General features: G+C 35.1%; 51 protein-coding genes and 5 tRNA genes (1 of these 56 running past the window's edge). 41 read left to right on the top strand and 15 right to left on the bottom strand.

The window, feature by feature from the left end; translation table 11 throughout:
* Both D778_RS08245 and D778_RS08240 read left to right on the top strand, forming a co-directional pair.
* Nucleotides 1-439: the 3' end of a DegT/DnrJ/EryC1/StrS family aminotransferase gene (locus tag D778_RS08245; protein WP_007649593.1), read on the top strand. It extends 692 nt beyond the left edge of the window; the window shows 439 of its 1131 coding nt (coding positions 693-1131); its start codon lies off the left edge, out of view; its stop codon occupies nt 437-439.
* The gene (locus D778_RS08240) at nt 440-1756 is read left to right on the top strand and encodes an O-antigen translocase (RefSeq protein ID WP_007649591.1); all 1317 of its coding nucleotides are present in this window, start codon (nt 440-442) and stop codon (nt 1754-1756) included.
* On the opposite strand, the gene D778_RS08235 is transcribed toward D778_RS08240, so the two are convergent.
* Nucleotides 1746-2897, bottom strand: a complete 1152-nt coding sequence (locus tag D778_RS08235; protein ID WP_040491899.1) for a glycosyltransferase — start codon at nt 2895-2897, stop codon at nt 1746-1748. The genes D778_RS08240 and D778_RS08235 overlap by 11 nt on opposite strands.
* 41 nt (nt 2898-2938) lie before the next feature.
* Here D778_RS08235 and D778_RS08230 point away from each other — a divergent pair, with 41 nt between their 5' ends.
* Nucleotides 2939-3760, top strand: coding sequence for a glycosyltransferase family A protein (locus D778_RS08230; protein ID WP_007649589.1), 822 nt, complete (start codon nt 2939-2941; stop codon nt 3758-3760).
* The gene (locus tag D778_RS08225) at nt 3757-4173 is read left to right on the top strand and encodes a sugar 3,4-ketoisomerase (RefSeq protein ID WP_007649587.1); all 417 of its coding nucleotides are present in this window, start codon (nt 3757-3759) and stop codon (nt 4171-4173) included. The genes D778_RS08230 and D778_RS08225 overlap by 4 nt, the downstream gene beginning before the upstream one ends.
* Here D778_RS08225 and D778_RS08220 read toward each other — a convergent pair.
* Both D778_RS08220 and D778_RS08215 read right to left on the bottom strand, forming a co-directional pair.
* A complete protein-coding gene (locus D778_RS08220; RefSeq protein WP_007649586.1) occupies nt 4156-5103 on the bottom strand; it encodes a glycosyltransferase family 2 protein in 948 nt (315 codons plus the stop codon). The two genes, D778_RS08225 and D778_RS08220, sit on opposite strands and share 18 nt — an antisense overlap.
* Nucleotide 5104: 1 nt before the next feature.
* A complete protein-coding gene (locus D778_RS08215; RefSeq protein ID WP_007649585.1) occupies nt 5105-5989 on the bottom strand; it encodes a glycosyltransferase family 2 protein in 885 nt (294 codons plus the stop codon).
* 755 nt (nt 5990-6744) lie between these two features.
* Here D778_RS08215 and D778_RS08210 point away from each other — a divergent pair.
* Nucleotides 6745-8175 carry an MBOAT family O-acyltransferase gene (locus D778_RS08210; protein ID WP_007649584.1) on the top strand — a complete coding sequence of 477 codons (1431 nt, stop codon included), beginning with the start codon at nt 6745-6747 and terminating at the stop codon, nt 8173-8175.
* Nucleotides 8175-9095: a hypothetical protein gene (locus D778_RS08205; protein ID WP_007649582.1), complete on the top strand. Its 921-nt coding sequence runs from the start codon at nt 8175-8177 to the stop codon at nt 9093-9095. The genes D778_RS08210 and D778_RS08205 overlap by 1 nt, the downstream gene beginning before the upstream one ends.
* On the opposite strand, the gene D778_RS08200 is transcribed toward D778_RS08205, so the two are convergent.
* From D778_RS08200 to D778_RS08185, 4 genes are read right to left on the bottom strand one after another with little or no spacing between them, the layout of a single operon-like run.
* Entirely contained in the window at nt 9092-9781 is a 690-nt protein-coding gene (locus tag D778_RS08200; protein ID WP_007649580.1) for a cell division ATP-binding protein FtsE, read from the bottom strand. The two genes, D778_RS08205 and D778_RS08200, sit on opposite strands and share 4 nt — an antisense overlap.
* The gene (locus D778_RS08195; protein ID WP_007649579.1) at nt 9759-11105 is read right to left on the bottom strand and encodes a hypothetical protein; all 1347 of its coding nucleotides are present in this window, start codon (nt 11103-11105) and stop codon (nt 9759-9761) included. The genes D778_RS08200 and D778_RS08195 overlap by 23 nt, the downstream gene beginning before the upstream one ends.
* Before the next feature lies 1 nt (nt 11106).
* Complete coding sequence (locus D778_RS08190) at nt 11107-11835, bottom strand: glycosyltransferase (RefSeq protein ID WP_007649578.1); 729 nt, start codon at nt 11833-11835, stop codon at nt 11107-11109.
* Entirely contained in the window at nt 11817-12605 is a 789-nt protein-coding gene (locus D778_RS08185) for a methyltransferase domain-containing protein (RefSeq protein WP_007649577.1), read from the bottom strand. The genes D778_RS08190 and D778_RS08185 overlap by 19 nt, the downstream gene beginning before the upstream one ends.
* A gap of 138 nt (nt 12606-12743) precedes the next feature.
* Here D778_RS08185 and D778_RS08180 point away from each other — a divergent pair, with 138 nt between their 5' ends.
* Together D778_RS08180 and D778_RS08175 are read left to right on the top strand one after the other, a co-directional pair.
* Nucleotides 12744-15767: a tetratricopeptide repeat protein gene (locus D778_RS08180; RefSeq protein ID WP_007649576.1), complete on the top strand. Its 3024-nt coding sequence runs from the start codon at nt 12744-12746 to the stop codon at nt 15765-15767.
* A gap of 143 nt (nt 15768-15910) precedes the next feature.
* Nucleotides 15911-17644 carry a TonB-dependent receptor gene (locus D778_RS08175; RefSeq protein WP_007649575.1) on the top strand — a complete coding sequence of 578 codons (1734 nt, stop codon included), beginning with the start codon at nt 15911-15913 and terminating at the stop codon, nt 17642-17644.
* A gap of 179 nt (nt 17645-17823) precedes the next feature.
* On the opposite strand, the gene D778_RS08170 is transcribed toward D778_RS08175, so the two are convergent.
* Nucleotides 17824-18189, bottom strand: coding sequence for an endonuclease domain-containing protein (locus D778_RS08170; RefSeq protein ID WP_040491935.1), 366 nt, complete (start codon nt 18187-18189; stop codon nt 17824-17826).
* Nucleotides 18190-18339: 150 nt separating this feature from the next.
* On the opposite strand from D778_RS08170, the gene D778_RS08165 reads away from it, so the two are divergent.
* Both D778_RS08165 and D778_RS08160 read left to right on the top strand, forming a co-directional pair.
* Complete coding sequence (locus D778_RS08165; RefSeq protein ID WP_040491897.1) at nt 18340-20751, top strand: T9SS type A sorting domain-containing protein; 2412 nt, start codon at nt 18340-18342, stop codon at nt 20749-20751.
* Nucleotides 20752-20885: 134 nt separating this feature from the next.
* Complete coding sequence (locus D778_RS08160; protein WP_007649572.1) at nt 20886-22508, top strand: amidohydrolase; 1623 nt, start codon at nt 20886-20888, stop codon at nt 22506-22508.
* Between the two features lie 36 nt (nt 22509-22544).
* Here D778_RS08160 and D778_RS08155 read toward each other — a convergent pair whose 3' ends face one another.
* On the bottom strand, nt 22545-23240 hold the full coding sequence (locus D778_RS08155) for a class I SAM-dependent methyltransferase (RefSeq protein ID WP_007649571.1): 696 nt from the start codon (nt 23238-23240) through the stop codon (nt 22545-22547).
* Between the two features lie 80 nt (nt 23241-23320).
* Between D778_RS08155 and D778_RS08150 the strand changes: the two genes are divergently transcribed.
* The 4 genes from D778_RS08150 to D778_RS08135 all read left to right on the top strand — a co-directional run bounded on the left by D778_RS08150 (nt 23321) and on the right by D778_RS08135 (nt 26265).
* Nucleotides 23321-23821: a YkgJ family cysteine cluster protein gene (locus D778_RS08150; RefSeq protein ID WP_007649568.1), complete on the top strand. Its 501-nt coding sequence runs from the start codon at nt 23321-23323 to the stop codon at nt 23819-23821.
* A gap of 48 nt (nt 23822-23869) precedes the next feature.
* A complete protein-coding gene (locus tag D778_RS08145; protein ID WP_007649553.1) occupies nt 23870-24715 on the top strand; it encodes a sterol desaturase family protein in 846 nt (281 codons plus the stop codon).
* Nucleotides 24716-24897: 182 nt separating this feature from the next.
* On the top strand, nt 24898-25257 hold the full coding sequence (locus D778_RS08140) for a hypothetical protein (protein ID WP_007649551.1): 360 nt from the start codon (nt 24898-24900) through the stop codon (nt 25255-25257).
* A 228-nt stretch (nt 25258-25485) separates the two neighbouring features.
* Nucleotides 25486-26265 (top strand): hypothetical protein, encoded by a 780-nt coding sequence (locus D778_RS08135; RefSeq protein WP_155949922.1) that lies wholly within the window; start codon nt 25486-25488, stop codon nt 26263-26265.
* On the opposite strand, the gene D778_RS08130 is transcribed toward D778_RS08135, so the two are convergent.
* The gene (locus D778_RS08130; protein ID WP_040491895.1) at nt 26262-27530 is read right to left on the bottom strand and encodes an exo-beta-N-acetylmuramidase NamZ family protein; all 1269 of its coding nucleotides are present in this window, start codon (nt 27528-27530) and stop codon (nt 26262-26264) included. The genes D778_RS08135 and D778_RS08130 overlap by 4 nt on opposite strands.
* On the opposite strand from D778_RS08130, the gene D778_RS08125 reads away from it, so the two are divergent.
* Together D778_RS08125 and D778_RS08120 are read left to right on the top strand one after the other, a co-directional pair.
* The gene (locus D778_RS08125; protein ID WP_040491893.1) at nt 27531-28766 is read left to right on the top strand and encodes an ABC transporter permease; all 1236 of its coding nucleotides are present in this window, start codon (nt 27531-27533) and stop codon (nt 28764-28766) included.
* 78 nt (nt 28767-28844) lie between these two features.
* A complete protein-coding gene (locus tag D778_RS08120) occupies nt 28845-29825 on the top strand; it encodes a PLP-dependent cysteine synthase family protein (RefSeq protein ID WP_040491891.1) in 981 nt (326 codons plus the stop codon).
* Between the two features lie 96 nt (nt 29826-29921).
* Here D778_RS08120 and D778_RS14185 read toward each other — a convergent pair whose 3' ends face one another.
* The 5 genes from D778_RS14185 to egtB all read right to left on the bottom strand — a co-directional run bounded on the left by D778_RS14185 (nt 29922) and on the right by egtB (nt 34102).
* Nucleotides 29922-30338 carry a hypothetical protein gene (locus D778_RS14185; RefSeq protein ID WP_007649543.1) on the bottom strand — a complete coding sequence of 139 codons (417 nt, stop codon included), beginning with the start codon at nt 30336-30338 and terminating at the stop codon, nt 29922-29924.
* A 263-nt stretch (nt 30339-30601) separates the two neighbouring features.
* On the bottom strand, nt 30602-31312 hold the full coding sequence (locus D778_RS08110) for a flavodoxin family protein (RefSeq protein ID WP_007649542.1): 711 nt from the start codon (nt 31310-31312) through the stop codon (nt 30602-30604).
* 12 nt (nt 31313-31324) lie between these two features.
* Entirely contained in the window at nt 31325-31996 is a 672-nt protein-coding gene (locus D778_RS08105) for an aspartate/glutamate racemase family protein (RefSeq protein ID WP_007649541.1), read from the bottom strand.
* 4 nt (nt 31997-32000) lie between these two features.
* Nucleotides 32001-32948: an L-histidine N(alpha)-methyltransferase gene (locus tag D778_RS08100; protein ID WP_007649539.1), complete on the bottom strand. Its 948-nt coding sequence runs from the start codon at nt 32946-32948 to the stop codon at nt 32001-32003.
* Nucleotides 32949-32953: 5 nt separating this feature from the next.
* Complete coding sequence (gene egtB / locus D778_RS08095; RefSeq protein ID WP_007649537.1) at nt 32954-34102, bottom strand: ergothioneine biosynthesis protein EgtB; 1149 nt, start codon at nt 34100-34102, stop codon at nt 32954-32956.
* A gap of 197 nt (nt 34103-34299) precedes the next feature.
* Here egtB and D778_RS08090 point away from each other — a divergent pair, with 197 nt between their 5' ends.
* The 25 genes from D778_RS08090 to D778_RS07970 all read left to right on the top strand — a co-directional run.
* On the top strand, nt 34300-35571 hold the full coding sequence (locus D778_RS08090; protein ID WP_040491889.1) for a DUF2851 family protein: 1272 nt from the start codon (nt 34300-34302) through the stop codon (nt 35569-35571).
* Nucleotides 35572-35807: 236 nt separating this feature from the next.
* Nucleotides 35808-36035, top strand: a complete 228-nt coding sequence (locus D778_RS08085; protein WP_007649533.1) for a PspC domain-containing protein — start codon at nt 35808-35810, stop codon at nt 36033-36035.
* 9 nt (nt 36036-36044) lie between these two features.
* Complete coding sequence (locus D778_RS08080; protein WP_007649530.1) at nt 36045-37064, top strand: potassium channel family protein; 1020 nt, start codon at nt 36045-36047, stop codon at nt 37062-37064.
* Nucleotides 37065-37173: 109 nt separating this feature from the next.
* Complete coding sequence (locus D778_RS08075) at nt 37174-38796, top strand: alanine/glycine:cation symporter family protein (RefSeq protein ID WP_007649528.1); 1623 nt, start codon at nt 37174-37176, stop codon at nt 38794-38796.
* An 18-nt stretch (nt 38797-38814) separates the two neighbouring features.
* The gene (locus D778_RS08070; RefSeq protein ID WP_007649526.1) at nt 38815-39687 is read left to right on the top strand and encodes a ComEA family DNA-binding protein; all 873 of its coding nucleotides are present in this window, start codon (nt 38815-38817) and stop codon (nt 39685-39687) included.
* A gap of 11 nt (nt 39688-39698) precedes the next feature.
* Nucleotides 39699-40865 (top strand): acyl-CoA dehydrogenase family protein, encoded by a 1167-nt coding sequence (locus D778_RS08065; RefSeq protein ID WP_007649524.1) that lies wholly within the window; start codon nt 39699-39701, stop codon nt 40863-40865.
* Between the two features lie 14 nt (nt 40866-40879).
* The gene (locus D778_RS08060) at nt 40880-42304 is read left to right on the top strand and encodes a carboxypeptidase-like regulatory domain-containing protein (RefSeq protein ID WP_007649522.1); all 1425 of its coding nucleotides are present in this window, start codon (nt 40880-40882) and stop codon (nt 42302-42304) included.
* A 167-nt stretch (nt 42305-42471) separates the two neighbouring features.
* On the top strand, nt 42472-42666 hold the full coding sequence (gene rpsU / locus D778_RS08055) for a 30S ribosomal protein S21 (protein WP_007649516.1): 195 nt from the start codon (nt 42472-42474) through the stop codon (nt 42664-42666).
* A gap of 132 nt (nt 42667-42798) precedes the next feature.
* Complete coding sequence (locus D778_RS08050; protein ID WP_007649515.1) at nt 42799-43689, top strand: tyrosine-type recombinase/integrase; 891 nt, start codon at nt 42799-42801, stop codon at nt 43687-43689.
* A 39-nt stretch (nt 43690-43728) separates the two neighbouring features.
* Complete coding sequence (gene hpf / locus D778_RS08045; RefSeq protein ID WP_007649514.1) at nt 43729-44031, top strand: ribosome hibernation-promoting factor, HPF/YfiA family; 303 nt, start codon at nt 43729-43731, stop codon at nt 44029-44031.
* A gap of 100 nt (nt 44032-44131) precedes the next feature.
* Nucleotides 44132-44205: transfer RNA gene (locus D778_RS08040), tRNA-Thr, on the top strand.
* A gap of 77 nt (nt 44206-44282) precedes the next feature.
* Nucleotides 44283-44364, top strand: a tRNA-Tyr gene (locus D778_RS08035).
* A gap of 55 nt (nt 44365-44419) precedes the next feature.
* A tRNA-Gly gene (locus D778_RS08030) sits at nt 44420-44492 on the top strand.
* A gap of 10 nt (nt 44493-44502) precedes the next feature.
* A tRNA-Thr gene (locus D778_RS08025) sits at nt 44503-44574 on the top strand.
* A gap of 69 nt (nt 44575-44643) precedes the next feature.
* Entirely contained in the window at nt 44644-45831 is a 1188-nt protein-coding gene (tuf, locus tag D778_RS08020; RefSeq protein ID WP_007649512.1) for an elongation factor Tu, read from the top strand.
* A gap of 61 nt (nt 45832-45892) precedes the next feature.
* Nucleotides 45893-45965 (top strand) — tRNA-Trp (locus D778_RS08015).
* A gap of 17 nt (nt 45966-45982) precedes the next feature.
* Complete coding sequence (gene secE / locus D778_RS08010) at nt 45983-46180, top strand: preprotein translocase subunit SecE (RefSeq protein WP_007649511.1); 198 nt, start codon at nt 45983-45985, stop codon at nt 46178-46180.
* An 11-nt stretch (nt 46181-46191) separates the two neighbouring features.
* On the top strand, nt 46192-46746 hold the full coding sequence (nusG, locus tag D778_RS08005) for a transcription termination/antitermination protein NusG (RefSeq protein WP_007649510.1): 555 nt from the start codon (nt 46192-46194) through the stop codon (nt 46744-46746).
* A 75-nt stretch (nt 46747-46821) separates the two neighbouring features.
* Nucleotides 46822-47262 (top strand): 50S ribosomal protein L11, encoded by a 441-nt coding sequence (gene rplK, locus D778_RS08000; protein ID WP_007649509.1) that lies wholly within the window; start codon nt 46822-46824, stop codon nt 47260-47262.
* 17 nt (nt 47263-47279) lie between these two features.
* Complete coding sequence (gene rplA, locus D778_RS07995) at nt 47280-47969, top strand: 50S ribosomal protein L1 (RefSeq protein WP_007649508.1); 690 nt, start codon at nt 47280-47282, stop codon at nt 47967-47969.
* A 19-nt stretch (nt 47970-47988) separates the two neighbouring features.
* A complete protein-coding gene (rplJ, locus tag D778_RS07990) occupies nt 47989-48510 on the top strand; it encodes a 50S ribosomal protein L10 (RefSeq protein ID WP_007649507.1) in 522 nt (173 codons plus the stop codon).
* Between the two features lie 62 nt (nt 48511-48572).
* The gene (gene rplL, locus D778_RS07985) at nt 48573-48947 is read left to right on the top strand and encodes a 50S ribosomal protein L7/L12 (RefSeq protein WP_007649505.1); all 375 of its coding nucleotides are present in this window, start codon (nt 48573-48575) and stop codon (nt 48945-48947) included.
* 124 nt (nt 48948-49071) lie between these two features.
* Nucleotides 49072-52884, top strand: a complete 3813-nt coding sequence (gene rpoB / locus D778_RS07980) for a DNA-directed RNA polymerase subunit beta (protein WP_007649504.1) — start codon at nt 49072-49074, stop codon at nt 52882-52884.
* 90 nt (nt 52885-52974) lie between these two features.
* Nucleotides 52975-57276 (top strand): DNA-directed RNA polymerase subunit beta', encoded by a 4302-nt coding sequence (gene rpoC / locus D778_RS07975; RefSeq protein ID WP_007649503.1) that lies wholly within the window; start codon nt 52975-52977, stop codon nt 57274-57276.
* Between the two features lie 80 nt (nt 57277-57356).
* The coding region (locus D778_RS07970; RefSeq protein ID WP_040491884.1) for a DUF3467 domain-containing protein at nt 57357-57671 on the top strand (315 nt) is incomplete at its 3' end.

Below are 57671 nucleotides of genomic sequence, written 5' to 3'. Positions count from 1 at the left end.
TAAAAAATATGAATATCAACTTAAGGGTTTTAACAATAGGTTGGATGAAGTTCAGGCCATGTTTTTAAATGTGAAGTTAAAATACTTAGATGCAGATAATGAAAAAAGACAAACTATTGCCAAACGTTATTTAAGCGACATTTCAACAAATAAAATAGCGCTTCCATTTTACGATGGTTCTAAAAACCATGTCTTTCACCTATTTGTGGTTACAGTAAAAGATAGGGAAAATTTTGTGTCTTATTTAAAAAAACAGGATATTGAAACCTTAATCCATTATCCAATACCACCTCATAAACAAAAGGCTTTAGTGTCTTTTAATCATTTAAGTTTACCTGTTACAGAAAACATTCACGAAACCGTTGTAAGTCTTCCAATGAGTCCAGTAATGACAGAACAAGAAGTAAGCAAGGTTATAAAAGCAATAAATTCCTATTAATTGAAAAGAGTTATTAAATACATAAACAATAATGTTTTAATAAAAGTAGCATCCTTAAATTCTGTGTCGTTAATTACCAGGATTGTTGGAGGTTTGCTAACCTCTAATGCCATAGCTCATTTTATAGGGGCAGAAGGTATGGCTCTTATTGGGAACTTAAGAAATTTTGTGTATTCCATTCAGTCTGTGGCAACTTTGGGCTTGTACAATGGCGTGGTAAAATATATAGCAGAGTTTAAAAACAATACGGTAGAGTTAAGTAAAACCTTGTCCTCTACTTTCTATCTTGGTTTTATCTCTACAGTTGTGGTGTCTTTTCTGTGTTATTTTAATGCAGACTACATTAACGATATTATTTTTCCGAAGTACAACGATTATGCTTACGTCATTGAAGTCCTGGCCATTGCTTTGCCGTTTTACACATTGAATATGTTTACATTTTCAATAATGAATGGCTTTTCAAAGTTTAAAATCCTGATTATTATAAATATCATTGGTCAGATTTTAGGTGTGGCCGTTACCTTGATTTTAATATATAAAAATAGAATAGATGGCGCTTTGATTTCTGTTGTTATTTCAGAATCTCTAATCTTTTTGATTACTTTGGTAGGGATAGTCAATCAACGCAGTTTAATGTCTTTGATTAAAGTAGGTCAGGTAAGGTTTAGCATTATAAAAAAGCTGAGCTCATATTCTGTAATGGCGTTGTTTTCTGCCATTGTCTTGCCTTTGGTGGCCATTGCCATTAGATCTTACATCATTGATAATATAGGATTTAAGGAAGCTGGGTTTTGGGAGGCCATGAACCGGATTTCCAAATATTATCTCATGTTTGTTAGTTCGTTGTTAACGCTTTATATCTTGCCTAGGCTTTCGGAAATAGACAATGCCAAAGAGTTTAGAAGTGAAGTGTTCAACTTTTATAAAACCATTATTCCCATATTTGCCTTAGGGTTGTTAGTGATCTATTTCCTTAGAAATTATATTATTACCATTGTTTTTTCCAATGAATTTAAACCAGTGGAAGACTTATTTTTATGGCAGCTTTTAGGAGATTTTGTTAAAGTATTGTCCATAGTTATTGCTTATCAGTTTTTGGCAAAGCGTATGTTTTGGCATTATATTATAACCGAAATATTTTCGGTACTCATTCTCTATGTTTCCAGTATTTTATTTATTGACATCTATGGCGTAAAAGGAGCAACCATAGCACATTTTGTAACCTACGTGATGTATTATGGTGTGATTTTGCTCATTTTCAGCTCATCACTTTTTGGTGTGATTCCAGATAAAAACGATTTAAGCGCTAATTCTTAATATGCGTTCCCCATATCTTTAAATAGCTGTTTGCTATCTTTAGGTAGTGATGTTCTTTTTCTATAAATGCTCTGGCGTTTTTTGAGATCTCTTCAATACATTTAGGGTTTTCTATCAGCCATTCCAGTTTTTCAACAATTTTTGACACTTCAGGTAAGGCATTTATGGCAACTGTGTCTTTTTCTAGATTGTAATGGTCCAGCCAAGCCTGTTCTGCTCCAGTAAACACCACTTTCCCTTTAGCCATGGCTTCTAGTGCATTATATCCTTGATCGTAGCTGTACACTTGATCTAAAAGGATATGCGCTTGATTGTAAACTTCTATATATTCTTTATAAGGCAAGTTGTAGGTGGTATGAATTTCTACTCTATCTGGATATGTTTCTTTTATAATGTCTAGGGCTTTCGTAAAAAAATGGGATCCTTTTTTTATTTGTGATAGGGTGTTTACACCATGAAAAATACGGATTTTATCAGTAATCTGGCAAGGAGTAAATTCAATAATATCTGTGTTTATTGGGTTGGGTATCAGCCCTAAATATTTGGGGTTGCCCTTTAAAGGAATATGGTAATCCATATCTGATGCTATGGTGCCACAACTGTTTTTATAAATAAACCCGTGAAGTTTTCTGTAAGCAGGCGTGACATATTTTAAACAATACCGAAATTGCTTTTTTAGTTTTATGTTATTTAAATAAGGTGTTAAAATGGAATAAGGTTCTTGTTCTTTCAAGAAGTAATTTATGTTTACAAAATCGTCTCCACAAGAGAGCAAAAACAGGTTTTTGTTTTGTTTAAAAAGCTTTTCTAATAAAGGGATTTGCAATCTAGGATGTATGTAAAGGGCATCTTCATTTATAAGTTGCACCACATCAAAACCCTGAAGGTGTTTTAAGGCTTTATGAAACTTATAAGCCACTTCAAAGTCGGCTATATCAAATCCGGTAAGTTTGTGGATGGCTTTTCTAAAGAAGAGCAAAACGGGCTTGTTGCAGGTTTTAACAGATAGGTCAACATCGGTAGGGAAGTTTTTAAATAGGTCGCCATTTCCTACCAAAACAACTTCGTGCCCTAATTTTTGTAAGCCTTCTTTTAGTGAATTATGCAACCGACTAAATTCTCCAATTAAAAGTATTTGCATGCTTATTTTGATACCTTTGTTGTTCAAAGATACTCGTTTCAATGAACATTTCAGAAAAAACTCATATTCCCTTTGAAATTTTGGTGGCTACAACCAACAGGACCACTTTGGATTTTATTGATAACATGTTTAAAAACAATGATCTGGAGCACTACCATCTTTTGATAATTAATCAAACCAGTGAGCATAAGCTATTGGTTTCCCATAAGCCCAACATTCGTGTAATCAATGCCTTTGAAAGAGGTTTGAGCCGAAGTAGAAATCTAGCCATACAACATGCCATTGGAGATATTTGTTTACTTGCAGATGACGATGTTGTTTACTTGGAAGGCTTTGAAAACAAAATAATGGAAGCTTTTAAGTTGTATCCTGAAGCAGCATTGATTCATTTTAAAGCCAAAAACTTTAAAGGTGATGATTTCAGGAAATACCCAATTAAAGACTGTAAACACAACCTGAAGACAATAAGAGGTATGTCATCGATTGAAATGGCAATTAACAGGAAACTTATATTAAATAAAAAAATTACTTTTGATGTTAGGTTTGGGCTGGGAGCTCCATTTCCTACGGCAGAAGAATCTCTTTTTTGCAGAAACATATTAAAACAAAATGGATTAATTTATTTTAACAATGCTTTTATAGTTGCACATTCAGAGCATAATTCAGGTAGAAAGTTAGGTGATGACGAGATTGTTTACGCCAGAGGTGCTTTAAACTATTACAAGTATAAAAAACTAGCTTATTTTTGGATTGTTCGATACGTATACTTTCTTGTAAAAAACAAGTATATTAAATTTAGTGACGTTTTTGAAAAAGTCAAGTTGGCTTTAAAAGGGATTAAGGATTTTAAAAAAACACTATGAATACAAAACTTGAAGAAGTAAAGATTTTAGAGATTCCAAAAATTGAAGATAAAAAAGGTAGAGGGAACCTGTCTGTTATTGAAAAAGACTGTATTCCTTTTTCTGTGAAACGTGTGTATTACTTATATGATGTGCCCAGTAATGCCTATAGAGGAGGTCATGCACATAAAAATCTATATCAGTTTTTAATAGCTTTAAGTGGTAGTTTTGATGTGGTTTTGGACGATGGAAACCAAAAAACCAAAATAACCTTAAACAAGCCCAATAAAGGTTTGTTGATACCCAATGGGATTTGGCGTGAGCTGGAGAACTTTTCTTCAGGTTCTGTATGCTTGGTCTTGGCTTCTGAAGAATATGATGAATCTGATTATATTAGAAATTACAAAGAATTTGTTCTAGTGAAAAGGGGTTAAATTGATGTTTATAGTTCGTAATCCATTTTGAATTTTTACAAATAAGTGTAACAAGGGTCTGTTTAATCTCATTAAAAAAAGTTGTTTCTTATTTAAGCTTCTTGTATCCAAAGATTCAAACATGGTTTGGGCTCTTTCTTTGTTTCCAGATAGCTTATATTGTAGGCCTATAGAAAATTTATTTATATCTAAATATTTTTTTAATGAACTGTTGGAGGATGCAAATGTTTCATATTTGTTCAAATCTATGAAAGCTCTTTTGTTGGTATTTGTATTAGATAATCTGTTATCTGCATGTAAATTATGTATGGCAGTTACTTTACTGTGAAATGCAATTCGATATTTTAAAGCGATTCTTATCCATAAGTCAGTGTCTTCTCCTGCTCCAAGGGTAATATTTTCATCAAAACCATTTAGTGTTTCCAGAATTTTTTTTGGAACCATTACAGCCGAAGTCCAAGCTATGGGATTATAAATGCTTGATTTAAAATAATCAGAAACAATACCCATCCATGTTGTGTCATGTGGAATTAAATGGTACTTAACCTTGAATATTTTATCTTGTAGTTTTCTGTTATAAGCAGTTGCATAAAGTCCACAATCTGGAAAAGTCTTTAAAAGTTCGTCCAGATTTTTTAAATGGTGGCTTTCCCACAAATCGTCGGCATCCAAAAAAGCTATATACTCTGCTTGGGCTTTTTTTATCCCATAATTCCTGGCTGCAGAAACGCCAGAGTTTTCTATGGAATATACCTTTATTCTTTCATCGATTACAGCGTTTACTTGATTTAAACTATTGTCGGTAGAGCCATCATTAACGATAATAACCTCATAATTTGAAAAGCTTTGGTCAAGAACACTCTGTAAGGTGTTTTTAATGTGCTTTTCTTTATTGTATAAAGGGATGATTATGGAAAAAAATGGTTTCATTCTAATGGTGTAATCTACAAAAATAACCCAATCTATACAGATCAAATAAAAACATATTTGGGTTTTCTTGGGTTAAGTTCAATTTTATTTTAGAGTCGAAATAAGACAGACATGTTCCAAAAAGCCTATGTAAGTATAAAAACTTAAGAAAACCATATGCTTTTAAAAGGCTAATGTTGTTTTTGTTTACCTTATTGGAGGCATACAAATGGTAAAGGGTTTGCATGGCATGTTCTGTTTTTTTAAGAAAGGTTGTGTTATCATCCAGTCCAAAATGATACACTTCATTGTTAATGTGCCAAACATTGCTTTGGTTGGTTTTTAATAAGGAGCCTATTAAATAATCCATCCCGTAACTGTTGTCTGTATGGTTCTTTATCAGTTCTAAGTACAGCGTTTTTTTTATCAAAAAATTGGCAGAAATTATCACCTTATAAGGGGTTTTGTTTCTTTTGGAAGCATCTACCTCTTCACGTTTTTTTCCAAAAGTATAACGTAACGAGTTGTTTTTGGAATACGAGGTGTCCTTATACGCAAAACCACCAAAAACTGCTTCATGGTTTTTTTTCATCTCGTTAAGGTATTTAACCAGAAAATCCTGGTTTTTGGGCAGGACATCTGCATCAATAAATAACAGCCATTGATATTGCGCTTGTTCTGCCAAAAACAACCTACTGGCTGTTCTACCAACATTTTTTTTGGCTTCTATAAATTTACAGTTGGTTAAACTGTTTATTTTTTGGTTTTCAATGTTTGCATCAGAAAAAGAGCCATCATCCACACAAATTAGCTCAAACACAACATTAGCATCCAAAGCTTGTCTTTCAAGTTCCTGGGCTAAAGGATACGCGTTGTAATGATATGTAGGTATTAAAATGGATAGCATGCCTGTTGGTTCTGTGGTTCAAATCTAATGATTATTGAAGCAATTTTCACTAATTGCATGAAATTCATTCTTTAGACAACCATTAAAAAAATGTTTGTAACCAATATTGTCCTAAATAATTTTCTTTTTTAGTTCATGATTTATTATTTTTAAATTATTGTATTCATGAATCTCCTACGTCGATTTGCATTGACCAAAAAAGAAACAAAAAAGTCTAGGCTTACGAACCTTTACCTAAATTTATCGTTTGCCACCTAAATTTTAGGAACTCGCTGTTATGTTCATTGCTATTTCAAAAGTTTTAGCTAGCTCAAACAGCCTAAAATTTTTACGGTAGCTTCACTTCAAATTTTACGATAAATTTTCGATAGGCCGTTTTATAACGTACCCTGACATTTTAACTTCTTATTTTTTAAAAAGCCATTTAGCCAAAGTAATGCTATCACTTCAGCTGTTTTATTAAATCGTTTTGGACGCTATTTGTTTGTAACATGAAATTATTTAATGAATATTGCGTACTATCTCATTATATGGAATGTTTGATATTTTGTTATTCCGTTGAAGGAGGAAGCTCATTGATTTTTAATGGATTCTTCACTTTGTTCAGAATGACAAAACAAAAATTATTGCTAAGAACACGCTTTTTAAGCCATTTAGAATGATTTAAAAAAGTATATATTTACCACCAGTCTTTTTTTTAGTTTCAATAGTAAAAATAGATTGTTACATTTACAACCAACTTCTAACCAAAACCAATGCTATTCAATACCATAGATTTTGCCATTTTTATGCCAATAATCTTTTTGTTGTATTGGTTTGTTTTCAACAAAAACATTAAAATCCAAAACTTGTTCCTTCTTGTGGCAAGTTATTTCTTTTATGCATGTTGGGATTGGCGTTTTTTAGGGCTTATTTTTTTAAGCTCTTTGGTAGACTATTCCGTAGGACGTCTTTTGGCGAAAACCAAGGCTAAGTCCAAAAGAAACCTGCTTTTAATCACAAGTCTCATGGTGAATTTGGGCATTCTGGGTTTTTTTAAGTATTACAACTTCTTTTTGGAATCTTTTCAAGAGGTTTTCTTGCTTTTTGGAAGGTCTTTAGAATCGAGTACTTTAGATATCCTACTGCCTGTTGGGATTAGTTTTTACACCTTTCAAACCTTAAGTTACACCATTGATGTATATAGAGAGCGCATAGAACCTACCAACAATATGTTATCGTTCTTTGCATTTGTGAGCTTTTTTCCTCAATTGGTTGCTGGACCTATAGAAAGGGCTTCCAATTTATTGCCACAATTTGAAAGAAAAAGAACCTTTGATTATACAAAAAGTGTTGATGGTTTAAGGTTGATCCTGCTTGGACTTTTCAAAAAAATGGTGATAGCAGATAATTGTGCTTTGGCCGTAAACGACATTTTCACCCATTACACAGAGTATAGTGGAAGCACCTTGTTTTTTGGGGCTTTCTTTTTCGCGTTCCAAATTTATGGCGACTTTTCAGGCTATTCTGATATTGCCATAGGTTCAGCCAGATTACTGGGGTTTGATTTGATGCAGAATTTCAATGCACCTTATTTGTCCAGAAACCTTGGGGAATTTTGGAGACGTTGGCATATTTCCTTGAGTACTTGGTTTCGCGATTATGTGTATATTCCCCTAGGAGGCAATCAAGTGTCCAGACCCAAGTGGATACGTAATATTTTTGTTGTTTTTCTTTTAAGTGGTTTTTGGCATGGTGCCAATTGGACCTTTATAATTTGGGGATTGATACATGCACTTTTTTTTCTGCCTCTTATGTTTCAGAAAACACATGCCAGTTTTAAGGACGTGGCAGATAAAGGGAGATGGTTCCCTAGTTTCAAAACCACTTTACAAATAGGCTTTACGTTCTTTATTGTGCTTTTGGCTTGGGTGTTTTTTAGGGCAGAAAATATAACTCATGCGTTTTTGTATTTACAAGGGATGTTTAATTTTTCTTTGTTTTCATTTCCAACAGTGTCAAGAGGTTTGGTGTTGTTTTTAATGGTTTATATGGTTTTTGAATGGCTTCAAAGAGATAAAAAACATGTATTGGAAATAGATTTTATAGCATCCAAACCCATCCGAATAGCTATTTATTATGGATTGGCCTTTGCTATTTTTTATTTTGCAGGAGACACACAACCGTTTATATATTTTCAGTTTTAATGAAGAAACTACTCACTCATATCAGTCTGTTTTTAATTCCAATAGTAGTTGTATGGATGCTTGCTGAGGTATTTTACCGTTCGGTTCCAAATAATTACACCTATAAACATGAGCAGATTTCCAATAACATGGATGATATTGAAGTGCTTGTGTTGGGCGATTCGCATACTTTTTTTGGAATAAATCCAGAATGGCTTTCTTTAAAAACCTACAACCTATCAAATGTAAGTCAGACCATTTATTTTGATAAATTGTTGTTTGAAAAACACATTGACCATTTACCACATTTAAAATACCTTATCATATCTGTGGAATATACCACCTTGAGTCAAGCAGATAATACCCAAGAAGATATCTGGCGAAAATACTTTTATGAGGCTCAAATGGATTTGAAAGTCCCATTGATAGCCTGGTACGATCCAAAAAAATACAGTTTGGCATTAACCAGGAAGTTTGATAAAACTTTTAAAACCTTTCTAGATTACCAAAGGGAAGGCAGCTTGATTGGTTGCGATGAAAAGGGTTGGGGAAATACATACCTATCAACTGTGGATTCATTGGAAATGGCCTATCTGTCAAAAGTTGTTGCCAGAAAACATGAAGATGGTTCTATGGATTTTAAACAGAATACAGAAAGGATTCAAAATATGATAACTTTTTGTGAACAAAAAAACATACAAGTGCTGTTGGTCAATATGCCAGTTTATCCAGACTATCTGGATCATTTAAATCCCGAAAAACTTCTAAAAATTGATAAGACTTGTGATGATTTGGCAAAAACCAACCCAAACGTTACACGAGTGGATTTATCCAGGGACTCTAGATTCCAGTTGCAGGATTTTCACGATGCAGATCATTTAAATGCACAAGGAGCCAAAAAATGCTCCTTACTTATTAATGCCTATTTACACGCTTATTAAGTGGTTGATTTGTTTCTTTGTACCACTTCAAATACCTGATTTTCGTCGCATTTAAGGGTTTTGCTAGGGTATTTTAACAACAAGGCATAGTCGTGGGTTGCCATTAAAATGGTGTTTCCGTTTTTATTGATGTCTTGTAGCACTTCCATCACTTCAATACTGGTTTGTGGATCCAGGTTTCCAGTAGGTTCATCGGCAAGTATTAACTCGGGATTGTTCAGCAAAGCCCTTGCAATGGCTACACGTTGTTGTTCGCCACCAGAAAGTTCATGAGGAAATTTAAAGCCTTTGGTTTTCATGCCAACCTTGTTTAAAACCTCTTCCACACGCGTGTTCATGTCATTTTTGTTTTTCCAGCCTGTAGCTTTTAACACAAACAGTAAATTATCGTTAATGGTTCTATCGGTCAGTAATTTAAAATCCTGGAACACGACACCTAGCTTGCGTCTTAAAAACGGAATATCTTTCTCTTTAAGCGTTCGTAAATTGAAATCCACAATGCTGCCTTCGCCTTTGGTTAAAGGCAAATCGGCGTAAAGTGTTTTCATGAAACTGCTTTTTCCAGTTCCTGTTTTACCTATTAAGTAAACAAATTCGCCTTTGTTTATTTCAATGTTAATGTCTGAAAGCACGAGGTTTTCACCTTGAAATATGGAAGCATCTTTAAGATAAAGTACGTTTTGCATAGTTATTTTTTAGGGTCGTTACATTTACTACCACAAAGTAAACAATTAAAGGGAAATAGGGAAAGGAAAATCTGGAATTTGAACCATAAACCACCAAAGCCTGTGCCAAGGCACCACAAAGTATAATTGCTACCAGCAAAATGTCCAGGTCAAAGGGTTTACCTTTGGATTTTAAAAACAGAAACAGTTTTTTAATGGCAAATACCAGAAAAAGCGTATGGATTAAAATAAGTAAAAACCTTTGTACATAGTTCCACAAACCGATGAAGGCTTTTCTAACATATATGTTTTGAAACTTGTTGGCATTCCATAAAATAGATGTGGTAAACCAAAAATCCTTAAAGGAAATCAATACTTGCTTTGCATACAGATCTGGATGCGATGTTATCAAACCCTTAGAGATCTCTCCAAGCTTGTACATAAGTTCCTGCCTGGACAAACCTGTTTTCTCAATCAGTTCATCGTGAGCATACCAAGCTGTCATGGCATACTCTTTTTTTGGCAGGTTTTGCTCTACGTAATCCCTGTGTTTTACAAAAATATCCCTAATTAACCGATGTTCTTCTGGCGCTTTATCAAAGAAAGGGGTTGCAACTTGAGCCAAATTTATTCCCAAGTAGTAAGAGCTTGTAAATTGCCCGATGTTTTTTTCGTTTACCGAACACCAAGCATAAAAAGTCACTAAGGGAAGCAAGGACATACTTAGGGATTTTATAAATGTTTTTCTTATATCAAAATTGAAATTTTTAACTAAATAAAATAATGAAAAGCCTATGGGAACATAAATAAACATAGGTCTTACCAAATATAAGTAACTTAATATAATGGATAGAACTACATAGTGTTTCAAGGCTGTTTTAGGTTCCAGGAGCTTAAATTTTTGGATATACCAGAACGATAACAATAAGAAAAATAAGGTAAGGGTTTCGGTTAGAATGGCAAATTCATAAAACACAAGGTGTAAAAAAGATGTGGTTATTACGGCAATCCAAAAAGCCGTTTGTTTTTCTCCGGTTTTGGTTTTACTAAAATCGAAAATTAAATACATACCAAGCAGTCCAATACCTGTTTGGATAGCTACTGTTGCATAGAGGTTTCCACCAGTTAATGCAATTAAAAGAGGGAGTCCTGGTGTGCGTTCCCCTGTGTAGTTTTCCAAGCTGAAATGTAAGAGGTATTGGGCTAAATTTGTGTAATCTTCAGAGTCTGGATAAAGGGTCACATCATGATAGCAAACAAACACCAACAGTCTTAAGAGGATGCCATAAACCAATAAAATGGCTATGGGATATTTGTTGATATATTGGCTTCCTTTTTTAAGCATCTTATTTTTGGTACTGGAAATATATTCTCAGTAAATCTATAGGAATATTAATAAAATCCATAAACGTAATTCTGGTGTTTCCATTGTCTTGCCATTTGTTCAATGGAACTTCAAGTATGTGCTGTTTGCAAAAAGTGGCGCCTTTTAGTTTGTTGGTCCTTAAAAGAAGTTCTATATCAAATAGCCATTTGCTAACAAAAGGCTGTTTAAAAATATCTTTGGCTAAAGAATTTTCAATAAGTTTGGCACCACATTGCGTGTCGTAAATAGGAAGTTTCAATATAAATGTATTGACTATGGTTGCCAGTGAACGACCTAATATATGACGAATCGCACTTCTTTCTATCGTGGTATTTAGCGTTTTTATTCTGGAACCAAGAATGAATTTTGAAGTACTGGAACTAAACCGGGTGATACGCAACATTTCATCCAGGGAAGTGGATAAATCTGCATCTAAATAACCCAAATAGGCATAATTTTTCTCGCTTAAATGTAGCACAGCATGTCTAATGGCTTCTGCCTTACCAAGGTTTTTTTCAAGGTGGATCACAGAAACCGTATCAAAGTTGGTTGCCAACTGCTCCAATATAAAAAGGCTATTATCGGTACTTCCATCATTTACAAAACACACATCCAGTTCTTGATGGGAATTCAAAAACCCATTATAAGCATCCAAATCCAATCTGGACGACTCGTTATAACAAGGAATGATTATACAGGTTTTTTGCATACCATATAGTTGGATAAGCCTTTGGGCTTTAAATGTATTTTTTCTAACAAGCTACTTGTTTTAAAATCAAATATAAGTATGTTTTTATACAAATTGGTAACTAATTTACCTTGTTGCCATTGTGCAACATGGGTTTTTTTGCTTTTGGGTTTTATAATTTTTTCTTTAAACTTTATTAAAATTCTGGCAATCAATAAAGACATAAAAAAATAACCTATGGATATGATTTCCAAGCCTGCCTTTTTAGTTACTTGCTTTAAGGTGTTGTTGTTATAACGTCTGTAATGGCCCAATAGCACATCATGATGACTAAATAGAGATTGAAACGCTGGAACCGTTAAGACAATTTTAGTGTTTTCTGTTACTTTTTCCATATTGGAAATGTCCTTTAAAAAATCCAAATCGTTTGCAACATGTTCCATGACATCTAGAGCCAGTACATAATCTATTTCACAATTAATTGCCCTCAACGCTGCAATTGCCGAATTAAAAACCTGAATGTTTTTATGGCTGTATTTTTTTGTGTAAAACTCCAAATGTTCCTTGGTAAAGGCTGTATCCACACAATAAAACCTACCATGAGGTATTTTTAACAACAGGTTTTCGGACACAAAAGTATCGCCGGAACCAATGTCCAAAAACACGGGATGTGATTTTTTGGAAGCATGTTTGTTTATAAGTTTATACACAAATTCCAATCGTGCTTGTTCCCATGGATGTCTGGTTTGGTGTTGGTGTTTGGAATGTTCAGACAATTCGGTTAAATCCATAGGTTTTTTTTGCTTGGTTTAAAGTGTAAAAGTAGTCTAAAATACAATATTTACAAGACTGTTTATAATTATAACATAATTCTAACGTTATAACATGCAGATTGAATTATCTTTGATTTTAATTGAAAAAACGCTTTTATGAGTACCCAAAAAATAGTTATTTTTTTTATTGCTTTTAGCTTTAGCCTTCATGTATTTAGTCAGCAATCTGCCATTTACACCAATCATCTGGCAACCTATCAAAAAGCTTTGGCCTTGTATGAAAACCAACAGTATGCAGCTGCTCAAACATTATTTTCCGAAATTAAAAAAACAGCAGAAACGGACCTGTTGGAATCCGATTGTGCTTTTTACATTGCCAATTGTGCCGTACGTTTAAATCAGCAAAATGCCGACCAATTAATGGAGGATTTTGTAAACGATTATCCAACAAGTACCAAACGGAATACGGCCTATGTAGATGTGGCAGAATATTATTTTAACAATGGTAAATTTGCTTATGCCAAAAAGTGGTATGACAAAGTAGATGAAACTTCCTTGGCTAGAAACGAGCGTGAAAAATTCAATTTCAACAATGGTTATGTGGCTTTTACAACTAAAAATTTCAAGGATGCCAAAAAATATCTTTCGCGAGTGGAAAATTCCCAAAAGTATGGCTTCCAAGCTAAGTATTATATAGGTTTTATGGCTTATGAAAGTGATGATTACAACCAAGCCAATCAATATTTCGATCAAGTTAGCGATAACGAAAAATACAAGGAAAAACTGTCTTATTATCAAGCGGATTTAAACTTTAAACTCGGAAAATTTGAAGAAGCCATTGCATTGGCCAAAGAACAGTTACCCAATAGCGATAGAAACGAAGTATCCGAGCTTAATAAAATTATAGGAGAAAGCTATTTCAATCTTGAAAAATATGCCGAAGCCATTCCATATTTATCAGAATATAAAGGCAAACAAGGAAAATGGAGCAACACAGATTACTATCAATTGGGCTATGCATATTACAAGCAAGGCAATTACGATAAGGCCATTTCAGAATTCAACAAAATAGTGAATGGTAAAAATGCCGTAGCACAAAATGCTTATTACCATTTGGGTGAAAGCTATGTGCATGTTAACAAAAAACAAGAGGCATTAAATGCCTTTCGAAATGCGTCTCAAATGGATTTCGATTTAAAAATCCAAGAAGATGCCTGGTTAAACTATGCAAAAATAAGCTATGAAATTGGGAACCCATATCAATCTGTTCCACAGGTATTGACCAGCTATCTGGAAACCTATCCCAATTCAGCTTATAAAGAGGACATAGAAACCCTTTTAATAGACTCCTATATTACGTCCAAAAATTATCAGGAAGCTTTAAAACTCTTAAAAGGCAAAAACAGTTTCGAAAACAAGGTAGCTTATCAAAAAGTGGCTTTTTACAGAGGGATGGAACTGTATAACGAAGGTAAATATCAAGAAGCTTTAAGCATGTTTTCCAATTCCTTAAAAGAACCAAGGGATTCAAAATTCACAACCAGAGCGACTTTTTGGAAAGCTGAAACCAATTACAATGTGTCCAATTACGAAGAAGCTTTAATAGGCTTTAAACAATTTTTGCAGCAAAGCCATGCAGCAGAGACCATAGAATACAAAAACATATATTATAATTTGGCCTATACCTATTTTAAGCAAAAAAACTACTTGCAAGCCATTCAAAATTTCAAGCAATTTATAGGTAATAAGCAGGACGACGCCATTAGGTTGAACGATGCTTATTTACGATTAGGAGATGCTTATTTTGTATCAAGTCAGTATGCTCAAGCCATTGATGCTTATGATGAAGCCATAAAAATAAATAAAATAGATGCAGATTATGCGTTTTTTCAACAAGCTATCAGTTATGGTTACGAAGGAAAGGCCTCGAAAAAAATATCGGAACTGGAAACTTTCCTGCAAAAATATCCAAAATCAACCTTTCGTGATGATGCCATGTTCGAACTAGGGAATTCTTATGTGAAAGCCAATGAGGATGTTAAAGCTTTAAAGATGTACAACAGGCTTCAAACAGATTATCAAATGAGCACTTTTGTGCCAAGAGCCATGTTGCGACAAGGTTTGATACATTACAATAACAGTGATAACGAACAAGCTTTAAACACCTTTAAAGCCATTGCCAAGGATTATCCAGGAACTGCAGAAGCCAATCAAGCTGTGTCCACAGCGCGTTTAATTTATATCGATTTGGGTCGTGTTAACGACTATGCCACTTGGGTAAGAACCTTGGATTATGTGGAAGTAACAGATGCCGATTTGGATCATACCACCTATGAATCTGCCGAGAAAAAATATATAGACAATAAAACAGATGATGCCATTAAGCAATTCAATAGTTATTTAAGTCAGTTTCCCAAAGGCTTACATGCCTTACAGGCACATTTTTACCTAGCCAAACTGTACGATAAAAAAGGGTTGAAGGAGAACGCCATTCCACATTATCAATACGTGGCAGATGCTTCGCCAAGTGAGTTTACCCAAGAATCGCTGTTTAAGGTTTCTCAAATTTATTTGGAAAACAAACAATGGATGGAATCCATTCCTGTATTGAAACGTTTGGAGCAGGAAGCGAGTTTTCCTCAAAACGTCGTTTTTGCACAATCCAATTTAATGAAAGCCAATTATCAGTTGGAAGCATATTCTGAAGCTGTTGCCTATGCCGAAAAGGTGTTGAGTCAAGGGGTTGTGGATTCAAAAATCAAAAGTGATGCACATGTAATCATTGCACGTTCGGCCATGAAGACCAATAACGAAGAACGAGCTAAGACAGCTTATGCCGAAGTGGAAAAAACAGCTACTGGTGAAGCAGCTGCAGAAGCTTTGTATTATCAGGCATATTTTAAAAATAAGGCAGGAGCGTATGAAGCTTCCAACGAAACGGTTCAACGTTTGGCAAAAGACTATTCCAGTTATAAATATTTTAGTGCGAAAGGTTTGGTGCTTATGGCTAAGAACTTTTATCAGCTGGACGATGCCTTTCAAGCAACTTATATCTTGGAGAGTGTGATGGAAAACTTTAAGGAATTCCCAGAAGTTGTAAGCCAAGCCCAGGACACATTAAGTAACATAAAAACCGAACAAGCAAAAACAAACTCGTCCATTGTACCAGATGAGGATTAACTGTGTTTGCAGTTTTCCCATCTTCTCTAAAACTTTAGGAGGACAGGCAGTCTCAATTTTCAGTAGATCAAAAAACCTGCCCAAACCTTAAGGACACGTTTGGACGGATCGTTAATAATCAATCGTTAATCAAAATATTACCTATGCGAAAGCACATTCATAAAATCAGTATCATTTTAATCACCTTGAGTGTTTCCCTTTCTTGGGCTCAGGAAAGAGGCAACGATACCATTAAAACCGATGTCATTCAAGTTGTAAAACCATATACACCTACAATTTCAGATGCGTTTAAAGTAAAAGAAACGCCGCAATTGGATGATGATGAAACCACTACAAAAAAAGAGATTCAATATCATATTTTTTCATTTCCTGTAGCTTCAACCTTTACGCCTGCCAAAGGAAAAGCAGCCGTTTTGGATAAGGAAAAGCCAGCCAAACTGTATGATAATTATGCCTCCTTGGCACTTGGTAGTTATTCGTCCATTTTAGGGGAAGTGTATCTCAACCATGAATTAAGTAAAACAGACCAAATAGGAGGTTATTTTACGCATCATTCTACACAAGGAGGTATCGATGATGTTTTGTTGGATGATTACTTTTACGATAGCCATTTACAGATTGATTTTTCTAGAAAAGAACGAGATTTAAGTTGGAATGTAGAAGGAGGTTTTAAACATCAGGTTTTTAATTGGTACGGTTTGCCACAACCTTATTATAACGAGTCGTCCCCAGAAGCCCAATTAGGTGTGAGTCATACATTTTATGGTGGACATCTTGGAGGGGATATTTCTTTTGAGGACACTTACTTTAAAACAGCTCAAGTGATGTTTAGGCATTTTGGAGACTCGTATGGTTCTTCAGAAAACAGGTTTTCGGCAGCTATGTCGGCAGATATTCCCATTGCAGATATAGAGATTTCTACCAAAGTGATGTTTGATTTCCTTGGAGGCTCTTTCGATAGATATTATGAAGTGGATGCTGAAAATACATATGGAAACTTCAATATAGGTTTGGCACCAAGCTATCGCTACACACAAGACGATTTAACGCTGGATTTAGGGGTTTCTTTATACTATTTAAACGATACCGAAGCCAGTGATAGCAAATTTTATATTTATCCAAATATTGCCGCTTCCTACAGAATAGTGGATGAGGTTTTAATAGCTTATGGAGGGATTAAAGGAGGTTTGATACAGAATACCTATGAGAATTTTGCCGAAGAAAACAAATTTGTGTCCCCAACCTTATTGATTGCGCCTACAGATCAGCAATACCATGGTTATGTGGGATTGAAAGGGAAAGTTTCCAATAGTGTAAGCTATGATATTCAAGGTGCTTATTATGCTGAAAGCAACAAAGCCTTATATAGACATAACGAGATAGATTTTGTAAATCCAGACGAGACGTATCAATTTGGGAATTCGTTTTCTGTGGTTTACGACGATGTGTCCACCTTTAATATTGGAGGGGAATTAAGTGTGGATGTCAATAGGAATTTTAAATTGGGAGTGAAAGCCGATTTTTTTGCATACAGTACAGATAATGAAAGTGAAGCTTGGAACTTGCCTAGTGTCACAGGTTCCTTATTTATGGATTACCAAATAGATACACATTGGTTTGCTGGAGCCAGCTTGTTTTATGTTGGAGAACGCAAAGATCAGGTGTATGTTACAACCACACCAGTAGTTTCCTATGGCGCCACGACCTTGGATGCTTATTTTGATGCCAATGCGCATGTAGGATATCATATTAACGACAAACTTTCTGTATTTGCCAAAGCGAACAACATAGCCAATCAAAACTACCAACGTTGGTTGAATTATCCAGTGCAAAGCATACAGATTCTAGCTGGAGCTACTTATAAGTTTGATTTTTAAAAAGGAATTTCATTGCGAGAAGTGAAACGACGTGGCAACCTTATTAATTAAACCTAAATTATCAAAAAAAGCGTTCTATTAAAAACACCCTAAAACACCCCTATGGTCCCCTCAAGGGGACAACCTAGGAGGTTGCCATTGTTTTTAGATAATTAAAATAGAATAACTCTATGAAACAACTAATCCATTAACTCCTTGATTTTATCTTCTATGGCAAGTAAAACATTCAATAAATCTTTTTTAACCTCTTCATTGGTAAATCTAATGAAAGTAACACCATAAGCCTCAATCTCACCTTGTCTTTTAGCGTCTTCCAAGAAAGAATGATCATGTATGGAGCCATCAATTTCTATAGCCAAGCCAAGCTCATGGCAATAAAAATCTACAATATAATTTACCATAGGAACTTGCCTATGAAACTGAACACCTAAAGCCCTTTTTTTAATATTTTGCCAAAGAATCACTTCGGCGAGGGTGCTGTTTTTTCTAAGCTCTCTAGCAAGGAATTTTAGATCAGATCTATATGGAATTATTTTATTTGCCATTTTTAAAGCTACTAAAAAAATCTGAATGTTGTCCCCTTGAGGGGACTTTAGGGGTGTCAATTATTTTTTTTCAACAAAAACATCAAATTTGATTACATCTATTATTATTATTATTATTATTATTATTGTGTAATACTAAACCCAAAATTTATGAAACATTCCTACTTATTTCTAATGACTTTTTTAGTCTTTTCTTTTTCACAAGCCCAAATTGTGAATATTCCGGATGCAAATTTTAAAGATGCTTTAGTAAACACCGATTGTGCTGATTTAGATGGAGATGGATTTTATGAATCTGATGTAGATACAAATAATGATGGAGAAATACAGGTTTCAGAAGCTTTAGCAGCTTTAGGTCTTAGGGTAAGTAATAAAAATATTTCCTCAATAATTGGTATTGAAATGTTTGTCAATTTGAGGGAATTGGATTGTAGTAATAACTCAATATCTACAATAAGTATTAATTCATTATCAAATCTTAATTATTTAGATTGTGAATGGAATAATTTAACAGAATTAAATGTAACTAATTTAACAAATCTTAATACTCTCGTTTGTAATTATAATCAATTAACCACTATAGATTTAGGTGGTTTATCAAGCCTTGCATATTTATATGTCAACTACAATCAATTTACTTCTTTAGATGTAAGAAACTTATCAGGTCTTGAAAGATTAAAATGCTCTAGTAATAATCAATTAACTTCATTAGAAGTGAGTGGCTTACCAAATCTTTTTGTTATTGAATGTAATTTTGGTCAATTAACAAGCTTGGATTTAAGTGGATTAACTGGGCTTGGCTTTATGGAAATTGAAAATCATGAACTTTCAACATTAGATTTAAGTGACTTAACATCTCTTATTGAATTGAGGTGTAGTAATAATCAAATAACATCCTTAGATGTAAGTGAGTTAACACAACTAAGAGAATTAGTTTGTGATAATAATCAAGTGACAACCATAGATTTAACTAATGCACGTAATCTAGTTGAATTACGTTGTAGTAATAATCAATTAACATCTTTATACTTAAAAAATGGTAGTGAAACATTACCTAATTCTTTAAGTTTTGACTCAAACCCTAATTTAGAATATATCTGTGTTGATGAACGTGAATTAAATAATGTACAATATTTGGTTAATCAAGAAGGGCTTACAAATTGTGTTGTTAATAGTTATTGCAGTTTTGTGCCAGGAGGAATGTTTTATACCATACAAGGAGATAATAAATTAGATATAGACTCAAATGGCTGTAATTCAAACGATCCAGTTTTTCCTAATTTAAAATTGAATAGAACTAATAATAGTGGAAACCTCACAGGAGTTTATGTTTTTGATAATTCTGGAAATTACAATATTTCAGCCCAATATGGTACTCACACAATAACACCAATTTTAGAGAATCCAACCTATTTTACAGTAACTCCTGCAAGTTTGGTAGTTAATTTCCCAACAGATGCAAGTCCTTATAATCAAGATTTTTGTTTAGTGCCAAATGGTGTGCATAACGATTTGGAAATTACCATCTTACCTATAGAGCAAGCAAGACCTGGTTTCGATACAGGTTATAAAATAATTTATAGGAACAAAGGGAATACAGAACTTAGTGGTAGTGTTAACTTGATGTTTCAAGATGATGTTATGGATTTGGTTTCTGCCAATCCAACAGCAGACAATCAAGTTCTAAATGAATTATCATGGAATTTCTCAAACTTATTACCTTTTGAAAGTAGAGAGATTACATTCACCATGAATTTAAACACACCTACAGATACACCACCATTAAATGGAGACGACGTTTTAATGTTTACTGCAACTGCTAATCCAGTTTCTGGAGATGAGATGCCAGAAGATAATGAATTCATCTTAAATCAAACAGTAGTCAATTCTTTCGACCCAAATGATAAAACCTGTTTAGGAGGCGAAATTATTACTCCAGAACAAGTTGGAAAGTTTGTACATTACATGATTCGTTTTGAAAACACAGGAACTGCAAGTGCTGTTAATATTGTGGTTAAAGACGACATTGATTTAGCAAAATACGATGTGACTACATTAATTCCACTAAACGGAAGTCATGACTTTGTGACTAGAATAAAAGAAGATAATGTGGTAGAATTTATTTTTGAAAACATCAATTTACCATTCGATGATGCCAATAACGATGGCTATGTTTTATTCAAAATTAAAACGTTACCAAGCTTAGTTTTAGGTGACACATTTTCTAACGATGCTGAAATTTATTTTGATTACAATGCTCCCATAATTACAAACGATGAATTGACAACGGTTGCTGAAAATTTAAGTATAGAAGAATCAATCTTACAAACAACTGTAAAAATCTATCCAAACCCAGTTTCGGATGAATTAACCATAGACAGTAAAGGAATTTTAGAAACCATTTCAATTTTCGATGTTAATGGCAGACAATTACAAACATTTGTTATTGGTGGAAGCACAAATAAATCGAAAATAAATATAAATATGCTATCTAAAGGTGTTTATTTTGTTTCTATTAAAACCGAAACTGGCATACAAATCTCAAAAATCATAAAAGAATAAAATCTGTCATTCCGAGAGAAATCGAGGAATCTCATCAAAGAAATCTAAAACATTAACAAAAGCGTTCAATTTTGAACGCTTTTGTTATTTTTACACATCGTTATAAAAAAGAACAGTAAATTAATATATACAACATGAAAAAACTACTTTCTCTTTTCGCTTTAATCCTCATTTTCTCTTGCCAAAAAGAAAAACAACAGGTAGACACCCTTGTTGTCAATGCCAATGTATATACTGTAAATTCAAACTTTGATAAAGCGGAAGCTTTCGCCATTAAAGACGGGAAGTTTTTCCAAGTAGGGACTTCCAAAGACCTACAAAATACGTTTGAAGCAGATACCATTATTGATGCCAAAGGACAAGCTGTATTTCCAGGATTTATTGATGCGCATTGTCATTTTTATGGATTAGGGATGAACTTGCAAAAAGTGGATCTAAGAGGAACAACCAGTTTCGATGAGGTCATGAAACGTGTGTTGGATTACCAAAACGAAAGACAGGCAGAATTTATTATTGGTCGTGGTTGGGACCAAAACGATTGGGAAGACAAAAAGTTTCCCAATAAAAAATTACTGGATGCTCTATTTCCAGATACTCCAGTGGCTTTAACAAGAATTGATGGTCATGCCATGTTGTGCAATCAAGCCGCTTTGGATTTGGCAAACATTACAAAAGAAACTAAAATTGATGGAGGGGAAATAATAATTGAAGATGGTGAATTAACAGGTGTTTTAATTGATAATCCCATGGAACTTGTGGAAGCTATTTTTCCAAAACCAAATAGGGAATTACAGATAAATGCCTTATTGGATGCCCAAAACATATGTACCAATCTTGGATTGACAACAGTTTCAGATGCTGGATTACACAGAGAGGTTATAGAGTTAATGGATAGTTTGCAGCAAACAGGCGATTTGCATATGCGTGTGTATGCGATGGTGTCCAATACCAAAGACAATTTGGATTACTACTTGACTAAAGGTAAAATTAAAACGGATCAATTAAATGTACAATCCGTAAAAGTCTATGCGGATGGTGCTTTGGGCTCTAGAGGTGCTGCTTTAAAAGCTCCTTATTCCGACAAGGATCATCATTTTGGAGCCATGGTTATAGGTCTTGAAGATTTTAAAGCCCTGGCCAGTAGGATTGAAGCTGCCAACTATCAAATGAATACCCACGCCATTGGCGATTCGGCAAACCGTTTTGTGTTAAAGACGTATGAAAAAACCTTGCAAGGGGAAACCGATAGACGTTGGCGTGTAGAGCATGCCCAAATAATAACAAACAACGATTTTGAGTTGTTTAAAAATGAAAATATCATCCCTTCCATACAGCCAACACATGCTACAAGCGATATGTATTGGGCAGAAGATAGGTTAGGAGCTGAGCGAATAAAAGGAGCTTATGCTTATAAAACCTTATTAAATGCCAGTGGAAAAGTAGCATTGGGAACCGATTTTCCTGTGGAGCAGGTAAGTCCGTTTTTAACCTTTTATGCAGCTGTTTCCAGACAAGATGTTAAAGGGTATCCAGAAGGTGGTTTTAATATGCAAGATGGTTTAAGCAGGGAAGAAACCTTAAAAGGGATGACCATTTGGGCTGCGTATGCCAATTTTGAAGAAGATGAAAAAGGAAGTATAGAAGTCGGGAAATTTGCCGATTTTATTATTTTGGATCAAGATATTATGACAACTGATGTGAAGAATATCCCAAACATAAAAGTAGAGCAAACTTATATTGGTGGCGTGAAGCAATAGGTTTGTTGTTTGTAAGTAATTAGTAAGTTTTTTTGTTTAGGTAAGCCTAGCCAAATAATCAAAATGTTTACCATCCATCACTTTTTCACAAGACAATCCTACACTTTCACAAGCAAACTTTAAGCTTTCAAAATCAAGATACAACCATTTCATAGGTGCTTCGTCTTCATTTTTATAGCTTAAATAGTAATCCAATTCGCCATAATAATTGGCGTTGGTGTCTATCCACAAACCACCATCGTCATCTTCGTACATGTATTTGATGTCTGAAGAATCTATCAGGATTTGACCTTTCGGATTCAATAAAGACTTTAAATGTTTTAAGTACTTGGTAACTTGCGATAGTTCTTGGAAAATACCAGTACCATTCATTAATAATAAAATGGTATCGAAAGTTTCAGTTTCATCTAAAACATCTTTTAATTCGGCATTTAAAACACCACGTTTTTTGGCTACTTCAATGGCACCTTTTGAAATATCCAAAGCTTTTACCCTCAAGCCTTTTTCCTGTAAATACAAGCTATGACTTCCAGAACCACAACCAACATCCAACACGTTACCTTTGGAAAGCTGAAGCGCTTTTTGTTCCAGTTTGGGCATGTCTTTAAAATTTCTAAACAGATAGGGAAGAGGGAGTTCATCCTCATCAGAAATGTTGGTGGATGTTATTAAATCCTCTGTGTAATTACCGTTTTGGTAATCTATTAAGGCTTTTCCGAAGAGGTCTTTCAAATTCAAAGTTTAAGATTTAAAGTTTCAAGTTAAGATGATTTTTATAGTTTTGTAAGGATTTGAACCTCAAACATTGAATTTTGAACTTAGAACCCAACTTAGAAAGTCTTCCAAAACTCGCCAAAGATAAGCATAAGGAAAATAAAACCTTCTTTACCAAGCTTAAAAAGAAGCCACCAAAACAGTTGGATTACTTGATGCAGGAATTACATGACGAAGCATTTAAACGAACAGACTGTTTAGATTGTGCCAATTGCTGTAAAACCACTGGACCTTTGTTTACAGATAAAGATATTGTACGTATAGCGAAGCATTTTAAAATGAAGCAACAGCATTTTATTGATACGTATTTGCGAGTGGACGAGGATAACGATTATGTGCTGCAATCTGTACCTTGTCCTTTTTTGGGAGCTGATAATTACTGTTCAATTTATGATGTAAGACCTAAAGCTTGTAGCGGGTTTCCTCATACAGACCGTAAAAAATTTCACCAAATATCTAATCTAACCTTAAAAAATGTAGCCATTTGTCCTGCTGCCTTTAATATTGTGGAAGCAATGAAACGTCGTATAAAACTGTAGTTTCCAAAATAGAGTTTTTTTAGTATATTTAGTCAAAAAACAACCATCTTGGAAACCATATTTAATTATTTCGAAACCATTCCTACACTTCACAGAAGTTTGCTGCTTGCTGGAGGTATTGCTTTATTTTGGCTGTTGGAAGGTGCTTTTCCCTTAGTGAGGTTTTCTTATAAAAAGTGGAAACATGCATGGCCAAATTTCTTTTTTACGGCTACAACCATAGTGGTGAATTTTGGCTTGGCCTTTTTGTTGTTGCTCTCTGCCGATTGGGTTAAAACCAATCATTTTGGAATTATTAATTGGTTGCCAAGCATGCCACTTTGGTTATACATGGTTTTAGGCGTCTTGCTGCTTGATTTTTTTGGAGCCTATTTGGCCCATTTTGTAGAACATAAAGTAAAACCTCTGTGGATGATACATTTGGTACATCATACAGACCACCATGTGGATACTACCACAGGAAATAGGCACCATCCCTTGGAAAGCGTCATTCGATTTATTTTTACTTTAATGGGTGTTTTTATCGTGGGAACACCTATAGCCATTGTATTTATGTACCAATCCTTATCTGTGGTTTTTACACAGTTAACACATGCCAACATCAAACTTCCCAAAAAACTGGATAAAGCCATTAGTTATATTTTTGTTTCTCCAGATATGCATAAAGTCCACCATCATTATGTGTTACCTTACACAGATTCCAATTATGGGAATATTTTTTCTATTTGGGATAGGCTTTTTGGAACTTACATGGAGTTGGATCGGGAGAAATTGGTATATGGTGTGGATGTCTTTCCTGATGAAGTGAAAAACGGACAAATAAGCGAGCTTTTAAAACAACCGTTTCAAAATTATCAAAAACCTACCATTATTCCTGGAAAGGATGTGGTTTAATGCTTTCATATTCAAAGGTTTTTAACAGGTTGTCAACAATTTTTTGTAGTTCTTCTGATTTTTTTTGCAGTTCATGGATTATTTGTTGTTTGGTTTGGAAATTAATTTAGTTTTAGCCTGAGGATTAATTGGTTACTGTTGAGTTCAAGGATTGTAGAACTTAATAGTATTTTTTTTTTTTTTTGAAAACATTTTTACTGACATTAGGTCTAGGTATTTTATCAGGTTCCATACATTCTCAATCGGTTTTTGCCAAAATTGAGAAAAACAGAAACTCTAATGCCAGCAGTTTGTTTCATGAACTGAATGCAACCAAAGATACCTTATTGTTAAAAAGCAATACAGAGATTTCGCATGTATATTCCATAAATTCCAAATACAAAAGGGAATTGGATGTGTATTTAAGCGAAACAGATTTAAAGATTCCCCTTACCAATTTATCACAAGGAAAACATGTGGTTGTGGTTGATCAAACTCCAAAAAAAATCATTTTTGTAATTCATGTTTTTGGTGCATATCCTGTTGCATCCATAGATAATTAGAGATATTTCTGTCCAAATTATTTCTTTTTAAACGGAACAGCCATTCGTTTAAATGCCTAAAAGTTAGACGTTTAGTTTTGCTGTATACAGTTTGTCCGGTTTAGTTTGGGACTTATCGAATAAGTTGTTCTAATCTCAATTCCATGTCCACATTGTCGTATTTTTGATTTGTTCAACAAAGGATTGATTATAGCAAAAAATGAATTTGTTAAACAAAATTTCAGACATATGAAGACCCTAAATTTCAAAATGTTTCTGTTTTTGGTTGCGGCCTATTTTAATACATCTTACAGTCAGGATATCGTGTATTCCGCAATTTTCAAGAACGTAAATAAAACGGCCGAAAGTTTAACCCATTATTTAAATACTTCTGGAGATACCCTTTATTTAAAAAGCACATTCGATCTTAATAGAATTGAAGTAATTGGTGATGTTGGATTAAGGGAATATGCCATTAACGATGTTACCAAAGACATCAGGATCCCTTTAAACGATTTACCTCTGGGAGATTATACATTTGCTGTGGTGCATACTGAAGGAAGGGACGACACCTACATTTATAGAAAAACCATTGTTTTTAAAATTTCCAGGCTGTTGCCAATAGACTCAGGTTTACATAGAGGCTTGAATACGCTTGACTCTAACAACAACTTGGCAGTAAGCAACATACCTATCTTGGATTTAAGTGAAAATAAAATCATCAAACACTTTCCAAAACCTGTTGGTTTGGCTCAGAATGCAGATTCCAAAGCCTTGCAGCTTGACTCTAAAAGTTTAACGGTTTTATCGTTTGATGGTACTGATGCCATGTCTTCCATGGAAACCAAGGAGCTTTTGGATGCCAAACATTTAAGGACCAAAAAAATTGACAATATTTTAGAACGTTCTAAACCAACTTATTCCAAAGCCTACAATTTAACAGATATCCGTTATGGAAACCATAACATTCAATCCAGGGCAGATTACAGAAGAAATAATTTAAGGCCCAATGGCAGACCTTACGATTAATTATAAATCAAATATTTTGCCCTTAGTTTTTTAAAGGCTTCCAGGTCTTTTTGCCAAGTGGCTTTAATGTCTGCTTCACTTAGGCCAGCTTCAATTTGTTTTTGTAGTTTATCTGTTCCGGCATGTTTGGTGAAATTTTCAGTATTGAATACCTTGGACTTGTCTGTAGCATGATTATAGACTTTAATAAGCCATTTCAGTGAAACTTCAGCATATAAGGAATCGTTTTTTAAGTCTTCACCATAACAAAGTACCTCTTTGTGTTTTGGATTTTTGGCACCAAAACTCTCTTTTGGTGTGTATGTGAATAAGAACACATTTTTATCTAAAAAAGGCGCTCCATACCTTTGAAACTGAAATTTCGTTCCTCGTCCAGCATTGATGTTGGTCCCTTCAAAAAGTCCCAGACTTGGATATAGTTTAATGGCTTGATCGTTAGGAAGGTTTGGTGAAGGTCTAATAGGCACCTGGTAAAATTTATTGTGGGTATAATTTTTAGCAGGAATAACGGTAATGTTGCATTGTGCTTGGTTTTCCAGCCATTTTTCTCCATTGAGCATTTGGGCAAATTCACCTATGGTCAGTCCGTGAACCAAGGGAATGGGATGCATGCCAAGAAAACTTTTGTTTTCGGGTTCCAAGGTTGGGCCATCTACATAATGTCCGTTCGGGTTTGGTCTGTCCAATATCAGTAAGGGAATATTGGCTTCTGCACAAGATTCCATCATATAATGCAACGTAGAGATATATGTGTAAAAACGAACACCAACATCTTGGATATCGAAAATCATGATATCAATATCCTTTAAAGACTCCTTAGAGGCTTTTTTGTTCTTTCCATACAGCGAAACTATAGGTAAGCCTGTTTTAGTGTCTTTGCCACTTTCCACAAATTCCCCAGCATCTACATTTCCCCTAAAGCCATGTTCAGGAGAAAATACCTTCCTTAGGTCCATTTGTAGTGCCAGCAAGGAATCTACCAAATGTGTGTAAGTGGTTTGTGCTTCATTTTTAAAAATAACACTTGTTAAATTGGCAACAACTCCAATGCGTTTTCCCTGTAAAAGTGGCATGTATTTTTCAGTTTGGTTGGCTCCAACAATTATTTGATTGTCATTGCTATTAACTTGCGGCGAAGCAAACCCTTGGTCGATTTTAGTAGGTGACTTTTCGTTTTTAGCACTAGAAAAGTTTCCACAAGAAATGAGTATAAAAACAAATAATAAAACTGTATTTTTGAGGAGAATAAATTTTAATTGCATCATTTGAAATTTGAGTATTTTATAGCCAAACGCATTATTGATAGTAAAGCGTATAAAAGTAGTGTTTCGGCACCAATAATAAAAATTGGTATTGCTGCCATTGCTATAGGTATTATAGTGATGATGATTGCCATTGCCACTGGAATAGGACTGCAACAAAAGATTCGTGAAAAAGTGGTGGCTTTTAATAGCGACATCATCATTTCCAATTTCGACAGTAATAATTCTCAAGAAAGTGGCAACCCTGTATCCATGGAACAGGATTTTTATCCCGAATTTAAATCTGTTGAAGGAGTGGCACATATTCAGGCTGTGGCAACCAAATTTGGTGTAATAAGAACAGAAACCGACTTTGAGGCTGTTATTTTAAAAGGCGTAGGAGCCGATTTTAATTGGATCTATTTTCAAGATTTTCTAGTGAAAGGACGAGTTCCGGATTATTCGGGAGAAAGGAATGAAGAGGTGTTGATTTCCCAATATTTAGCCAACAGATTACAGTTTAAATTGGGTGATTCCTTTACCACTTTATTTAGAAAAGATGATCCAAACAAGCCTCCAAGCATGATAACTTACCATATTGTTGGGATTTATAATTCTGGATTTAAGGATTTTGATGAAACCTATGTGTTTGGGGATTTGCGCCATTTACAGCGTCTTAATAAATGGGAAGACAACCAAGCAGGGCATTTTGAGGTCTTTGTAACAGATTACAGTAAACTAAATGAGATTTACAATGAGGTTTACAACAATACACCACCATTGTTGAATGTAACAACGGTAGAACAAAAATTTGCTTCCATTTTTGAATGGATACAGATTTTTGTTAAAAATATCTATGGTATTATTGGTGTCATGATCTTGGTTGCAGGTATCAATATGATTACAGCTTTATTGGTTCTGGTTCTGGAACGAACCCAAATGATTGGTATTTTAAAAGCCCTTGGAAGCAGTAATTGGGCCATTAGAAAAATATTTTTGTACAATGCATCTTACTTAATCACTTTAGGGCTTCTTTGGGGAAATGTTATAGGATTGGGTTTATTGTTTGCTCAAAAATACTTCAAACTATTCCCTTTAAATCCTGACGTGTATTATGTAACCGAAGCTCCAGTTTACATTAGTTTAAGCTATATTCTGGCCTTGAATATAGGTACGTTTATCTTGTGTTTGGCCATGTTATTGGTGCCTTCCTATATCATTACCAAAATCTCTCCCGTAAAAGCCATTCGTTTTGAATAAGCAGGATTTTTAGAAACATCCCAAAATAATTCGTGTATTCATGGCAAAAACATAAATTTGCAACTGAAAAAAATTAAAATGGATTACGCAAAGAACATACTGGAAACCATAGGCAACACGCCATTGGTTAAAATGAATGCCTTAACAGAAGAATTACCATGTTTGGTATTGGCAAAATACGAAACCTTTAATCCTGGAAATTCTGTAAAAGACAGAATGGCCTTAACCATGATTGAAGATGCCGAGGCCGATGGACGTTTAAAACCGGGAGGAACCATTATAGAAGGAACTTCTGGGAATACAGGAATGGGTTTGGCTTTAGCGGCTATAGTAAAAGGTTACAAATGCATTTTTGTGATGGCTGATAAACAGAGTAAAGAGAAAATAGATATGTTGAAAGCAGTAGGTGCAGAAGTTATTGTTTGTCCTACAGATGTAGAACCTACAGATCCACGTTCTTATTATTCTGTTTCTAAGCGTTTAGGTGAGGAAACGCCTAACTCTTGGTATGTCAACCAATACGATAATTTAAGCAATACAAAAGCGCATTATCAAAGTACTGGACCAGAAATCTGGAAACAAACAGAAGGGAAAATAACACATTTTGTTGTTGGTGTTGGTACAGGTGGAACTATTTCTGGTGTTGGAAAATATTTAAAAGAACAAAATCCAGATGTGAAAGTCTGGGGAGTGGATACCTATGGTTCTGTATTTAAAAAATATCATGAAACAGGTGTTTTCGATGAAAATGAAATTTACCCTTACGTTACCGAAGGGATAGGAGAAGACATTTTACCTAAAAATGTGGATTTCGATATTATTGATGGGTTTACTAAAGTAACCGATAAGGATGCAGCTGTTTACACCCAATTATTGGCAAAGAAAGAAGGCATGTTTTTAGGGAATTCTGCTGGAGCAGCCATTAAAGGCGTGTTGCAATTAAAAGAACACTTTACAAAAGACGATGTGGTTGTGGTTTTATTCCACGATCATGGCAGCAGATATGTAGGCAAAATGTTTAACGACGATTGGATGAAGAAAATGGGTTATATTGAATAACTTCCTGTCGTTCAGAGGAATAAAACAACCGAAGAATCTTAATAAATAAAAAACCTGAGCGATAACTCAGGTTTTTTTTATTTCTTATTTAAAATATTACTTATTCAAAGGCGCTCCCACAGGAATGGTACAATCGTGCCCAGGTTGTCCATGAGCCGGATTCATACCAGGAGCAGTCTGAACAGGAGAGGAGCTTCCTGGGTTGATAACAGGTGATGAACTTCCAGGATTTACCACAGGAGATGAATTGTTTTTACTATTTAAAGGTGCTCCAACAGGAATGGCACAATCATGTCCAGGTTGTCCGTGAGCTGGATTCATGCCTGTAGCTGTTTGCGTAGGAGCACTGGAAGCCTTATTGGAATTGGTCTTTAGGGCATTTGTTGTTTGTTCTGCTGGTGTTTCTTGCGTAACGTTCTGCTCAGTATTACTATTTGTTGTTTTGGATTTAGATTGATCGCATCCGGAAAATAAAAGGGCCCCGAAAAATAAAATCCCTAAATAAGTCTTCATAGATTTAAAGTTTTTACACCATTATTGCCAACTTTTGGTTAAATAATGGATGATTGTTAAAAGATGTAAATATATCACATTATTAAATATTTTCCGTAATAATCCATGATTACTATTTAATAATTTGACCTCATTATCGGATCTGTACTTATAATGTGTTAATAGTGTTGGTTAAGCAGTTTTGTTTTTTAAAGTAGCAGATAATATCTCTTAAACAGCAATGTGTAAGCTTCTTAATAAAAACGGCAAGGGCGAACCAAGTGTTATCTATATTTAGGATTTTCAAAATTCCAACGGGTTCCATCATCCCAAGCTTCCCTGGAGTTTCCATAATTGGAATACCCTTTGTTTTCTTTCAGTAATTTTGCCAAATGCAGTAAATTATACGTCATAAACGTAGTGTTCCTATTGGTAAAGCTGTTGTCTTTGGCATGGCTTTCTTCGTCCATATAGCTTGGACCAGGTCCAGCTTCACCAATCCAACCACAATCGGCTTGAGGAGGAATGGAATACCCAACATGTTGTAAAGCGTATAAAATACCCATAGCACAATGTTTTATGCCATCTTCATTTCCTGTAATGACACAACCACCAACTTTTCCGTAAAACAGGTATTGACCTTTGTTGTTTGTTTTACCACTCATGGCATATAAACGCTCAATGAGTTTTTGGCAGACAGACGATTTTTCACCTAACCATATAGGAGTTCCAATAATTAAAATATCGGCTTCAAAAATATCCTTGAATAATTTTGGCCACTCATCTTTTTCAACACCATGTTCTGTCATATCTGGATACACGCCATAAGCAACTTCGTGATCTACAAATCTTATTTGTCTTACTGAAACGCCTTCAGCTTTCATGATTTTCCTGGAAACTTCCATCAAACCATCGGTATGGCTTTGTCTAGGCGATTTTTTCAAGGTACAATTAACATACATGGCTTTTAAATCTGTAAAATCTGGTTTTTTCATAATTGTAAGTGTTTAATGTTGCTTTATTTGTTTTAAGGCTTCCGTTATTTGAAGTTGAGCCATATCCACAACATGAGTAGGATGGTTTAAAATGGACAGTTCGGTGCAAGCTATCAATATATGAGCCTTGTTACTGTATTTAACAATAAGGGCGTTGTAGGCATCCCTATCTGCTAAGGTCTCAGTATTGGAATAGATTTTTTGTCTTAGGGCATCAATAAATTCCTCGTCTTTGTTTGATGGAGATCTGGTCTGGATGCCTTTTGAAGAAAAATAGTTTGAAAGATATGTGGAAGTCATGGTGTATTTTGAACCAAAAACAATTGTTTCTTTGATGTCCTTTTTTTTAAGGAAATTGACACTTAAGGGCAATGGGTGGATGATTTTGAGGTTTGTATCCAGCTTATCCATGGCCTCGTGTAATGTGATGTTAGGAACCAATAGATGTGATATGGGAAGTTTTTCTAAGTTACTAAGGTAGCTTGTGAGCGTAGGAAGAAGTTTTTTAAACTGATTGGGCAAATACGGATTAATGGAATTAAAATCAGTGTTGTACAGTATAAAAGGACAGGTGCTGTAACCCTGTTCTTCTTCATGGTACGCTTTGTTTAGGGCATCTAGATAAAACAAAGTACTTCTATGGCCCAAACCTAAAATCCCTAACATATTGGCATTTTTGGTCATGGTTCTAGGTTTTAATTAAAATATAATCGGCAAAGTAGGATTTGGTATCCAATAGTTTGGTCACGATTCTTAAAGAGCTGTTTTCTAGAATGGAATTTAAGATCTCATCGTTATATTTTCTGGATATTTCGGTGTGAATTTTTTCCCCTTTTTTAAATTGAAAGGTTTTATTTAAAGCACCAATATGTACCTCTTGATCTGTATTGCTTACAATATAACTTCTGGCAATGCCTTCGGTTTCGGTGTATTCAGGTTGGTGGGAAAATTGATCTATGTTAAAATTAGCATCCAGTTCCTTATTGATTCTGTTCAATAAATTAAAGTTGAAAGCTTTGGTAATACCTGCTTTGTCGTTGTAAGCAGGTAAAACAATGTCTTTGGATTTTATTAAATCCACACCTAAAACCACTTTATCGTTGGGGTTTAAAGAGCTGCTTAGCTTGGAAATAAAGCGTTTGGCCTTTTCGTCTTCCATGTTGCCAATGTTAGAGCCTAAAAACAACACTACTTTTGGGTGGTTGGAAGTTTTTAAACCATCCAAAACGTTAAAGTAATCGCCTTGTTTCTTGGTCACGTTCAAATTTGGGATTTCAGTGTTTAGGTTGGTTTCCAATTGCTTTAAAGCATTGTTGGAAATGTCTATTGGGATATAATCGAAGTTGAAGTTTTCGGAAATCAATACCTTTAGCAATTCTTTGGTTTTTGTGCCATCGCCAGCTCCTAACTCTATCAATTCAAAATATACATTGGGATTGATGTCCAATGCTGCTATGATGTTTTTGGTTTGATTTTTAAAAATGTCAAATTCGGCTTTGGTTAAATAATATTCTGGGAGATTCATTATTTTAACAAATAAATCGTCACCTGTTTTATCGTAAAAGTATTTAGATGGCAAAGATTTTAAGGCTTTGCTTAAACCTTCGTTTATGTCGTTTTGAAATTTTGTGTTCATATAAGTTATTTAGCTAATCTGATTCCAGAAAATTGCCATTGTGTGTTGGGTGAAAAAAAGTTTCTGTAGGTAAAGCGACTGTGATTTTTTGCAGTAGCTGATGAAGCGCCTCTTAAAACCATGAGGTTTACCATAAATTTGCCATTGTATTCGCCAACGGCTCCTTTGGCTATTTTAAAATTGGGATAAGGTAAATAGGCCGAATTGGTCCATTCCCAAACAGTTCCCCAATCCAGCTCTTTGGAAGCGACTTCCCATTCAAATTCTGTTGGTAACCTGTAGCCTGCCCAAAAGGCATAAGCAGCAGCCTCATAATAAGAAACATGGGTTAATATAGCATCTGGATTTACAGGTTGCAAACCAGATAACGTGTATTGGTGCCAAACACCGTTTACGAGTTTCCAATACAATGGACTTTTAACTTGGTTTTGTTGCAGCCAATACCATGCATCGTCCAACCAATACTTGGCTTGTTGGTATCCTTTGTCGTTTATAAACTCAATAAAATCGCCGTTGGTCACTAATGTTTTAGATATTTTGTATGGTTCTAAAAACACGCGATGTCTTCCCAGCTCATTGTCAAAACAAAACCCATTTCCTGCGTGACCAATGTTGTAAATGCCCTCAGGAACTTCTAACCAATCTGATGTCTGTTTTTTCGTGCTTATATAATTTGTTTCTGAATACTTAGGATAAATAGGATTGCAGGAAAAGGTATATTTTAAATCGGTTATCAGTAATTCTTGATGTTGTTGTTCGTGATTGATGCCTAAAATGGTCAGTTTTTTAAGGTCTGCAGAAACTGTACCTTTTAAAAGTTCCATCATGTGTTTGTCAATATATTCACGATAGGCGTAAACCTTTTCTATGGAAGGTCTGGTAATTAGCCCACGGTTTTTACGCTCAATACGTTCTCCAATACTGTTGTAATAACTGTTGAACAAAAAACTATAAGAGTCGTCGAACACTTGGTAGTTTTCAACATAGGATTTTAATATCATTTCCTCAAAAAACCAAGTGGTATGTGCCAAATGCCATTTTGGAGGACTGGCAAATTCAGCAGATTGAGGTGTATAATCCTCTGTCTTTAAGGGTTTGCAAAGCGCTTCGGTTTGATTTCTTGTGACTAGGTAAAATTGTAATAAATCTTGCATATCCCTTAAATATAATAAGCTTTTGCGACATTTAAACTTGGAATAAGATAATTTTAACAATCGCTTAAGGAGTATGTCCTATTTGTTTTAAAGACCTTACTAAAGAGATGGGATTAATTACAGATAAAGGTTATTAAACGTAGAATAATCCCTTCAAAATTAATTAAAAATCTAAGTTTTTTCCCTATTTTTAGAGTATGCAAGAAGATTTTCTACATTATATCTGGCAACATAAGAAAATGTCTGTGGCTCACTTAAAAACCACACAGCATGAGACTTTGGAAATTGTTTCGGTAGGACAGCACAATACAAATTCTGGTCCAGACTTTTTTAATGCACAATTAAAAATAGCAGATCAACTTTGGGCAGGAAATGTGGAGGTTCATGTTAAATCCAGCGATTGGTTTGTGCATAACCACGAAACAGATCAAGCCTATGACAATGTGATTTTACATGTGGTTTGGGAACATGATACAGAAATTTTTAGAAAAAACAACTCCATTGTTCCAACTTTGGAATTAAAAGAAGTTGTAGATAAAATGGTCTTGCTCAATTACAGTAAATTGCTTTCAGCAAAAGATAAATGGATTAATTGTGAAGCAGATTTTGCTGAGGTAGCACCATTTGTCCTCGAAAGTTGGTTGGAACGTTTGTATATAGAGCGTTTGGAGCGAAAGTCTGAAACCATTGAAAAGCTTCTACAGGATTCCAAAAACAATTGGGAAGCCGTTTTGTTTAAAATGTTGGCTAAAAACTTTGGTTTGAAAGTGAATGGGGAAGCTTTTTTTAGCATGGCAAATGCTGTAGATTTTCAGATAATTAGAAAACTGCAAAACAATCAATCAACTTTGGAGGCTTTGTTTTTTGGACTAACAGGCTTGTTGGACCAAGACATTCAGGAGCCCTATTTTTTAGTCTTGCAGAAGGAGTACAGGTATTTAAAACGAAAATATAATTTGCATGATACCGAAGTTGTGCCAATTCAGTTTTTTAGACTTAGACCTCAAAATTTTCCAACCATCCGTTTGTCGCAATTAGCCACACTGTATCACTTGCATTCCAGTTTGTTTTCTCAAATAATGGAAATTTCTTCGCTTAAAACCATATATAAACTGTTTCAAGTGTCGACATCTGTTTTTTGGGAAACCCATTATAGCTTTGGAAAAGTATCTAAACCTTCAAACAAAAAAATAACCAAAGCTTTTGTTGATTTATTGATCATAAACACCATTATTCCTATAAAGTTTGCTTATGCCAGACATCAAGGGAAAGATGTAAACGATTTTCTTTTAGAGCTGATCCAGCAGATCCCATCAGAAAAAAACAGCATCGTTTCTGCTTTTAATAAAATAAAAAAAGTCTCACACACAGCCATGCAATCGCAAGCGCTTATTCAACTTAAAACCACATATTGCGATAAAAACCAATGCTTGAAATGTGCTGTGGGCAATGCGTTGATTGTTAAATAGGCAAGTCGATAAATTAAGGAGTTCACTATAAATAACTTGAATCCAGAATCGTTAAGGTTTTTAAGTGTTTTAATAAAAACACCCAAAAAGTCTTGAATCTTGAATTTTTCTTGATAAACGGATAAATTACACAGATTTACTTAAGAACCCTTTTGTTAGTCCCACAAATTGATTTTCTTTTAAACGCGAACAACAATTTTAGAATTTTTTCTTAATTTTTATCTTTAAATTGCAGCATGAATTTATTTTACAGAATTTTACTTTATTTCCAAAAACATGGGTATTATGTGTGTCAGCGAATTGCAGACAGATTGGGTATTAGGGCAAAAGTTGTAAGAACCTCCTTTATGTATTTAACTTTTGTAACCTTGGGTTTTGGTTTTGCTTTATATCTTTTTATTGCTTTTTGGATGCATATCAAGGATCTACTATACACAAAGCGTTCTTCGGTATTCGATTTATAAACTTTACACATGAACAACCCTTTAATCAAACTATTAAAATCTAAAATTTACACAGCCATTTTTCTATTGGCTATTTTATTGGGTGCAGGTGTGGTAGGTTTTAAAATATTGTCACAGCTTTCCTGGATAGATGCTTTTTACATGACGGTTATTACCATTACCACAGTAGGTTTTGGTGAAGTACAGCCTCTGGACGAAAGCTCCAAGGTGTTTACAATTTTATTGATTTTAACCAGTGTGGTTATTGTGGGTTACGCCATTAGTGTGATTACGGAGTATATTTTAAGCAAGAATAATTTAGAAGGACTAAAACAAAGAAAGATGCAAAAAAAGATAGACAACCTTAAAGATCATATTATTATTTGTGGATATGGTAGAAATGGAAAACAGGCAGCTACTAAATTAATGGCTTACAAGAAACCTTTTGTTGTTATAGAAAAAAACAAGGAAATTGCCGAAAAATATCAAAGTGAATTGGTGCCTTTTGTAATAGGAAATGCCAATGAAGACGAAACATTGTTGCAAGCTGGTATTGAAAGGGCTTCCACCTTAATATCTGCTTTGCCCAACGATGCCGATAATTTGTTTGTGGTGCTTTCTTCCAGACAAATAAATAGCGACCTAAATATTATAAGTCGTGCCTCTCAAGAAACCTCTTACAAAAAACTTAAATTGGCTGGAGCCAACAATGTTATTCTTCCGGATAAAATAGGAGGGGACCACATGGCTTCTTTGGTGGTTGTTCCTGGTTTGTTGGAGTTTATAGACAATTTGTCCATTGTTGGCAAATCCAACATCAATATTGAAGAAATTTCGGTGGAACAATTATACGATACCTCTCAAATAAAAACCATTAGGGACTTAGACCTTAGAAAGCAAACAGGTTGTAGTGTCATTGGTTTTAAAAATGCGCAAGGTGAATACTTGATTAATCCCGAAGCCGATTTAGAATTAATTCCAAATTCCAAAATTATAGTCCTTGGAAGGCCAGAACAAATTCAAAAGTTAAATTCATTGTACAATATTTAAAAATTCCTATTTTTTCGGTAAGCGTTAAATTAAAGACGAAACTTTAAAAACTCAATTTTTTTTAGCATCTTGCTGCCTTTAATAGACAAACTAACTAATAATATATCTTATGAAGAAAGCTCTTCTTTCATTTTTAACACTCATTATTCCTATATTAACGTTTGCTCAAGAAACAACTTCAGAGAAAATAGATCGTGTATTTCAGGATTACACGGGATGGTTTGTTGATGCCATATTTTATGAAATTCCATTTTCAGACACCTATCAAATTCCATGGGTATTGATTGTTCTTATTGGAGGTGCTTTGTTTTTTACCATTTATTTTAAATTTATCAATGTTACAGCATTTGGAACTGCCATAAGGGTTGTAAGAGGTAAATATGAAGACATTGAAAAGCATGGTGCAGATACTTTATATGGAGACCAAACAGATAATGAAGGTGGTGATGTTTTTGAGACCATAAAAAATGAAGGTGCAGATGGAGAGGTGAGTCATTTTCAAGCACTTACTGCTGCTTTATCTGCAACAGTTGGACTTGGTAATATTGCTGGTGTGGCTGTCGCTCTATCCATTGGAGGTCCTGGAGCTACGTTCTGGATGATTGTTGCTGGACTTTTAGGGATGGCTTCAAAATTTGCCGAGTGTACATTAGGTGTTAAATACCGTGATGTAGGTGAAGATGGAACCGTTTATGGTGGTCCAATGTACTATTTGACCAAAGGTTTAAAATCCAAAGGTATGGGAGGTTTTGGAAAAGTTCTGGCTGTTCTATTTGCCATTTTTGTTATAGGAGGATCTTTTGGTGGTGGAAATATGTTTCAAGCCAACCAAGCAGCTGCCCAATTTGTGAAATTATTTGAGTTGGAAGGTGGTAATGCTGGCTTGTACTTTGGTATTGTAATGGCTATTCTTGTAGCGATTGTTATTATTGGAGGTATTAAAAGAATTGCCAAAGTAACCGAAAAAGTGGTGCCTTTTATGGCTGGTATTTATGTGCTTGCTGCCTTGATTATTCTTGGGGCAAATTGGCATTTAATTGACGATGCTTTTGCATTGATTTTTGAAGGGGCTTTCTCAGGATTAGGTATTGCTGGTGGCCTGGTAGGTGTTATGATACAGGGTATTCGTAGAGGCGCTTTCTCAAACGAGGCTGGTGTTGGATCTGCTGCCATTGCGCATTCGGCTGTACGAACCAAATATCCTGCCAGTGAAGGAATTGTTGCTTTGTTGGAACCTTTTGTGGATACGGTTGTAATTTGTACCATGACAGCTCTTGTTATAGTAATTACAAACTTTGATGGAGGCTTTATGGAATATGGTGTAGAGATTAAAGAAGGTGTGGAAATTACAGCTGTCGCTTTTGATAGTGTGATACCTCATTTCTCCGTAATCCTTACCATAGCTGTTATCCTGTTTGCTTTTTCAACCATGATTTCTTGGTCTTATTACGGGATGCAAGGTTGGGTGTTTTTATTTGGAAAAGGAAAAATTACCGATTTAATCTATAAAATATTATTTTTATTCTTTGTAGTTGTAGGAGCATCCATTAGTCTAGGTGCTGTAATCAATTTCTCTGATGCTATGATTTTTGCCATGGTAGTGCCTAATATTATTGGAGTTGTTTTATTATCTCCAATCATAAGGGTGGAATTGAAAAAATACTACAAAGCAATTACAGTAAAGCATGAAGCTTTGGATGATGGTGCTGAAGATTTAACACAACACATGTAGCATTTAAAACCATAACATATGAAATCCCATTTCACGTTTACTAGAAAGCAACGGAATGGGATTTTTTTATTGATCCTTATTATTGTTTCATTACAGGCTCTCTATTTTTTTGTAAGTTTTTCAAAGGATGTAGATACTGTTGATAAGGATGGATTAAACAAGTTTCTTTTTGAAATAGATTCGTTACGGTTGGTTGAAATAGAAAACAGGAAACCTAAAGTTTATCCATTTAACCCTAATTATATTACAGATTATAAAGGCTATACGCTTGGCATGAGCAATGAAGAAATTGATAGGCTATTGCAATTTCGCGCTCAGGACAAATGGGTAAATTCTGCAAAGGAATTTCAGCAAGTTACTAAAGTATCAGACTCCTTGCTTGCTACCATGTCGCCGTATTTTAAATTTCCGGAATGGATAACAAACCCAAAAATTAAGAAAGATTATATAAATTCAAACGCAACACATCAGCCTAAAAATTTCGATCAAAAACAGGATTTAAATACTGCAACTGCCACACAATTACAAAGAATTAATGGAATAGGAGAAGCTTATTCAAAACGTATTATCAAGTATCGGGAGAAATATGGTGGTTTTATAGCAGATGTTCAGTTGCAGGAAGTTTACGGTTTGTCCCCAGAGGTTATAGAGCGACTTTTGGAACAGTTTACGGTTAAGACACCAAAACAGGTTGAAAAGATAGATTTAAACCAAGCTACAATAGAGCAATTGGTTACGGTACAATATATAGATTACGAAGTGGCACACCATATTATAGAACAAAGAACCCTAAGGGAAGGTTACAAATCCTTGGACGAATTATTGAAAGTAAAAAGCTTTCCTACTAACAAATTCGAGATAATTAAATTATATTTGAAGCTCAATCAATAAAGAGAAAAAGTATGAATAGTATGTACTTCACAGAAGAACATCAAATGTTTAGAGAAAGTCTTAAAGATTTTTTACAGAAAGAAGTGGTTCCACACATTGAAAAATGGGAAAAAACAGGAACTGTGGAACGTTTTATTTGGAAAAAGTTTGGTGACATGGGGTTTTTTGGTTTGGCTTACCCTGAAGCTTATGGAGGTTTAAACCTGGATTTGTTTTACACAGTGATATTTCTTGAGGAACTTCAAAAAATAAACTCAGGTGGTTTTGCAGCAAATATGTGGGCTCATGCCTATTTGGCCATGACCCATGTTAATAAGGAAGGAAGCCATGAGATAAAAGAAAAATATTTAGCCCCTAGTATATCTGGAGATAAAATTGGCTGCTTGTGTATTACAGAACCATTTGGAGGAAGCGATGTGGCAGGCATGAGGACCACAGCTGTAAAAAAAGGGGATACTTACATTATCAATGGTTCTAAAACTTTTATTACCAATGGTGTTTATAGCGATTATTTAGTGGTTGCTGCAAAAACAGACCCAGATGCAGGACATCGGGGAATGAGCATTTTTATCGTGGATAGGGAAACACCGGGAATCTCTGCCACCAAATTAGACAAACTGGGTTGGAGAGCTAGTGATACTGCCGAAATAGCTTTCGATAATGTGGTTGTTCCTGCCAATCAATTAATGGGAGAAGAAGGTAAAGGCTTTCCGTACATCATGCAGCATTTTGCCTTGGAAAGATTGATTATGGGAATCAATGCGCATGCAAGGGCTGAATACGCGTTGGACTATGCAAAACAATACATGAGTGAACGAACGGCTTTTGGTAAAACCATAGATCAATTTCAAGCCTTAAGGCATCGATATGCCGAATTGTATTCAGAAATGGAAGTTTGCCGTGAATTCAATTATTCTGTTGCTTACAGATTGGATAAAGGGGAATACGTTGTAAAACAGGCCACCATGTCCAAATTAAAATCCACTAAAATGGCAGACGAAGTTATAAACGAGTGCCTTCAGTTTTTAGGAGGTTATGGTTATATGGAAGAATACCCAATGGCCAGACTGCTTCGCGATAGCCGATTGGGCCCCATTGGTGGAGGGACTTCAGAAATTCTTCGTGAAATTTTGGCCAAAATGATTTTGGACGATAAAAACTATAAACCTGCTACTTAAGTAACCCATATATTATGAAACCATCCCCTTTCAAACATGTTTTAGGTCTTCTTATATTTTTAAGTGGTTTGTCAATTTTTTCACAAACCGAAATTAAAAATTCGGTATTGGATGCTGAAACCTTTATGCCATTGGAGAGTGCCAGTGTGTATGTTAAGAACACAACCACAGGAACCATTACCAATGCAGATGGAAAGTTTGTTTTGGTTGTGCCAGAAAAATATGTAAGAGACACGTTGGTAATCTCATCCATAGGTTATAAAAGTTATAAGGTCCCAGTGAATGAATTCGACAGTAGTTTTGATGTGTATTTGGAACCAGATGTGGCTTCCTTGGATGAAATACTCCTGGTTGCCGATACCAGACCAAAAACAGGGAACGATATCGTGTTAAGGGCTTTGGAAAGACTTTCTGAAAATTTACCGGATTCAGCTTATCTGGAAAAGGGGTTTGTTAGACATAAAGAACGAAATAAAAAGGAATTTAAATGGTTGGTGGAAGGTGCCATCACTCTGTATGATTCCAGTTATCAAACAAACACCACAGAGTTCCTAAAAATCAATGTCGATGAGGTAAGGAAAAGTTACGACCTAAGGGATGTGGATAGTTTATTAACCTATACGGCATACTTAAAGGACAAATCCAACAACAAGGATTTAAAAGCCAGAAATTTAAAAAGGGACACCATTAAAACATCTTCTTTGGTTAAAGCCATTAAATGGAATGACACCAGAATCAATGGTTTGGAGAACTTGTTTCATGGCAAGCTTAACTTGGTTAGAAATTCCAATAAACCAAGAGCGTTGTTCAACGAAAAGATGTTAGACCAACATTTGTTTTCATTGGATACCATTTTGGTGGACAATGATAGGAAAATTTATAAAATAAAGATTTCAAAAGGCAAGGATTACATTAACCTGGAAACCAAAGGTATCTACAATGATGGGTATCATGCCAATGGTTGGATTTATATTTACTGGGACACTTACGCCATAAAAAAAATTGAATATGAATTGGTAGCTGCTTCCAGTGCACAAAAAAGTAGGAGCAAAACTCTTTTTGGAACACAGGTAAACCATAAGTTGATTATTAATTATATGGAATACCAAGATAAAATGTACCCTAGTTATATCTATTACGAAACACCAAAACTGGTAAATGTTGGAACTAAAACAGGAAACCTTGCTGCTGGAGAAGAGGAAGAAAGCAATCCGGAAGAACGCTATTATTATACTGTGCAGGAAATATTGTTCACAGAGATTATTTTGGATAAAGAAAAGATAAAAGAGGCCTTAAACAGTACTTGGGATCCAGATATTTTTTCTCCAAGACCTTACAACAAGGCCTTTTGGAAAAATTATAACACGTTATTGGAAAGTGAAGAAGAAGAAAAACTCATTCAAGACCTGACCAAACGTTCTTCCTTATTCAAAGAGTAAGAGAATTGAATGAAATGGTTTTAATGATAGCTGCTGGTTTTGAGCTTCTTAATTTTTTTTGCGAGTAAAACATATTTGTTCAAAAAAAATAATTTTTTAATTGTGCATTATCAATTTGTTTTTATATTTGCAAACTGAAATTCTAAAAGAGAGGAGGTTAAGACACTATGTTAATAATACCAATAAAAGAAGGAGAAAATATAGATAGAGCGTTAAAGCGTTATAAGAGAAAGTTTGACAAAACTGGAACAAAACGTGCATTACAAGCTCGTAAGCAGTTTAACAAGCCATCTGTAGTACGTAGAGCTCAAATTCAAAAAGCGCAATACATTCAACATTTAAGAGATCAAGAAAACATCTAATCTCAAAATTTGTTAAATCCACATAAAAAATCCTGTCAACCATAGCTTAAGCAACGGTTTGGCAGGATTTTTTTGTTTTGAGGCCATCTACTTTTAAATTTCATATATTTACTGAACAATATTTACCTGCAAATGTCTTTAAATGCTTTTTTAGATTATTTATTACTTGAAAAAAAATATTCGAAACTTACCATACATGCCTATCAAAAAGACATCGTTGAGTTTTCAGGGTTTATAGGTTTGGAATATGGCAACAACTCCATAGATACGGTAAACTATTCCCAAATTAGAAGTTGGATCGTGAGTCTAGTGGAAAAAGGTATTTCAAACAGAAGTATCAACCGAAAAGTTTCAGCCCTAAATTCATATTATAAATTTTTATTGAAAACAGAAAGCATTCAAATCAATCCTCTGGCTAAGCACAAGGCTTTAAAAACCAGTAAAAAAATACAAGTCCCTTTTTCCGAAACTGAAATAGCAAACGTTTTGGATGACATTAATTACTCCAACGATTTTGAAGGTGTTAGAAACAAACTTATTATAGAACTGTTCTATTCCACTGGAATAAGAAGGATGGAATTGATAGAACTAAAACTAAAGGATATTGACTTTTCCAATAAAACCTTAAAGGTGCTTGGAAAAAGAAACAAAGAACGTTATGTGCCATTATTGAATATGGTTATGGAAAGCCTGAATGTTTATTTAGGATTTAGAAATCAATTGGAAAATATTACAGATAAAGAGGTTCTTTTTTTAACAAAAAATGGCGTTAAAATTTATGAAACACTTGTTTACCGAATAATTAATGAGTATTTTAGTTTAGTATCCAGTAAAGTGAAAAAGAGCCCACATATATTAAGGCATTCTTTTGCAACACATTTACTAAACCAAGGTGCAGATTTAAATGCTGTAAAAGAACTTTTGGGACATTCCAGTTTAGCTGCTACACAAGTTTACACTCACAACAGTATCGCCGAGTTAAAAAAAGTGTACCTAAACACACACCCTAGAAGTAAAAAATAGCCAGCATAACTTATTGTCTAATTCTAAAACAAAAGCAGTATGAAAGTAAACACGCAATCGGTCAATTTTAATGCAGACAAGAAATTGATAGACTTTATTCAAAAGCGTATGGACAAGTTGGATTTATTTTATGATAAAGTCATTAGTTCAGATGTTTATTTAAAAGTAGAGAACACCAGTGACAAGGAAAATAAAATATTTGAAGCTCGGGTAAGTGTCCCTGGAGATAGTTTGGTTGTAAAAAAGCAATGTAAAACTTTTGAAGAAGGAACAGATTTGGCAGTAGCCTCATTGGAGAGACAGCTAAAAAAACGAAAAGAAAAACTTAGAGCACATTTATAAGAAATTTTTCAGAAAAAATGTTTTGAAAAAGAAAATAAATATATACATTTGCAGTCCGTTAGAAATAGCGGGCTTTTTTTTAGTGAAAAAAGTTAAGAAAGCCGATGTAGCTCAGCTGGCTAGAGCAGCTGATTTGTAATCAGCAGGTCGTGGGTTCGAGTCCCTCCATCGGCTCAAAAAAATCTAATTTTCACAGGCTTTTAAAAGGCTAAATTAGATGAAGTTCTTTAATAGAGTGAAACATTTTAATTGGGGAGATACTCAAGCGGCCAACGAGGGCAGACTGTAAATCTGCTGACTACGTCTTCGCAGGTTCGAATCCTGCTCTCCCCACATTATTTTTAAAGGCTAAAAATAATACGGATTAAAATACAGGATATTAAATATTGCGAGAGTAGCTCAGTTGGTAGAGCGTCAGCCTTCCAAGCTGAATGTCGCCGGTTCGAACCCGGTCTCTCGCTCTTTTTTAAAGCCGGTGTAGCTCAGGGGTAGAGCGTTTCCTTGGTAAGGAAGAGGTCACGGGTTCAATTCCCGTCATTGGCTCTTTTTAAAGATGGATTAAATTAGAATACACTAATATTATTATATAACTAAGATTAAATTATTTAAAACATGGCAAAGGCAACTTTCGATCGTTCAAAACCACACTTAAATATTGGTACAATTGGACACGTAGATCACGGTAAAACAACTTTAACTGCTGCTATTACTAAAGTATTAGCTGATGCAGGTTTATCAGAAGCGAGATCATTTGATCAAATTGATAACGCACCAGAAGAAAAAGAAAGAGGTATTACAATTAATACATCACACGTAGAATATGCAACAGCTAATCGTCACTACGCTCACGTTGACTGTCCAGGTCACGCGGATTACGTAAAGAACATGGTTACTGGTGCTGCTCAAATGGATGGTGCTATCTTAGTAGTTGCGGCTACTGATGGTCCTATGCCACAAACTCGTGAGCACATCTTATTGGGACGTCAAGTAGGTATTCCTCGTATCGTGGTATTCATGAACAAAGTGGATATGGTTGATGATGCTGAGTTATTGGAATTGGTAGAAATGGAAATTAGAGATTTATTATCTTTCTATGAGTACGATGGAGATAATGGTCCTGTAATTGCTGGTTCTGCTTTAGGAGCATTAAACGGTGAGCAAAAATGGGTTGATACAGTAATGGAATTAATGGAAGCTGTAGACAACTGGATTGAAGAGCCACAACGTGAAGTTGATAAGCCTTTCTTGATGCCTATCGAAGATGTATTCTCAATTACTGGTCGTGGAACTGTAGCTACAGGTCGTATCGAAACTGGTATTGCCAATACAGGAGATCCTGTTGAAATTATTGGTATGGGAGCTGAAAAATTAACTTCTACTATTACCGGAATCGAAATGTTCCGTCAAATTTTAGATAGAGGAGAAGCTGGGGATAACGCTGGTATCTTATTAAGAGGTATTGATAAAACCCAAATCTCTAGAGGTATGGTTATCGTTAAACCAGGTTCAGTAACACCACACAAAAAATTCAAAGCTGAGGTTTATATCCTTAAAAAAGAAGAAGGTGGACGTCACACTCCATTCCATAACAACTACCGTCCACAGTTCTACGTTCGTACAACAGACGTAACTGGAAACATTGCGCTTCCTGATGGTGTTGAGATGGTAATGCCTGGAGATAACTTAACAATCACAGTAGAGTTAATCCAACCAATTGCAATGAATGTTGGTCTTCGTTTCGCAATCCGTGAAGGAGGAAGAACAGTTGGAGCTGGTCAGGTAACTGAAATTTTAGACTAATAAAGTTTAATTAAATATCAAGTTAAGGTATTCCGTTTTCGGAATGCCTTCACTTGTATTTACGGGTTTAGCTCAGTTGGTAGAGCACTGGTCTCCAAAACCAGGTGTCGGGAGTTCGAGTCTCTCAACCCGTGCAAATAAATGTATTATAATGGCAGGAATTATAAACTATATAAAAGAATCATTTGGTGAATTAAAGAACAATGTAACCTGGCCAACCATGGCTGAGGCACAAAGTTTAACAGTTTTGGTAGCTGTGTTTTCAATTGTTTTTTCTTTAGCAATTTGGGGAGTGGATACCGTATTTAGTAAAGTTGTTGGGTTCTATTTTAAATTCATTAACGGTTAAAAAAAGATTTTATGTCTGAAGGGAATGGAAAAAAATGGTACGTAGTACGTGCTGTAAGTGGTCAAGAAAATAAAATTAAGGCTTACATCGAAACAGAAATTGCTAGATTGGGCTTAGAAGATTATGTAGACCAAGTTTTAGTTCCAACCGAAAAAGTAATTCAAATACGTAACGGAAAGAAAATAAACAAAGAAAAGGTTTATTTTCCAGGTTACATCATGATAAAAGCTAATTTAACAGGAGAGATCCCTCACATTATCAAATCGGTGACAAATGTTATCGGGTTTTTAGGAGAGACAAAAGGAGGGGATCCAGTGCCTTTAAGACAATCTGAAGTAAATAGAATGTTAGGAAAGGTAGACGAGCTTACTGTAGATGCAGACGCAAGTGTTGCCATACCATTTAAAGTAGGAGAAACTGTTAAAGTAATTGATGGCCCATTCAATGGTTTTGATGGTACCATCGAGAAAATTAATGAAGAAAAGCGTAAGCTTGAAGTGATGGTTAAGATTTTCGGAAGAAAAACACCATTGGAATTAAGTTATATGCAGGTTGAAAAAGTATAATAATTGTTACAAACATAACGTGTGATCTTAAGCTTCTAAACAATAAGAATTGCACAAAAACTAAATTATTAAAAAATGGCAAAAGAGTTAAGTAAAGTAGTTAAACTACAAGTTAGGGGAGGTGCAGCGAATCCGTCGCCACCGGTTGGACCCGCTTTAGGTGCCGCTGGAGTTAACATCATGGAGTTCTGTAAGCAGTTTAATGCTAGAACCCAAGATAAACCTGGTAAAGTTTTACCAGTGGTGATTTCGGTTTTCAAAGACAAATCATTTGACTTTGTAATCAAAACACCACCTGCAGCTGTACAATTATTAGAAGCGGCCAAAGTAAAAAAAGGTTCAGGAGAACCTCATATTAAAAAAATTGCAAAAGTTTCTTGGGATCAGATTAGAACCATAGCAGAAGACAAAATGCAAGATTTAAACGCATTTACTATTGAAGCTGCCATGAAAATGGTAGCAGGTACTGCAAGATCAATGGGTATAACTGTAAAAGGTGGCGAAGCCCCTAATTAATCTAAAAAATTTTTAAAATGGCAAGATTAACAAGAAAACAAAAAGAAGCTTTAGCAAAGATAGAAAAAGGAAAACTTTACTCTATTACTGAAGCATCAGCATTAGTAAAAGATATAACCAATACCAAATTTGATGCATCTGTTGATATAGCAGTTCGTTTAGGAGTAGATCCTAGAAAAGCCAATCAAATGGTAAGAGGTGTTGTAACACTTCCTCATGGTACTGGTAAAGACGTAAAAGTTTTAGCATTGGTAACTCCAGATAAAGAAGCAGAAGCTAAAGAAGCAGGCGCAGATTATGTAGGTTTAGACGAGTATCTTGATAAAATCAAGAGTGGATGGACAGACGTAGATGTTATTGTAACCATGCCTAGCGTAATGGGTAAATTAGGTCCTTTAGGACGTGTGTTAGGTCCTCGTGGTTTAATGCCAAACCCAAAAACAGGAACTGTAACAATGGATGTTGCTAAAGCTGTTAGCGATGTTAAAGCTGGTAAAATTGACTTTAAAGTTGATAAAACAGGAATCGTTCATGCCTCAATAGGAAAAGCATCTTTTAGTGCTGATAAGATTGTGGACAACGCAAACGAATTATTACAAACATTAATAAAACTAAAACCAACTGCAGCCAAAGGTACTTATGTAAAAAGCATTTACATGTCTTCTACCATGAGTCCAAGTGTAGCTGTTGATCCTAAAATCGGTTAAGTAGTTTAAAACTTTTATTATGACAAGAGAAGAAAAATCACAAGTAATCGAAGACTTAACTGCGCAATTAGCTGATAATACAAATATCTACTTAGCAGATATATCAGGATTGGACGCAGCTAGTACTTCAAACTTACGTCGTGCTTGCTTTAAAGCAAACGTAAAATTAGCAGTAGTTAAAAATACCTTGCTTGCTAAAGCAATGGAGGCATCAGATAAAGATTTTGGAGAACTTCCTTCTACTTTAAAAGGAAACACTTCAGTAATGTATTCTGAAACCGGTAATGCTCCAGCCAAAATAATCCAAAACTTCCGTAAAAAATCAGATAAGCCACTTTTAAAAGGTGCTTTTATTGAGGAGGCAATTTATATTGGCGATGCACAACTAGACGCTTTAGTTGATATTAAATCTAAAGAAGAAGTTATTGGAGATATTATTGGATTATTACAATCTCCAGCTAAAAATGTTATTTCTGCACTTAAATCAAGTGGAGGTAAATTAGCAGGTATTATAAAAACATTATCCGAAAAAGAAGGATAATCTTAAACGTGTACGCACTTAAACAAATTATATTTTATTAAAACTATTAAAAACGATAGAAAATGGCAGATTTAAAAGATTTCGCAGAACAATTGGTTAACTTAACAGTAAAAGAAGTAAACGAGTTAGCAACTATATTAAAAGATGAGTATGGTATCGAGCCTGCAGCTGCTGCTGTAGCTATGGCTGGTCCTGTTGCTGGTGGTGGAGACGCTGCAGAAGAGCAAACAGAATTTGATGTTATCCTTAAAGCAGCTGGTGCTTCTAAATTAGCAGTAGTTAAATTGGTTAAAGAATTAACTGGTTTAGGATTAAAAGAAGCTAAAGAATTAGTTGATGGTGCACCAAGCCCAATCAAAGAAGGAGTTTCTAAAGATGAAGCAGAAGCTTTAAAAGCATCTTTAGAGGAAGCTGGAGCTGAGGTTGAGCTTAAGTAAGCTTAACACCCAAAATTAACAAAGGTTTAGGTCTGGAGAACGCTCTCTAAGACCTAGACCATTTGTCGTATATAGCCAGTAGGCTATAACAAACATTTTTTTTTAATCAAAATTCCGTCCATTGATGTTAGTAACACAAGCTGAAAGATTAAACTTCTCGTCTATTATCAATAGAACAGAATATCCAGATTTCATGGATATTCAGATTAAATCCTTTCAGGATTTTTTCCAGTTAGAAACTAAATCAGAAGAAAGAGGTAATGAAGGTCTTTATAACACCTTCATGGAAAACTTCCCAATAACAGACACACGTAATCAATTTGTTTTAGAATTTTTAGATTACTTTATCGATCCACCTAGATATACCATTGAAGAATGTATTGAAAGAGGACTTACATATAGCGTTCCACTTAAGGCTAGATTAAAACTGTACTGTACAGACCCTGAACATGAGGATTTCGAGACCATTGTTCAAGATGTGTATTTAGGTACCATCCCTTACATGACACCTTCTGGTACGTTTTGTATCAATGGTGCAGAACGTGTTGTGGTTTCTCAATTACATCGTTCTCCTGGTGTGTTTTTTGGACAATCTTTCCACGCAAATGGAACTAAATTATATTCTGCAAGAGTTATTCCTTTCAAAGGCTCTTGGATTGAGTTCGCAACAGACATTAACTCTGTTATGTACGCCTATATCGATCGTAAGAAAAAATTACCTGTAACAACATTATTTAGAGCTATTGGTTTTGAGCGTGACAAAGACATACTTGAAATATTTGACCTTGCTGAAGAAGTAAAAGTTTCAAAAGCTGGATTAAAAAAGGTTCTAGGGCGTAAACTTGCAGCTCGTGTCCTTAATACATGGCATGAAGATTTTGTAGATGAAGACACTGGTGAGGTAGTATCCATTGAGAGAAACGAAATAGTTCTGGATCGTGATACTGTTTTAGATAAAGACAATATTGAGGAAATCCTTGAAACAAGCGTAAAAACCATTCTTTTACACAAAGAAAGCGCGCAACAAGGTGACTATGCCATTATCCACAACACCTTACAAAAAGATCCAACAAACTCTGAAAAAGAAGCTGTTGAACACATATACAGACAACTGCGTAATGCTGAGCCGCCAGATGAGGAAACAGCACGTGGTATCATTGATAAATTATTCTTTTCAGACCAACGTTACTCTTTAGGGGAAGTAGGTCGTTACAGAATGAACAAAAAATTAGGTTTGGATATTGGAATGGATAAGCAAGTACTTACCAAAGAAGATATCATTACCATTATAAAATATTTAATCGAGCTTATTAATTCCAAAGCAGAGATTGACGATATCGATCACTTATCCAACCGTCGTGTACGTACAGTTGGTGAACAATTGTCATCTCAATTTGGTGTTGGTTTAGCGCGTATGGCGCGTACCATTCGTGAGCGTATGAACGTTCGTGATAACGAAGTATTTACGCCAATAGACTTAATTAATGCCAAGACTTTATCGTCTGTTATTAATTCATTCTTTGGAACCAACCAATTATCTCAGTTCATGGATCAAACAAACCCATTGGCAGAGATAACCCACAAACGTCGTTTATCGGCTCTGGGACCAGGTGGTTTATCACGTGAGAGAGCAGGTTTCGAGGTTCGTGACGTTCACTATACACATTACGGAAGACTTTGTCCAATTGAGACTCCAGAGGGTCCAAACATTGGTCTTATTTCTTCACTTTCTGTTTATGCTAAAGTGAATTCCATGGGATTCATTGAAACACCTTATAGAAAGGTAACAGATGGTGTTGTAGATATTAAAGGAGAACCTGTTTACTTAAGTGCAGAAGAAGAAGAAGAGCAAATGATCGCTCAAGCAACCGTTAAGGTAGATGATACTGGTAAAATTCTTCACGATAAGGTAATTGCCAGAATGGAAGGCGATTTTCCTGTTGTGGAACCAAGCCAAGTTCATTATACAGATGTTGCACCAAACCAAATTGCTTCCATTTCGGCATCCTTAATTCCATTCTTGGAACATGATGATGCAAACAGAGCCTTGATGGGATCTAACATGATGCGTCAAGCTGTCCCTTTATTACGTCCTCAAGCTCCTATTGTTGGAACCGGACTGGAAAGACAAGTAGCTTCAGATTCCCGTGTATTGATCAATGCTGAAGGAAATGGAGTGGTAGAGTATGTAGATGCCAACGAGATCACTATCAAGTATGATAGAACAGAAGACGAGGCAAAAGTAAGTTTTGATAGCGATGTTAAAACCTACCCTTTAATCAAGTTCAGAAAAACCAACCAAGGAACATCCATCAACTTAAAACCCATTGTAGAAAAAGGAGATAAAGTTGTTAAAGGGCAAGTGCTATGTGAAGGTTATGCAACTCAAAAAGGAGAATTGGCCTTAGGAAGAAATATGAAAGTAGCCTTCATGCCTTGGAAAGGGTATAACTTTGAGGATGCGATCGTAATTTCTGAAAAAGTAGTTCGCGAAGATATCTTTACATCCATCCATATTGATGAGTATTCTCTTGAAGTGAGAGATACCAAATTAGGAAACGAAGAGCTTACCAACGATATTCCTAACGTTTCTGAAGAGGCTACCAAAGACCTTGACGAAAATGGAATGATCCGTATTGGTGCTGAAGTAAAACCAGGAGATATTCTTATTGGAAAAATTACACCAAAAGGTGAAAGCGATCCAACTCCTGAAGAAAAACTATTACGAGCTATTTTTGGTGATAAAGCAGGAGATGTTAAAGATGCCTCTTTAAAAGCATCACCTTCATTAAATGGTGTGGTAATAGATAAAAAATTATTTGCTCGTGCAGTAAAAGATAAACGTAAACGTGCAAAAGATAAAGAAGATATTGCACAACTTGAGGGTATCTACGATAAAAAATTCGACGATTTAAAAGAAGTTTTAGTTGAAAAACTTTTTGCAATCGTTGGAGGTAAAACAGCTCAAGGTGTCTATAATGATCTAGGTGAAGAAGTATTGCCAAAAGGTAAAAAGTACACCCTTAAAATGTTAAATGCCGTAGATGATTATACACATTTAACCACAGGAGTATGGACAACAGACGATTATACCAATAAACTGGTAGCCGACTTGATCCATAACTACAAGATTAAGGAAAACGATTTACAAGGATCTTTGCGTCGTGAGAAGTTTACCATTTCTGTTGGAGACGAGTTACCAGCTGGTATTATAAAATTAGCTAAAGTTTACATAGCTAAAAAACGTAAACTAAAAGTTGGAGATAAAATGGCAGGACGTCATGGTAACAAAGGTATTGTTGCTCGAATAGTACGTCAAGAAGATATGCCATTCCTAGAAGATGGAACGCCTGTGGACATAGTTCTAAACCCATTAGGTGTACCTTCCCGTATGAACATTGGGCAGATTTACGAAACGGTTCTTGGTTGGGCTGGACAAAAGTTAGGGCGTACCTACGCAACCCCAATTTTTGATGGTGCATCTCTAGACCAAATCAATAAATTTACAGATGAAGCTGGAATTCCAAGATTTGGACACACCTATCTATATGATGGTGGAACAGGAGATCGTTTTGACCAACCTGCAACAGTTGGAGTGATCTATATGTTAAAATTAGGACATATGGTTGACGATAAAATGCACGCACGTTCTATAGGACCTTACTCATTGATTACACAACAACCTCTTGGTGGTAAAGCACAATTTGGAGGACAACGTTTTGGAGAGATGGAAGTTTGGGCATTAGAAGCATATGGTGCATCTGCAACATTAAGAGAAATATTGACCGTGAAATCTGATGATGTTATTGGTAGAGCTAAAACTTATGAAAGTATTGTAAAAGGTGAACCAATGCCAGAACCTGGATTACCAGAATCTTTCAACGTACTTATGCACGAATTGAAAGGATTAGGACTGGACATTAGATTAGAAGAGTAATTTCGAGAGGACAATTCGCAACTGTCCCAATTAAAACAAGCGTTGTATGTAAGGAGAGCTCGCGGGCTCTCCATACTAAAAACATAAAAGATGGCAAGAAAACAAGATAAGAATACAGTACAGAGATTTAACAAAATCTCCATTGGTTTAGCATCACCAGAATCTATTTTAGCAGAATCTCGAGGTGAAGTCCTAAAACCAGAAACTATCAATTATCGAACTCATAAACCAGAACGTGATGGTTTATTCTGTGAGCGTATTTTTGGTCCTGTTAAGGATTACGAGTGTGCTTGTGGAAAATATAAAAGAATTCGCTACAAAGGTATTATTTGCGACCGTTGTGGTGTGGAAGTAACAGAAAAGAAAGTACGTAGAGATCGAGTAGGACATATTAATTTGGTTGTTCCTGTTGCGCATATCTGGTATTTCCGTTCGTTACCAAATAAAATAGGTTACCTTTTAGGATTACCATCTAAAAAACTGGATATGATAATTTACTACGAACGTTACGTAGTTATTCAACCAGGTATTGCAAATAATGCAGAAGGAGAGCCTTTGCAAAAAATGGATTTCTTAACGGAAGAAGAATATTTGAACATTCTGGAAACCCTTCCAAAAGAAAACCAATACCTTGAAGATTCAGATCCTAACAAGTTTATTGCTAAAATGGGAGCTGAATGTTTAATAGATTTATTGGCAAGAATTGATTTAGACAGTTTGTCGTTTGAATTACGTCATAAAGCAAACACAGAAACGTCTAAACAACGTAAAACCGAAGCTTTAAAAAGGTTACAAGTAGTGGAAGCCCTTCGTGAATCAAACGAAAACAGGGAAAATCGTCCAGAATGGATGATCATGAAAGTCATTCCAATCATTCCACCGGAATTACGTCCCTTGGTACCTCTTGATGGTGGTCGTTTTGCTACCTCAGATTTAAACGACTTATACCGACGTGTGATTATTAGAAACAACCGTCTTAAAAGACTTGTTGAAATAAAAGCACCAGAAGTTATTTTACGTAACGAAAAGCGTATGTTGCAGGAATCTGTAGATTCGCTATTCGATAACACACGTAAGTCATCAGCAGTTAAAACAGATTCAAACAGACCTTTAAAATCACTTTCAGATTCATTAAAAGGGAAACAAGGTCGTTTCCGTCAAAACTTATTAGGAAAACGTGTGGACTATTCTGCTCGTTCGGTAATTGTTGTTGGACCAGAATTAAAATTATACGAATGTGGATTGCCAAAGAACATGGCAGCTGAACTTTACAAACCTTTTGTTATAAGAAAATTAATAGAGAGAGGTATAGTAAAAACAGTAAAATCTGCAAAGAAAATTATAGATAGAAGAGAACCTGTGGTTTGGGACATTTTAGAGAATGTTTTAAAAGGACATCCAGTGCTTTTAAATCGTGCTCCTACCTTACACAGATTAGGAATTCAAGCATTCCAACCTAAATTGATAGAAGGAAAAGCCATTCAGTTACACCCACTTGTAACAACTGCTTTTAATGCCGATTTCGATGGGGATCAAATGGCAGTACACTTGCCGTTGGGACCAGAAGCTATTTTGGAATCTCAATTATTAATGTTGGCTTCCCACAATATCTTAAACCCTGCAAATGGTTCTCCTGTAGCTGTACCTTCTCAGGATATGGTACTTGGTCTTTACTATATGACCAAAGAGCGTAAATCTACCAAAGATGTACAAATCAAAGGTGAAGGATTAACGTTCTATTCACCAGAAGAGGTGGTTATTGCCTACAATGAAAAGCGTGTGGACTTAAATGCATCCATTAAAGTAAGAACTTACGACTTTAACGAGGAAGGCGAATTAACATTGCAAATTATTCCTACAACAGTAGGACGTGTATTGTTCAATCAAAACGTACCTCATGCTGCTGGATACATTAACGAAGTACTTACCAAAAAATCATTGAGAAACATTATTGGTGATATTTTAAAAGTAACTTCTGTTCCAGAAACGGCAGAGTTTCTTGATGAAATTAAAAGCTTAGGATATAATTTCGCCTTTAAAGGTGGATTATCGTTCAGTTTAGGAGATATTATCATACCACCAGAAAAGCATGATATGATTGCTAGCGCTAACAAGCAGGTAGATGGTATTATGGCCAACTATAACATGGGACTTATAACCAACAATGAGCGTTATAACCAAGTTATCGATATCTGGACTTCAACCAATGCTGAGTTGACCGAGTTGTCCATGAAACGTATTCGTGAAGACCAACAAGGGTTTAATTCGGTGTATATGATGCTTGATTCTGGTGCTCGTGGATCCAAAGAACAGATCCGTCAGCTTACAGGAATGCGTGGATTGATGGCAAAACCTAAGAAATCCAATGCTGGAGGAGGCGAGATTATCGAAAACCCAATTCTCTCCAACTTTAAAGAAGGTCTATCTATTTTAGAATACTTTATTTCTACGCATGGTGCTCGTAAAGGTCTTGCAGATACAGCTCTTAAAACAGCAGATGCGGGTTATTTAACACGTCGTTTGGTGGATGTTTCACAAGACGTTATTGTTAATAGCGAAGATTGTGGAACCCTTAGAGGTGTGGAAGTAACGCCATTAAAGAAAAATGATGAAGTTGTAGAGTCTTTACAAGATAGAATTATAGGAAGAATTTCTTTAAATGATGTATATAATCCATTAACAGACGAATTACTTGTGGCCTCAGGAGAACTAATAGATGAAGCAACAGCCAAATCTATTGAAGACTCTCCACTTGAAACAGTAGAAGTACGTTCACCATTAACCTGTGAAGCAAAACAAGGTATTTGTGCCAAATGTTATGGCCGTAATTTGGCTACCAACAAAATGGTACAACTTGGAGAAGCAGTAGGTGTTGTGGCAGCTCAATCTATTGGAGAACCTGGTACACAGTTAACATTGCGTACGTTCCACGTAGGTGGAATTGCAGGAAACATTTCTGAAGAAAACAAGCTAACCGTTAAGTTTGACGGTATAGCAGAAATTGACGATTTAAAAACCGTAAAAGGTGAAAACAGTCAGGGTGAACAAGTAAACATTGTTATTTCCCGTACTTCTGAGCTTAAATTGGTAGATAAGAAAACAGGTATTGTTTTAAGTACCAATAACATTCCTTACGGATCTTCTATTTATGTGAAGAATGGCGATGAAGTTAAAAAAGGAGATGTTGTATGTTCTTGGGATCCATATAACGGAGTAATTATTTCAGAATTTGCTGGAAAAGTACGCTACGAAAATATTGAACAAGGTATTACGTACCAAGTAGAAATAGATGAGCAAACAGGTTTCCAAGAAAAAGTAATTTCTGAATCCAGAAATAAAAAGTTAATCCCTACGCTTCATATTGAAGATTCAAAAGGAGAGACCATACGTTCTTACAACTTACCGGTTGGAGCGCATTTAATGATTGACGATGGCGATAAAATTAAAGTTGGTAAAATTTTAGTTAAAATCCCACGTAAGTCTGCTAAATCTGGAGATATTACAGGAGGTTTACCACGTGTAACAGAATTGTTTGAAGCACGTAACCCTTCCAATCCAGCAGTAGTAAGTGCTATTGATGGTGTGATTTCTTTTGGAAAAATCAAACGAGGTAATAGAGAGATTATAGTGGAATCTAAATTAGGTGAAGTTAAAAAATACCTTGTTAAGTTATCAAATCAAATTCTTGTACAAGAAAACGATTTTATTAAAGCAGGTATGCCTTTATCAGATGGATCTATAACTCCAAATGATATCTTGGATATTAAAGGACCTTCAGCAGTACAACAATATTTGGTAAATGAAGTTCAAGAAGTTTACCGTTTACAAGGTGTGAAAATTAACGATAAGCACTTTGAGGTTGTAGTTAGACAAATGATGCGTAAAGTAAGAATAATCGACTCTGGAGATACCACATTCTTAGAAGACCAATTAGTTCACAAATCAGATTTCATTGAAGAAAATGACGAAGTATTTGGAATGAAAGTGGTTGAAGATGCAGGAGATTCCGCAACTATTAAACCAGGACAGATAATATCACCTCGTGAATTGAGAGATGAGAACTCTATTCTTCGAAGAGAAGATAAGAACCTTATTGTTGCCAGAGATGCACAACCAGCTACTGCAACACCAATTTTACAAGGTATTACCAGAGCATCGTTACAAACTAAATCGTTTATTTCCGCAGCATCGTTCCAGGAAACAACAAAAGTACTTAACGAAGCAGCTGTAAATGGTAAAGTAGATGAATTGGAAGGACTAAAAGAAAATGTTATTGTAGGTCATAGAATTCCAGCAGGAACAGGTATGAGAACATATGAGAACATAATTGTTGGTTCTAAAGAAGAATTCGATGAAATGATGCAAGCAAAACAAGAAGTTAATTACAATTAATGTTTTGTGTATTCATTTAAAAATAAATAATTAAAAGAATCCTGCTATTGCAGGATTCTTTGTTTAAAATTTAACAGATTATGTCAGACGAAAAGAATCAAAAAAAACCAGGACAGATTAACATAGAACTGGATGAAAAAGTGGCCGAAGGAACCTATTCCAACTTGGCTATTATCAATCATTCCGTATCAGAATTTGTGATAGATTTTGTAAGCATCATGCCAGGAACCCCAAAAAGCAAGGTTAAATCCAGAATTATTTTAACACCACAACACGCCAAGCGTTTGCTTAAAGCTTTGGGTGATAACGTTAACAAGTTTGAGCATGCTCATGGTGAAATTAAAGATTACGAGCAACCTCCAATTCCATTAAATTTTGGACCAACAGGAGAGGCT

It is taken from the genome of Xanthomarina gelatinilytica (assembly GCF_000348685.1).
Lineage (GTDB): Bacteria > Bacteroidota > Bacteroidia > Flavobacteriales > Flavobacteriaceae > Xanthomarina > Xanthomarina gelatinilytica.
This window is presented reverse-complemented; position numbering and strand designations above follow the sequence as displayed.

Coding starts and splice junctions, on each gene's coding strand:
- D778_RS08235 (WP_040491899.1), bottom strand. CDS start 2,897: ATGCAAATACTTTTAATTGGAGAATTTAGTCGGTTGCATAATTCACTA.
- D778_RS08230 (WP_007649589.1), top strand. CDS start 2,939: ATGAACATTTCAGAAAAAACTCATATTCCCTTTGAAATTTTGGTGGCT.
- D778_RS08225 (WP_007649587.1), top strand. CDS start 3,757: ATGAATACAAAACTTGAAGAAGTAAAGATTTTAGAGATTCCAAAAATT.
- D778_RS08220 (WP_007649586.1), bottom strand. CDS start 5,103: ATGAAACCATTTTTTTCCATAATCATCCCTTTATACAATAAAGAAAAG.
- D778_RS08215 (WP_007649585.1), bottom strand. CDS start 5,989: ATGCTATCCATTTTAATACCTACATATCATTACAACGCGTATCCTTTA.
- D778_RS08210 (WP_007649584.1), top strand. CDS start 6,745: ATGCTATTCAATACCATAGATTTTGCCATTTTTATGCCAATAATCTTT.
- D778_RS08205 (WP_007649582.1), top strand. CDS start 8,175: ATGAAGAAACTACTCACTCATATCAGTCTGTTTTTAATTCCAATAGTA.
- D778_RS08200 (WP_007649580.1), bottom strand. CDS start 9,781: ATGCAAAACGTACTTTATCTTAAAGATGCTTCCATATTTCAAGGTGAA.
- D778_RS08195 (WP_007649579.1), bottom strand. CDS start 11,105: ATGCTTAAAAAAGGAAGCCAATATATCAACAAATATCCCATAGCCATT.
- D778_RS08190 (WP_007649578.1), bottom strand. CDS start 11,835: ATGCAAAAAACCTGTATAATCATTCCTTGTTATAACGAGTCGTCCAGA.
- D778_RS08185 (WP_007649577.1), bottom strand. CDS start 12,605: ATGGATTTAACCGAATTGTCTGAACATTCCAAACACCAACACCAAACC.
- D778_RS08180 (WP_007649576.1), top strand. CDS start 12,744: ATGAGTACCCAAAAAATAGTTATTTTTTTTATTGCTTTTAGCTTTAGC.
- D778_RS08175 (WP_007649575.1), top strand. CDS start 15,911: ATGCGAAAGCACATTCATAAAATCAGTATCATTTTAATCACCTTGAGT.
- D778_RS08170 (WP_040491935.1), bottom strand. CDS start 18,189: ATGGCAAATAAAATAATTCCATATAGATCTGATCTAAAATTCCTTGCT.
- D778_RS08165 (WP_040491897.1), top strand. CDS start 18,340: ATGAAACATTCCTACTTATTTCTAATGACTTTTTTAGTCTTTTCTTTT.
- D778_RS08160 (WP_007649572.1), top strand. CDS start 20,886: ATGAAAAAACTACTTTCTCTTTTCGCTTTAATCCTCATTTTCTCTTGC.
- D778_RS08135 (WP_155949922.1), top strand. CDS start 25,486: ATGAAGACCCTAAATTTCAAAATGTTTCTGTTTTTGGTTGCGGCCTAT.
- D778_RS08130 (WP_040491895.1), bottom strand. CDS start 27,530: ATGATGCAATTAAAATTTATTCTCCTCAAAAATACAGTTTTATTATTT.
- D778_RS08120 (WP_040491891.1), top strand. CDS start 28,845: ATGGATTACGCAAAGAACATACTGGAAACCATAGGCAACACGCCATTG.
- D778_RS14185 (WP_007649543.1), bottom strand. CDS start 30,338: ATGAAGACTTATTTAGGGATTTTATTTTTCGGGGCCCTTTTATTTTCC.
- D778_RS08110 (WP_007649542.1), bottom strand. CDS start 31,312: ATGAAAAAACCAGATTTTACAGATTTAAAAGCCATGTATGTTAATTGT.
- D778_RS08105 (WP_007649541.1), bottom strand. CDS start 31,996: ATGACCAAAAATGCCAATATGTTAGGGATTTTAGGTTTGGGCCATAGA.
- D778_RS08100 (WP_007649539.1), bottom strand. CDS start 32,948: ATGAACACAAAATTTCAAAACGACATAAACGAAGGTTTAAGCAAAGCC.
- egtB (WP_007649537.1), bottom strand. CDS start 34,102: ATGCAAGATTTATTACAATTTTACCTAGTCACAAGAAATCAAACCGAA.
- D778_RS08090 (WP_040491889.1), top strand. CDS start 34,300: ATGCAAGAAGATTTTCTACATTATATCTGGCAACATAAGAAAATGTCT.
- D778_RS08085 (WP_007649533.1), top strand. CDS start 35,808: ATGAATTTATTTTACAGAATTTTACTTTATTTCCAAAAACATGGGTAT.
- D778_RS08080 (WP_007649530.1), top strand. CDS start 36,045: ATGAACAACCCTTTAATCAAACTATTAAAATCTAAAATTTACACAGCC.
- D778_RS08075 (WP_007649528.1), top strand. CDS start 37,174: ATGAAGAAAGCTCTTCTTTCATTTTTAACACTCATTATTCCTATATTA.
- D778_RS08070 (WP_007649526.1), top strand. CDS start 38,815: ATGAAATCCCATTTCACGTTTACTAGAAAGCAACGGAATGGGATTTTT.
- D778_RS08065 (WP_007649524.1), top strand. CDS start 39,699: ATGAATAGTATGTACTTCACAGAAGAACATCAAATGTTTAGAGAAAGT.
- D778_RS08060 (WP_007649522.1), top strand. CDS start 40,880: ATGAAACCATCCCCTTTCAAACATGTTTTAGGTCTTCTTATATTTTTA.
- rpsU (WP_007649516.1), top strand. CDS start 42,472: ATGTTAATAATACCAATAAAAGAAGGAGAAAATATAGATAGAGCGTTA.
- D778_RS08050 (WP_007649515.1), top strand. CDS start 42,799: ATGTCTTTAAATGCTTTTTTAGATTATTTATTACTTGAAAAAAAATAT.
- hpf (WP_007649514.1), top strand. CDS start 43,729: ATGAAAGTAAACACGCAATCGGTCAATTTTAATGCAGACAAGAAATTG.
- tuf (WP_007649512.1), top strand. CDS start 44,644: ATGGCAAAGGCAACTTTCGATCGTTCAAAACCACACTTAAATATTGGT.
- secE (WP_007649511.1), top strand. CDS start 45,983: ATGGCAGGAATTATAAACTATATAAAAGAATCATTTGGTGAATTAAAG.
- nusG (WP_007649510.1), top strand. CDS start 46,192: ATGTCTGAAGGGAATGGAAAAAAATGGTACGTAGTACGTGCTGTAAGT.
- rplK (WP_007649509.1), top strand. CDS start 46,822: ATGGCAAAAGAGTTAAGTAAAGTAGTTAAACTACAAGTTAGGGGAGGT.
- rplA (WP_007649508.1), top strand. CDS start 47,280: ATGGCAAGATTAACAAGAAAACAAAAAGAAGCTTTAGCAAAGATAGAA.
- rplJ (WP_007649507.1), top strand. CDS start 47,989: ATGACAAGAGAAGAAAAATCACAAGTAATCGAAGACTTAACTGCGCAA.
- rplL (WP_007649505.1), top strand. CDS start 48,573: ATGGCAGATTTAAAAGATTTCGCAGAACAATTGGTTAACTTAACAGTA.
- rpoB (WP_007649504.1), top strand. CDS start 49,072: ATGTTAGTAACACAAGCTGAAAGATTAAACTTCTCGTCTATTATCAAT.
- rpoC (WP_007649503.1), top strand. CDS start 52,975: ATGGCAAGAAAACAAGATAAGAATACAGTACAGAGATTTAACAAAATC.